General features: G+C 38.4%; 58 protein-coding genes, 3 tRNA genes and 1 other RNA gene (1 of these 62 running past the window's edge). 32 read left to right on the plus strand and 30 right to left on the minus strand.

Annotated features, from left to right (window positions below; all coding sequences use genetic code 11):
• Positions 1-29 precede the first annotated feature (29 nt).
• The 3 genes from DO88_RS08350 to DO88_RS08340 all read right to left on the minus strand — a co-directional run bounded on the left by DO88_RS08350 (position 30) and on the right by DO88_RS08340 (position 383).
• Positions 30-105, minus strand: a tRNA-Phe gene (locus DO88_RS08350).
• 55 nt (positions 106-160) lie between these two features.
• Positions 161-236 (minus strand) — tRNA-Thr (locus DO88_RS08345).
• A gap of 71 nt (positions 237-307) precedes the next feature.
• Positions 308-383: transfer RNA gene (locus DO88_RS08340), tRNA-Phe, on the minus strand.
• A 338-nt stretch (positions 384-721) separates the two neighbouring features.
• Between DO88_RS08340 and DO88_RS08335 the strand changes: the two genes are divergently transcribed.
• On the plus strand, positions 722-3,496 hold the full coding sequence (locus DO88_RS08335) for a hybrid sensor histidine kinase/response regulator (protein ID WP_033039624.1): 2,775 nt from the start codon (positions 722-724) through the stop codon (positions 3,494-3,496).
• Positions 3,497-3,555: 59 nt separating this feature from the next.
• Here the strand turns inward: DO88_RS08335 and DO88_RS08330 are convergent, their stop codons facing one another.
• Together DO88_RS08330 and mutY are read right to left on the minus strand one after the other, a co-directional pair.
• A complete protein-coding gene (locus DO88_RS08330) occupies positions 3,556-3,828 on the minus strand; it encodes an oxidative damage protection protein (RefSeq protein WP_007378389.1) in 273 nt (90 codons plus the stop codon).
• Positions 3,829-3,861: 33 nt separating this feature from the next.
• Complete coding sequence (gene mutY, locus DO88_RS08325) at positions 3,862-4,923, minus strand: A/G-specific adenine glycosylase (protein ID WP_033039626.1); 1,062 nt, start codon at positions 4,921-4,923, stop codon at positions 3,862-3,864.
• A gap of 161 nt (positions 4,924-5,084) precedes the next feature.
• Here mutY and trmB point away from each other — a divergent pair, with 161 nt between their 5' ends.
• The 4 genes from trmB (at position 5,085) to arcA (ending at position 9,846) form a co-directional block, all read left to right on the plus strand.
• Positions 5,085-5,810, plus strand: coding sequence for a tRNA (guanosine(46)-N7)-methyltransferase TrmB (gene trmB / locus DO88_RS08320; protein ID WP_008133787.1), 726 nt, complete (start codon positions 5,085-5,087; stop codon positions 5,808-5,810).
• Positions 5,811-5,874: 64 nt separating this feature from the next.
• Complete coding sequence (locus tag DO88_RS08315; RefSeq protein ID WP_033039627.1) at positions 5,875-6,900, plus strand: methyltransferase; 1,026 nt, start codon at positions 5,875-5,877, stop codon at positions 6,898-6,900.
• Positions 6,901-7,049: 149 nt separating this feature from the next.
• Positions 7,050-8,654: a sensor histidine kinase gene (locus DO88_RS08310; protein WP_033039630.1), complete on the plus strand. Its 1,605-nt coding sequence runs from the start codon at positions 7,050-7,052 to the stop codon at positions 8,652-8,654.
• Between the two features lie 475 nt (positions 8,655-9,129).
• The gene (arcA, locus tag DO88_RS08305; RefSeq protein ID WP_007378395.1) at positions 9,130-9,846 is read left to right on the plus strand and encodes a two-component system response regulator ArcA; all 717 of its coding nucleotides are present in this window, start codon (positions 9,130-9,132) and stop codon (positions 9,844-9,846) included.
• A 13-nt stretch (positions 9,847-9,859) separates the two neighbouring features.
• On the opposite strand, the gene arcB is transcribed toward arcA, so the two are convergent.
• Positions 9,860-12,178 (minus strand): aerobic respiration two-component sensor histidine kinase ArcB, encoded by a 2,319-nt coding sequence (arcB, locus tag DO88_RS08300; protein ID WP_033039632.1) that lies wholly within the window; start codon positions 12,176-12,178, stop codon positions 9,860-9,862.
• 232 nt (positions 12,179-12,410) lie between these two features.
• Here arcB and folE2 point away from each other — a divergent pair, with 232 nt between their 5' ends.
• The 4 genes from folE2 (at position 12,411) to DO88_RS08280 (ending at position 15,821) form a co-directional block, all read left to right on the plus strand.
• Positions 12,411-13,331, plus strand: a complete 921-nt coding sequence (folE2, locus tag DO88_RS08295) for a GTP cyclohydrolase FolE2 (protein WP_008133794.1) — start codon at positions 12,411-12,413, stop codon at positions 13,329-13,331.
• 115 nt (positions 13,332-13,446) lie between these two features.
• Positions 13,447-14,043: a DUF2726 domain-containing protein gene (locus tag DO88_RS08290; RefSeq protein ID WP_007378398.1), complete on the plus strand. Its 597-nt coding sequence runs from the start codon at positions 13,447-13,449 to the stop codon at positions 14,041-14,043.
• 125 nt (positions 14,044-14,168) lie between these two features.
• A complete protein-coding gene (mtnN, locus tag DO88_RS08285; protein ID WP_008133796.1) occupies positions 14,169-14,876 on the plus strand; it encodes a 5'-methylthioadenosine/S-adenosylhomocysteine nucleosidase in 708 nt (235 codons plus the stop codon).
• The gene (locus DO88_RS08280) at positions 14,877-15,821 is read left to right on the plus strand and encodes a cobalamin biosynthesis protein CobD/CbiB (RefSeq protein ID WP_033039635.1); all 945 of its coding nucleotides are present in this window, start codon (positions 14,877-14,879) and stop codon (positions 15,819-15,821) included.
• Between the two features lie 63 nt (positions 15,822-15,884).
• Here the strand turns inward: DO88_RS08280 and tyrS are convergent, their stop codons facing one another.
• Positions 15,885-17,084, minus strand: a complete 1,200-nt coding sequence (gene tyrS, locus DO88_RS08275; RefSeq protein WP_007378401.1) for a tyrosine--tRNA ligase — start codon at positions 17,082-17,084, stop codon at positions 15,885-15,887.
• A gap of 323 nt (positions 17,085-17,407) precedes the next feature.
• Between tyrS and DO88_RS08270 the strand changes: the two genes are divergently transcribed.
• On the plus strand, positions 17,408-18,721 hold the full coding sequence (locus tag DO88_RS08270; protein WP_033039639.1) for a peptidoglycan DD-metalloendopeptidase family protein: 1,314 nt from the start codon (positions 17,408-17,410) through the stop codon (positions 18,719-18,721).
• 74 nt (positions 18,722-18,795) lie between these two features.
• On the opposite strand, the gene DO88_RS18955 is transcribed toward DO88_RS08270, so the two are convergent.
• The 5 genes from DO88_RS18955 to DO88_RS08250 form a co-directional block, all read right to left on the minus strand.
• Positions 18,796-18,972 carry a hypothetical protein gene (locus tag DO88_RS18955; RefSeq protein ID WP_007378927.1) on the minus strand — a complete coding sequence of 59 codons (177 nt, stop codon included), beginning with the start codon at positions 18,970-18,972 and terminating at the stop codon, positions 18,796-18,798.
• 13 nt (positions 18,973-18,985) lie between these two features.
• Entirely contained in the window at positions 18,986-19,957 is a 972-nt protein-coding gene (locus DO88_RS08265; protein WP_033039641.1) for an aldo/keto reductase, read from the minus strand.
• 139 nt (positions 19,958-20,096) lie between these two features.
• Positions 20,097-21,227 (minus strand): sodium ion-translocating decarboxylase subunit beta, encoded by a 1,131-nt coding sequence (locus DO88_RS08260; protein WP_007378925.1) that lies wholly within the window; start codon positions 21,225-21,227, stop codon positions 20,097-20,099.
• A gap of 13 nt (positions 21,228-21,240) precedes the next feature.
• A complete protein-coding gene (gene oadA, locus DO88_RS08255) occupies positions 21,241-23,022 on the minus strand; it encodes a sodium-extruding oxaloacetate decarboxylase subunit alpha (RefSeq protein WP_033039644.1) in 1,782 nt (593 codons plus the stop codon).
• A gap of 11 nt (positions 23,023-23,033) precedes the next feature.
• Entirely contained in the window at positions 23,034-23,276 is a 243-nt protein-coding gene (locus DO88_RS08250; RefSeq protein ID WP_007583814.1) for an OadG family protein, read from the minus strand.
• A gap of 519 nt (positions 23,277-23,795) precedes the next feature.
• On the opposite strand from DO88_RS08250, the gene DO88_RS18750 reads away from it, so the two are divergent.
• Positions 23,796-23,969: a DUF1328 domain-containing protein gene (locus DO88_RS18750; RefSeq protein WP_002961939.1), complete on the plus strand. Its 174-nt coding sequence runs from the start codon at positions 23,796-23,798 to the stop codon at positions 23,967-23,969.
• 58 nt (positions 23,970-24,027) lie between these two features.
• Complete coding sequence (locus tag DO88_RS08240) at positions 24,028-24,219, plus strand: hypothetical protein (protein WP_007378921.1); 192 nt, start codon at positions 24,028-24,030, stop codon at positions 24,217-24,219.
• 863 nt (positions 24,220-25,082) lie between these two features.
• Here the strand turns inward: DO88_RS08240 and DO88_RS18575 are convergent.
• The 3 genes from DO88_RS18575 to rsmI form a co-directional block, all read right to left on the minus strand.
• The gene (locus DO88_RS18575; protein WP_050482445.1) at positions 25,083-28,004 is read right to left on the minus strand and encodes an RICIN domain-containing protein; all 2,922 of its coding nucleotides are present in this window, start codon (positions 28,002-28,004) and stop codon (positions 25,083-25,085) included.
• A 252-nt stretch (positions 28,005-28,256) separates the two neighbouring features.
• Positions 28,257-28,636: RNase P RNA component class A (gene rnpB / locus DO88_RS18580), an RNA gene on the minus strand.
• Positions 28,637-28,677: 41 nt separating this feature from the next.
• Positions 28,678-29,535, minus strand: a complete 858-nt coding sequence (gene rsmI / locus DO88_RS08235; protein WP_033039646.1) for a 16S rRNA (cytidine(1402)-2'-O)-methyltransferase — start codon at positions 29,533-29,535, stop codon at positions 28,678-28,680.
• Between the two features lie 61 nt (positions 29,536-29,596).
• Between rsmI and DO88_RS08230 the strand changes: the two genes are divergently transcribed.
• The 4 genes from DO88_RS08230 to dolP are packed head-to-tail and all read left to right on the plus strand — an operon-like array spanning position 29,597 to position 33,069.
• A complete protein-coding gene (locus DO88_RS08230) occupies positions 29,597-31,474 on the plus strand; it encodes a penicillin-binding protein activator (RefSeq protein ID WP_033039649.1) in 1,878 nt (625 codons plus the stop codon).
• A gap of 10 nt (positions 31,475-31,484) precedes the next feature.
• Entirely contained in the window at positions 31,485-31,856 is a 372-nt protein-coding gene (locus tag DO88_RS08225; RefSeq protein ID WP_007379078.1) for a YraN family protein, read from the plus strand.
• Positions 31,857-31,916: 60 nt separating this feature from the next.
• Positions 31,917-32,510, plus strand: coding sequence for an SIS domain-containing protein (locus tag DO88_RS08220; RefSeq protein ID WP_007379077.1), 594 nt, complete (start codon positions 31,917-31,919; stop codon positions 32,508-32,510).
• Entirely contained in the window at positions 32,503-33,069 is a 567-nt protein-coding gene (dolP, locus tag DO88_RS08215; RefSeq protein WP_033039652.1) for a division/outer membrane stress-associated lipid-binding lipoprotein, read from the plus strand. Before DO88_RS08220 ends, dolP begins: the two co-directional genes overlap by 8 nt.
• Before the next feature lie 98 nt (positions 33,070-33,167).
• On the opposite strand, the gene DO88_RS08210 is transcribed toward dolP, so the two are convergent.
• The 8 genes from DO88_RS08210 to zapE form a co-directional block, all read right to left on the minus strand.
• The gene (locus DO88_RS08210) at positions 33,168-33,605 is read right to left on the minus strand and encodes a ClpXP protease specificity-enhancing factor (RefSeq protein WP_007378323.1); all 438 of its coding nucleotides are present in this window, start codon (positions 33,603-33,605) and stop codon (positions 33,168-33,170) included.
• Positions 33,605-34,231: a stringent starvation protein SspA gene (sspA, locus tag DO88_RS08205; protein WP_007378322.1), complete on the minus strand. Its 627-nt coding sequence runs from the start codon at positions 34,229-34,231 to the stop codon at positions 33,605-33,607. Before sspA ends, DO88_RS08210 begins: the two co-directional genes overlap by 1 nt.
• A gap of 79 nt (positions 34,232-34,310) precedes the next feature.
• Positions 34,311-35,060 carry a cytochrome c1 gene (locus DO88_RS08200; RefSeq protein ID WP_008135840.1) on the minus strand — a complete coding sequence of 250 codons (750 nt, stop codon included), beginning with the start codon at positions 35,058-35,060 and terminating at the stop codon, positions 34,311-34,313.
• Positions 35,057-36,322 carry a cytochrome b gene (locus DO88_RS08195; RefSeq protein WP_007378320.1) on the minus strand — a complete coding sequence of 422 codons (1,266 nt, stop codon included), beginning with the start codon at positions 36,320-36,322 and terminating at the stop codon, positions 35,057-35,059. The genes DO88_RS08200 and DO88_RS08195 overlap by 4 nt, the downstream gene beginning before the upstream one ends.
• Entirely contained in the window at positions 36,322-36,912 is a 591-nt protein-coding gene (petA, locus tag DO88_RS08190; protein ID WP_007378319.1) for a ubiquinol-cytochrome c reductase iron-sulfur subunit, read from the minus strand. The genes DO88_RS08195 and petA overlap by 1 nt, the downstream gene beginning before the upstream one ends.
• 582 nt (positions 36,913-37,494) lie before the next feature.
• A complete protein-coding gene (gene rpsI / locus DO88_RS08185; RefSeq protein ID WP_086007041.1) occupies positions 37,495-37,887 on the minus strand; it encodes a 30S ribosomal protein S9 in 393 nt (130 codons plus the stop codon).
• 8 nt (positions 37,888-37,895) lie between these two features.
• The gene (gene rplM, locus DO88_RS08180; protein ID WP_007378318.1) at positions 37,896-38,324 is read right to left on the minus strand and encodes a 50S ribosomal protein L13; all 429 of its coding nucleotides are present in this window, start codon (positions 38,322-38,324) and stop codon (positions 37,896-37,898) included.
• 286 nt (positions 38,325-38,610) lie between these two features.
• Positions 38,611-39,699, minus strand: coding sequence for a cell division protein ZapE (zapE, locus tag DO88_RS08175; protein WP_007378317.1), 1,089 nt, complete (start codon positions 39,697-39,699; stop codon positions 38,611-38,613).
• A gap of 134 nt (positions 39,700-39,833) precedes the next feature.
• Between zapE and DO88_RS08170 the strand changes: the two genes are divergently transcribed.
• The 3 genes from DO88_RS08170 to DO88_RS08160 all read left to right on the plus strand — a co-directional run bounded on the left by DO88_RS08170 (position 39,834) and on the right by DO88_RS08160 (position 42,946).
• Positions 39,834-40,277, plus strand: a complete 444-nt coding sequence (locus DO88_RS08170; protein ID WP_008135838.1) for a YhcB family protein — start codon at positions 39,834-39,836, stop codon at positions 40,275-40,277.
• 133 nt (positions 40,278-40,410) lie between these two features.
• Entirely contained in the window at positions 40,411-41,763 is a 1,353-nt protein-coding gene (locus DO88_RS08165; protein ID WP_007378315.1) for a Do family serine endopeptidase, read from the plus strand.
• Between the two features lie 100 nt (positions 41,764-41,863).
• Positions 41,864-42,946, plus strand: coding sequence for a trypsin-like peptidase domain-containing protein (locus tag DO88_RS08160; RefSeq protein ID WP_007378314.1), 1,083 nt, complete (start codon positions 41,864-41,866; stop codon positions 42,944-42,946).
• Between the two features lie 57 nt (positions 42,947-43,003).
• Here the strand turns inward: DO88_RS08160 and murA are convergent, their stop codons facing one another.
• From murA to DO88_RS08125, 7 genes are read right to left on the minus strand one after another with little or no spacing between them, the layout of a single operon-like run.
• Positions 43,004-44,263 carry a UDP-N-acetylglucosamine 1-carboxyvinyltransferase gene (gene murA / locus DO88_RS08155; RefSeq protein WP_007378313.1) on the minus strand — a complete coding sequence of 420 codons (1,260 nt, stop codon included), beginning with the start codon at positions 44,261-44,263 and terminating at the stop codon, positions 43,004-43,006.
• A gap of 14 nt (positions 44,264-44,277) precedes the next feature.
• Positions 44,278-44,535, minus strand: a complete 258-nt coding sequence (locus tag DO88_RS08150) for a BolA family protein (protein WP_007378312.1) — start codon at positions 44,533-44,535, stop codon at positions 44,278-44,280.
• Positions 44,536-44,540: 5 nt separating this feature from the next.
• Positions 44,541-44,834, minus strand: coding sequence for an STAS domain-containing protein (locus tag DO88_RS08145; protein WP_033039655.1), 294 nt, complete (start codon positions 44,832-44,834; stop codon positions 44,541-44,543).
• Positions 44,827-45,507: an MlaC/ttg2D family ABC transporter substrate-binding protein gene (locus tag DO88_RS08140; RefSeq protein WP_007378310.1), complete on the minus strand. Its 681-nt coding sequence runs from the start codon at positions 45,505-45,507 to the stop codon at positions 44,827-44,829. Before DO88_RS08140 ends, DO88_RS08145 begins: the two co-directional genes overlap by 8 nt.
• A 5-nt stretch (positions 45,508-45,512) precedes the next feature.
• A complete protein-coding gene (gene mlaD / locus DO88_RS08135; protein ID WP_008135833.1) occupies positions 45,513-46,061 on the minus strand; it encodes an outer membrane lipid asymmetry maintenance protein MlaD in 549 nt (182 codons plus the stop codon).
• A 13-nt stretch (positions 46,062-46,074) separates the two neighbouring features.
• Entirely contained in the window at positions 46,075-46,854 is a 780-nt protein-coding gene (mlaE, locus tag DO88_RS08130; protein WP_007378308.1) for a lipid asymmetry maintenance ABC transporter permease subunit MlaE, read from the minus strand.
• Positions 46,854-47,669, minus strand: coding sequence for an ATP-binding cassette domain-containing protein (locus DO88_RS08125; protein ID WP_033015593.1), 816 nt, complete (start codon positions 47,667-47,669; stop codon positions 46,854-46,856). Before DO88_RS08125 ends, mlaE begins: the two co-directional genes overlap by 1 nt.
• Before the next feature lie 268 nt (positions 47,670-47,937).
• On the opposite strand from DO88_RS08125, the gene DO88_RS08120 reads away from it, so the two are divergent.
• From DO88_RS08120 to DO88_RS08060, 13 genes are all read left to right on the plus strand, one after another.
• Positions 47,938-48,906: a calcium/sodium antiporter gene (locus DO88_RS08120; protein ID WP_007378306.1), complete on the plus strand. Its 969-nt coding sequence runs from the start codon at positions 47,938-47,940 to the stop codon at positions 48,904-48,906.
• Positions 48,907-48,909: 3 nt separating this feature from the next.
• Positions 48,910-49,881, plus strand: coding sequence for a KpsF/GutQ family sugar-phosphate isomerase (locus tag DO88_RS08115; RefSeq protein ID WP_007378305.1), 972 nt, complete (start codon positions 48,910-48,912; stop codon positions 49,879-49,881).
• Positions 49,882-50,433, plus strand: a complete 552-nt coding sequence (gene kdsC / locus DO88_RS08110) for a 3-deoxy-manno-octulosonate-8-phosphatase KdsC (RefSeq protein WP_007378304.1) — start codon at positions 49,882-49,884, stop codon at positions 50,431-50,433. It begins immediately after the preceding gene.
• Positions 50,430-50,984 carry an LPS export ABC transporter periplasmic protein LptC gene (gene lptC / locus DO88_RS08105; RefSeq protein WP_007378303.1) on the plus strand — a complete coding sequence of 185 codons (555 nt, stop codon included), beginning with the start codon at positions 50,430-50,432 and terminating at the stop codon, positions 50,982-50,984. Before kdsC ends, lptC begins: the two co-directional genes overlap by 4 nt.
• Complete coding sequence (gene lptA, locus DO88_RS08100; RefSeq protein ID WP_007378302.1) at positions 50,974-51,516, plus strand: lipopolysaccharide transport periplasmic protein LptA; 543 nt, start codon at positions 50,974-50,976, stop codon at positions 51,514-51,516. Before lptC ends, lptA begins: the two co-directional genes overlap by 11 nt.
• Positions 51,513-52,238 (plus strand): LPS export ABC transporter ATP-binding protein, encoded by a 726-nt coding sequence (gene lptB, locus DO88_RS08095; RefSeq protein ID WP_007378301.1) that lies wholly within the window; start codon positions 51,513-51,515, stop codon positions 52,236-52,238. Before lptA ends, lptB begins: the two co-directional genes overlap by 4 nt.
• Before the next feature lie 69 nt (positions 52,239-52,307).
• Positions 52,308-53,807, plus strand: coding sequence for an RNA polymerase factor sigma-54 (locus tag DO88_RS08090; RefSeq protein WP_033039657.1), 1,500 nt, complete (start codon positions 52,308-52,310; stop codon positions 53,805-53,807).
• 26 nt (positions 53,808-53,833) lie between these two features.
• Complete coding sequence (hpf, locus tag DO88_RS08085) at positions 53,834-54,121, plus strand: ribosome hibernation promoting factor (RefSeq protein WP_007378299.1); 288 nt, start codon at positions 53,834-53,836, stop codon at positions 54,119-54,121.
• 4 nt (positions 54,122-54,125) lie between these two features.
• A complete protein-coding gene (gene ptsN / locus DO88_RS08080; protein WP_033015583.1) occupies positions 54,126-54,578 on the plus strand; it encodes a PTS IIA-like nitrogen regulatory protein PtsN in 453 nt (150 codons plus the stop codon).
• A 19-nt stretch (positions 54,579-54,597) separates the two neighbouring features.
• Positions 54,598-55,443, plus strand: a complete 846-nt coding sequence (gene rapZ, locus DO88_RS08075) for an RNase adapter RapZ (protein WP_007378297.1) — start codon at positions 54,598-54,600, stop codon at positions 55,441-55,443.
• 43 nt (positions 55,444-55,486) lie between these two features.
• Positions 55,487-55,759: an HPr family phosphocarrier protein gene (locus DO88_RS08070; RefSeq protein ID WP_033029547.1), complete on the plus strand. Its 273-nt coding sequence runs from the start codon at positions 55,487-55,489 to the stop codon at positions 55,757-55,759.
• A 101-nt stretch (positions 55,760-55,860) separates the two neighbouring features.
• Entirely contained in the window at positions 55,861-57,219 is a 1,359-nt protein-coding gene (gene mgtE, locus DO88_RS08065; RefSeq protein WP_007378295.1) for a magnesium transporter, read from the plus strand.
• A 200-nt stretch (positions 57,220-57,419) separates the two neighbouring features.
• Positions 57,420-57,671, plus strand: the 5' portion of a protein-coding gene (locus tag DO88_RS08060) for a protein disulfide oxidoreductase (RefSeq protein WP_232224804.1). It continues 156 nt past the right edge of the window; 252 of the gene's 408 nt are visible here — the first part of the coding sequence; its start codon is at positions 57,420-57,422; the stop codon falls past the right edge of the window.

Consider the following 57,671-nt stretch of genomic DNA (forward strand, 5'->3'; position numbering starts at 1 on the left):
AATTTTAAAGATTGAGAACTTAAAGTAAATGGTGCCTCGACGCGGAATCGAACCACGGACACGAGGATTTTCAATCCTCTGCTCTACCGACTGAGCTATCGAGGCACATAAACTGTGCTAACTAAAAGTAAAATAATTATTTAACTTTTAGCTTTATAAATGGTGCCGACTAACCGAGTCGAACGGTTGACCTACTGATTACAAGTCAGTTGCTCTACCAGCTGAGCTAAGTCGGCACACAAAACTGTGTGCTAAGGCACGCGTAATAATGTTTAAACTGTTGATTAAACATTATTACTTTAATAAATGGTGCCTCGACCCGGAATCGAACCAGGGACACGAGGATTTTCAATCCTCTGCTCTACCAACTGAGCTATCGAGGCACTTAAACAGTGCTAATTAAAAATCTTAAATGATTTTTAATGCAATTCCCACTCATCTCTACCGACTGAGCTATCTGGGCGTGCGGCGTATTAAACGAGTTTTGCCCTTACAAGTCAACTTTTTTTTTATCCTTTATAACCGTTTGCACGGTTTTCAGCCAACCCCGTACATTTTTTATTAATAATGTTTATTTTTCCTACAACAAAAGTTGATGTAGCATATAAATACACTGAAACCAGACTAAAAACGTAGTGAATTATTTTTTTTAGGTGTTACGATTACTCAGATAAATACGATAAGGACTTATCGTAGTAAAATATACCAACGGGAACAATCAATGCAGAGTAAATATTCTTCGCCGGTAAAGGGCTTACTACCTCTTTTTTTAATCATTAATTTAGTAGTGACATCGCTTGCTATTGTTGCCTATTCACTTTACTCACAAAATCAAACTCATTCTGAAAAAATAGAGCCGTCTATAAATATTGCAGATCTCGCAACTAGGCTTGATTTACCTATGGTCGATGCTTTAACTATGTATGGCCAAGGTAAAGTAAGGCAGTTACTCGATTTAACCTCATTATTAAATAATGACTTTCATTACACTTTGTATCGCTTTAACTCCACTTCACAAACAGAATTAGTATATAGCAGTACCAAACCAGCAATCGCTTCTATTAAACTAAATGAGCACCTAATTGACGATGGTGTTTTACATCACTTACTAATGTTAAACGACCAACCTATTGGAGAGCTTATAATTAAGCAAAAGCAATCCAACCTTTTACTTACCATGCAGAACTCCCAAGTTGTTACCTATCTAATCGCTATTGCCAGTGTTATAGCACTGTTTATATTTGCATTAATGTTTAATGCTTATATAAACAATCGCTTACGTGCAAGCACTGGTTTGCTAACCGAAGAGCTTCAAGCCATCGCTGAGAACGGTAATTACGATAGTAATGTAAGTGAACAACTTGAAATAGGTTTAAATGTTGTTGCGCAAAATATTAATCTGTTGCTACAAAAAGTACAAACGGCAATGACAAATAACGACACAGCCCAAAAAGAGCTACAAAAGCTTCAAAACAGCTTAGAAACAGAAGTGCACAACCGCACACTGGCCCTTGAACAAGCAACGTTAAAGGCCGAACGAGCAAGTGAAACTAAAACAACTTTTTTAGCGACTATGAGTCACGAAATCAGAACACCGATGAATGGTGTTATAGGTACTATTGATTTACTTCGTCAAACAGAGCTTGATGGCGCTCAGCATCGTCTGAGTACCATTATTCGTGAGTCTGCATTTTCTCTACTAAGTATATTGGACGACATTTTAGATTTCTCAAAAATTGAAGCTGGTAAACTCAATATAGACCCAATCCCATTTTCAGTGACTGATACTATTGAAGAAGTTGCTCGAGTGCTCTCCTCCGTGGCAAAAAAACGTGAGCTTGAATTAGAGCTATCTATTGCCCCAGACATTCCGATAAACCTTATAGGTGATACTATTAGAGTACGCCAAGTACTCTATAACTTATGTAGTAATGCAATTAAATTTACTAGCACGGATGAAAAAACGCAGGGCCATGTGAAAATTTCAGTTGAAGTTGCACATAATACAGCCGATCACTTCACTTTACGTTTTTGTGTAACCGATAACGGTAAAGGAATGACGCAAGCTCAATTGCGAGAAATATTCAATCCATTTATTCAAGCAGAAAACTCAATCACAAGAGAATATGGCGGTACCGGTTTAGGCTTATCTATTTGTAAAAGCTTAACAGAGCTAATGCTTGGAACCATACACGTAAACAGCCATATTGGCATTGGTAGTGAATTCACTGTTGAGCTCCCATTTAGCACTTCGGGGAAAATAAAATATGATCACAAAGGAGCATTAAACGCTAAACATATTGTTGTTGTGAGTAATCACCTTGAGCGTCAAAAAGTAATGTATCGTTATTTATCATTTATGGGTGCTAAAATAACGAATGTGTATAATGAGCAGGAAATTGAAGAGCATCAATATGATCCGGATATAATTTGGGTCGTCGACGGTATCGACAATATGGATAAAATTAACGCACTTTTAAGACGTTTGCTTTATTCTTTGGAAGATAATAACCAACAAGTGGTAGTGCTGAGCAAACTAGATGAAGCAGCCATAAATCATAAAAATATTTTTTATATTAATGCAGCTCCATTATGTAAATCTAACTTCATGCTTTCAATACTTGTTGCCGCTGGCCTGCACCAACCAAAACAGATTAAGAAAACTAAAACGCTTAACAACTATTTAAATGTTGAGCAAGCCCGCAAAGCTAACAAACTAATACTACTTGTTGAAGATAACCTCTTAAATCAACAGGTATTAACCGACCAGTTACACATATTGGGTTACGGAGTAGAAGTTGCCAATGATGGCGTAGAAGGCCTTAATATGTGGCGTAAAGGCAATTACTCACTTATTTTAACTGATTTACATATGCCTAAAATGTCTGGCTACGACATGGTTGAAAAAATCCGAGGTGAAGCTGAGTTACTAGAAGCAATCGATGCCCAACCTTATATTGTAGCCGTCACGGCCAATGCTTTAAAAGGTGAGAAAGAGCGCTGTTTAGCAGTAGGTATTAATGATTTCATCACTAAACCCATTGAATTGAATGCATTAGAAAGTACTTTAAAACGCTGGAGCGATAAACAAAACAACGGTAAAAATGTTGTTATTCATCAAAATACCGCTTTACCTGTTGATATGGATGCCGTTGCTAAATATGTAAACGGTGATAAAGCTAAACAAATGCGTTTTTTCAAAATGTATTTAGAACAAAGCCAAAGTTTAATTAAATCTATTAATTCGGGTGTTATGGTAAGTGACTTAAATGAAATAATTGAAGGCTGTCACCAGTTAAAGTCAATATCAAAGACAATCGGTGCGCAAATGGTGGCCGATTTAGCAACGTCATTTGAAGATAAATGTAAGGCTGATGAACTAACAAGTGATGAGCTAATTGATTTAAGAGATAAGTTAGAGATTGAATATTCAAAAGCGGCTCAATTTTTAAAAGAACAAGTGAAAATTGCCGCACAAGACGATGAGCTAATTTAGCTATCGTTTAACAAAATTAAAAAGGGCTGTTAGACAGCCCTTTTTAATTTAAAGTAAAATTACTTTTCTGGAGGTCTATAACCTTCAATTTCTACATCTTTATTTTCAAACAAAAAGCCAACCATCTGCTCTTCTAAAAATATACGATGTTCTGGATCCATCATATTTAAATGCTTTTCGTTAATCAGCATTGTTTGCTTATGTTGCCACTGAGCAAATGCTTCTTTGGAAATATTATTAAAAATCTTTTCGCCAATTTCACCTGGGTATAATTGAAACCCAAGACCTTCTGCTTCTTTTTGTAACTTTTGACAAAATACTGTACGTGCCATAATTAATTCTCTTTAGCGATAAATGCAAACAGTTTAACCTATTGGTGCAATTTGTTTAACCAACTTTTTAGTCGGTGCGGCCAAACCAACTTCTATCGACTGATCTAATGGATACCATATTAACTGTCTGTCATTAACAACATCAGGAATACACTCTATATTCAGTACGTGTGGATTTATCGTTAGTTCAAAATGCGAAAATATATGTGCAAATGGATCAAGCTGTTTTAGCTGAGCCTTAAACCCTTGCTGCGCCATAAATACTTCTAGATCTGCGTACTCAGCAAATTCAAAAAAGCCAAATAACCCCCCCCAAATTCCCGAATTAGGTCGTTTTTCCATTAAAACTTTGTCATTACACTTAATTATTAACTGATGACAGCTTTTTTTAGGCGTTGTTTTTTTAGGTTTTGAATGTGGGAACTCTTTTACCTTGCCTGCATTAAAAGCACCACAGCCTGAGTTTAATGGGCAAGCCTCGCAATCAAACCGACTGCGTGAGCAAACACTCGACCCTAAATCCATCATAGCTTGATTAAACTCGGTAACATTATCTTTAGGCGTTAACTGCTCTGATAAATGCCAAAGCTGGTTTTCGACTTTTTTAACGCCGTACCAGCCCTCAATCATAAAATAGCGCGCTAAAACTCGCTTAACGTTCCCATCTAAAATAGGGTGATGCTGCCCAAGCGACAATGATAAAACAGCCCCTGCAGTAGAGCGCCCTATTCCAGGTAAATCCATTACTTCATCGAGTGTTTTCGGAAACTCACCTTGGTATTTGTCACGCACTATTTTGGCTGTTTCATGTAAGTTACGCGCACGTGCGTAATACCCTAAGCCAGTCCAGTGATGCAGTACTAAGTCTTCATCAGCATCGGCTAAAGCTATGATATCTGGAAAGCTCTCCATAAATTTCTCAAAATACGGAATAACAGTAATAACTTGGGTTTGCTGCAGCATCACTTCAGACACCCACACTTTATAAGGAGTTTTACCTAGTTGCCATGGAAGCGTTTTACGCCCATGAAGGTGATACCAATCAACAACTTGATTAGAAAACCAGTGTGACTGTTCTTTATTTAAATCCAACATTTTTAACTTTTACTGATGCCCAATGGCGGCTCAGTCTATTGCAGTTAACAAAAAGATCAAGCTATACGCGGTGTAAAACCAGCTAATACTTGTGATTGCGGGCTCGGTCAGGGATAATATGCAACCATTTTTAAACACATTGTTTTTGTCAGGCCAATAATATGAGTGAATCAAGCAACACTAACCTTGAGCAAGCTAAGCAAGAAGGTAAATACATCCGCACCATTCGCAGTTTTGTAAAACGCGAAGGTCGATTAACCAAAGGCCAAGCCGCTGCAATCGAAAAATGCTGGCCAACAATGGGCCTAGAGCATAAAAACGGTATGCTTGATTTAAGCGAAGTTTTTGGCAACAACAACGATGTAGTCGTAGAAATTGGTTTTGGTATGGGTAAATCGCTTGTCGAAATGGCAACAAATGCCCCGCATCTAAACTTTATCGGTATTGAAGTACACCGCCCAGGCGTTGGTGCTTGTTTAATGGATGCCGATGAAGCAGGCATTACCAACTTACGTATTTTTGAACACGATGCAGTTGAAGTACTTGCAGATTGTATACCTAATGAAAGCTTAACCACACTGCAATTATTTTTCCCTGATCCTTGGCATAAAAAACGTCATCATAAACGTCGTATTGTACAAGCTGAGTTTGTTGAAAAATTAAGAACTCAATTAAAAATGGGCGGTGTTTTTCACATGGCTACAGATTGGGAAAACTACGCAGAGCATATGCTTGAAGTTATGAAAGTAGCGCCAGGTTTTAAAAACCAATCAGAAACAAACGATTATGTTCCACGTCCCGATTTGCGCCCGCTTACTAAGTTTGAGCAGCGCGGACATCGCCTAGGCCATGGCGTATGGGATTTAATGTTTGAGCGTACTGAGTAATTAAATTTTAATTACTTAATCTCACTTTTAATAAAACTAAACATACTGTAAGGCAAAGCCATTTATGAGCGTATTAACCAACCCAAGTTTACTGTTACTTCGAAATAGCGAGGCACTAACGGGTAAATCTATCTTGGTGGTCAACTTTGTTCAAGATGGCTTTTTAACAGAGCTTAAAGAACTTAACCCGCAAAGCAAAGTAACTGCGTTTAGCTACAACCATGCTAACGGAGAGTTTGCTAAAAACACCAAAGATGTTGATATTCATGTAAGTCACACAATACCTGGTAACGACTACGATTTAGTTATTCTTTACTATCCTAAATCAAAACCAGAATTACTTATGGCACTTGATAATATCCGCTCTGCTATTACTGATGATGCCGAGCTATTGGTGGTAGGTGAAAACAAAAGTGGTGTTAAATCAATTGAAAAACAATTAGCTGGTAAAGCTGAGTTTAGTAACAAGATTGATTCAGCTAAGCACTGCGTTCTTTACTCATTTGCTGAAATAACCAAACACCCACACTTTGATATTACGACCTATCACAAAAAGTTTATTGTTAATGTTGCCGACACTGAGTTTACAGCTATCAGTGTTCCTGGGGTATTTAACCACGGCAGTTTGGATGCAGGAACAAAAATACTACTTGAAAACGCACCAACGATAAAACAAGGTAAAGTGCTCGACTTTGGCTGCGGCGCAGGTTTAATAGCAACCTATTTAGGACTGCAAAACTCAGCCCTTGAGTTTGTCTGTAGCGATGTTAGCGCCTTAGCAACATATGCAACAGAACAAACTTTAAAGCTAAATGGTATAAAAGGCATTGCTATATTAAGCGATGGTCTGAAAAATATTAGCGGAAAATTTGATTTAATTGTAAGTAACCCACCATTTCATACTGGTATTGCAACTGATTACACTGTTGCTGAAACTTTTCTTGCAAACGCAAAATTACATTTGACGAAAGTGGGCAAGCTGAATATTGTTGCTAACAGCTTTTTAAAGTACCCGCCTATTCTAGAGTCTCAATTTGCAGACTATCAAACGGTATTTAAAAATAATAAATTTGCTGTTTATAGTAGCTAATTTAAATATTTAACTGATTGAGCACGTTAAGTGCTCGCGCTAACTTTCGAATAAATATAAGAATTAGCCTCGCTTTTTCCTTCATTTTTCTGCGTCTTTGCTAAACTATAACCTTAACTAATTAAATTAACTCAGGCGACGATCAAACAATGCCTAAAAAAGTACATCAAAGCAGTATTCGCAAAGCGCTAATAAACTTAATTATGCTTATAACAGCTATTTGCTTGTCGTTATCTATTTCTATTTCAACTTATTTAAGTGTTAAAGAACAAAAGCAGTTAATTATTAGCAAACTGGTTATTCTTTCTGAAATTGTTGCTTTTGATGCAGGAAACTCTGTAATAACAAACAATAGAAAAAATGAAGAAAGACGGCTTAAATCGTTTGATAAAATCCCACTTGTTAAAAACATCCATATTTATTCAATAGAAAAAACCTCACAAAAACCAGTTTTTTTTATCAGTTTTAATGCAAAAAAAACACCTCCGGTGCCACTTAGAATAGATAGCATTGACGAATTAGAAACACCACGTATCAACAATGAATATATTGAACTTATACGCCCAATTTTAAATGATGAAAAATTAGTTGGCTACGTTTACATGCGTGGAAGCCTTGAGAGCCTTGATGTATATATAAAACAAAAAATACTAATCGATATATTTTTAACGCTACTAATACTTATTGTGGTGTACTTTATTGCTATAAAAGTACAAAAACGGATTGCAAAGCCAATTGAGCATTTAAACAGACTATTGCAAGACGTATCAAAGAACCATAATTACGACGCACGAGCGCCATCAACCAATGTAAAAGAAATTACCGCGCTTTCTAACAGTTTAAATATCATGCTTGCCCGAACTCAAAAGCAACTTACCCGACACGAAAAAGATAAAGAAGAAATAAAACAATTAAACCTGAATCTAGAAGAAAAAGTAAATCGACGTACTATTGCACTTAGAGAAGCAAATCAAGATCTTTTAACGACACTTGAGCGTATGCACCAGTATCAAACACAAATTGTAGAAAATGAAAAAATGGCCTCACTTGGGCAAATGGTTGCAGGCGTTGCTCATGAGGTTAATACACCGATTGGACTTGGGATCACCGGCTCTACGTTGTTGCGTGATAAACTCGCTGATATAAAACTAAGCTTTGATGATAAAAAACTTACGTCTAACCAATTAAAAAACTTTATAGATGAAGGTATAGAAAATCTTGATTTAATTTATCGTAACTTAAATCGCGCTGCTGATTTAATTTCTAACTTTAAAAAAGTTGCGGTTATCCAAGATGATGGTGACAATACCAATTTAAACATCCATAAGCTTATCAGCGATGTTCTAACATCAATGCAATCAGAGCTTACCGATAAAAACCCTGTCGTTACTATTAATTGTCCTACTGATTTAGCCATACAGAGTAAATCAGAACCGTTACAGCAAATATTTCAACAACTATTACTTAATTCTGTAATTCATGGTTTTTTAGATGCTGAAAACAACGAAATACGCTTTGATATTGAGCTAATCGGGAAACAACTCACTATCGTTTATAGTGACAATGGCCAAGGTGTAGATAACAGTATTAAGCATAGAATTTTTGACCCCTTTGTTACATCTAAAAGAGGGCAAGGTGCAAGCGGTCTTGGAATGCATCTAGTTTATAATTTAGTTACGCAATCACTTGGGGGGCGAATACTCTTTGATCTAGAAGAACAACAGGGTGCACGCTTTATAATTACAATTCCTTAATGGAATATAACTAAAAAGTACATTAATTTAAAATTTAGTCCTTGAATTACTACTTAATGACCACATAAAGAGTGCATGTGGTAAAATACGTAATATTAAATAATTAATACGAAGTCATTTATGAACTTTATCATCTTTGTGATATCACATACATTGATGAAAGGTTAGATGATGATATAATTTCGCTTTGAATTGGTTTGATTATTTTAAGCACTTTTACATAATTGATGGATGTATCGATTATTAAAAGAAAATGGCTTCGACTTTACTATTCAAATGAGTACATCCGTAGATATATCTATTAAACAGTAGTTTTTGCACGGCCCTTTTTAGTAAACTTTGAATACGCTACTGTTTAAAATTTATCCACATTGTTTTTTCTTGTTAACAATTGGATATAATCCTATAATCTCTAGTAATCGGTTTTATGTGTAATACCGATTTTTTTGTAAATAATCCAAAAGGTTAATTAATAATGCAAACGCCAGTCATTCTAATCGTAGAGGATGAAGACGTAACTCGACTAAACCTCGTTAGTTTATTTGAAGCTGAAGGTTACAAAGTTATTGAAGCCATTGATGGCGATGACATGCATGACAAGCTTACAAATAACGATGACGTTAATCTTGTAGTTATGGATATCAATCTTCCAGGTAAAAACGGTCTTATATTAGCTCGTGAATTACGCCAAAAGCGCAAAGTGGGCCTTATCTTCTTAACGGGTCGAGATAACGATGTTGATCGTATCTTGGGGCTTGAAATTGGTGCTGATGATTATATCACTAAACCGTTTAACCCACGCGAACTGACAATTAGAGCGCGTAACCTAATTACACGTACAGCGCTAGGTGGTGAAGAATCAGCACTAGAAACAAATGGTGTTATTACATTTAATGGTTGGGAACTTGATGAAAACAGCCGTTGCCTAACATCTCCCAATGGTGATGCTAAGCGTTTACCTAAAGGTGAGTACAGAGCACTGCGTTTAATGCTTGATTCTCCTGGCCGCATTTTTAGCCGTGAGCAATTAATTAAACACATGACGGGCCGTGAGCTTCGTGCAAACGACCGTACTGTTGATGTTACAATTCGTCGTATTCGTAAACACTTTGAAAGCGACAACTCAACATCAGAGTTAATCAGCACTATCCATGGTGAGGGTTATCGCTTTATTGGTAAAATTGATAGCTAATTAGAACGAACATTTACTCTAATTGCTGTAAAAATAAATGAAGGGCTTGTTGTCCTTCATTTATTTTATCTGCTAGAACATCTAACCATTCGTTTAAAACTTCATCAGTTTCATCAATAGCGCCATATTCCATTACTTTTGCATGAAGTTGCACATCATTTAAACCAACAGATCCAGCGGCTCCTTTAAGCTTGTGCGCTACCGATTTGTACTCTTCTCTATCACCGCTATTTAATGAAGCAAGTAACTCTTGTTGGTATTGTGGGTTTAACTTTTCAAACAACTGACTACTGCGTTTAAATACAACCACTCCCATTGAGTTAACAAAGTCTTCTATTGTCTCAACATCAAGTAAATGAGCATCAATGCCTTTAAGTGCTTCTGCACTCACTTTTAACTGAGGCGCTTTATTCTCTATTTTTTTAATATCAAATAGGTCAGCAAGCATTTTATCAAGTTTCACTGTATTAATAGGTTTAGCAAGTGCTCCTTGTATTGATATTCCCGCAAGCTCTTCTTCTGCGCTTCGAACGTTAGCAGTAAGTGCAACAATCGGTAATTTATCAAAATAACTATCTGCTCGTATCTGCCTAGCTACTTCGTCACCATTTATATCTGGTAATTGCATATCAAGTAAAATTAAATCTAAATCGTCTTCAGTTTCAACAAAAGATAGAGCATCTTCACCTGTTTCGGCCCATAATACTTCGTGTCCTCGCTGCTCTAATAAGTTAGTCGCAATCTCTGCATTGAGCGGCACATCTTCTACCAGTAAAATATGCAGGCTTCGACCAACATAACCTTGTTCCGTTGGAGCAATACAGAGGCTTAACGGTATTTGAACCGTAAAACAACTGCCCTTCCCTTCGGTACTATCGACAGTGATAATACCATTCATAGCACTCACTAAGGCCTTCGTAACAGCAAGTCCTATTCCTGAACCAATTGCATTAGTCCCTTTTATATCTGGTGCTTTATAATACATATCAAATATTCGTGGGAGTTGCTCTTGCGGTATGCCTTGGCCTGTATCTGAAATTTTCATGACTAACCAAGCGCCTTCAGAGCGATTTTCTCTACGGCAAACAAGCTTAACTTCACCTTGCTGAGTAAACTTAACAGCGTTATTAATTAAGTTCCATACAACCTGGCGCAATCGGGTCGGATCTAACTCTGCATATACGTCAAGCACACCATGACGCTCAATATTAAACTTTAGTTCTTTTTGTTCAGCAATAAGCCCAGCAAAATTCACGACGTCATTAATAAAGTCAGAAACATTAATTGAATTAGTGGCTATATCGAGTTGTTCTCTATCTATTTTATCTAAATCTATAATATCGTTAAAAATATTACCTAATGTTTCAGCACTCGAGAAGACTGTATTACACCAACTGCGTTGCTGTTTATTAAGATCCGTATCAAGTAACATCCGAGTTAACCCAACAATACCATTTAGCGGAGTACGTAACTCATGACTCAATGTTGCAATAAACTTCCCTTTATCTTTATATGCTGTTTCAAGTGCTTGCGCGGCTTCTTTTCGGCTGGTGATATCACGGCCAAAGCCAAGTAAACCTATGTAATCGCCCTCATCATTAATAAAAGGAAGTTTACGTAGTTCAAACCAACGAGTTTCACCGTTTACTTCGTAACCAACATCGATAGTTAGGGGTTGATGGTTTTGCTCTACTTCTTTATCGGTTCTTAAAACTTCAGATAGAAAATTACTTGGAAATATTTGCTCAACTGTTTTACCAATAAGCTCACTGCTGGACTTTCCCATTACTTCTTCAAATACTTTATTACATCCAGCAAACACACCATTGTTATCGCGGTAATAAAATAAATCAGGTGATGAGTCAACAATAGAGCGTTGCAACATACTTTGTTGTGCTAACTCTTGCTGTGTTTTTTTACGTTCTGCTATTTCTCGGCGTAACTCTTCAATAGCGCGATGCTTAGCATGAAATGCCATTTTACGTTCATCAATTTCAATATTTAATCGGCTGATATTATCTTTAAGCGTCTGATTTAGTAATTTTTCTTGTTTGGTTGCGCTATCTAAATATGCATATGAGGCGTCTAACTGACGGATTGAATTGAGTAGCACACTAATAATTAGCGGAGACACAACAGCAGCAAAAAAAACCACGGCTAAAATATCAACAAAGTGAAATTCACCTATTGCGACATAATAAAACATGCTCGATAAAATAAGAGATGCGGCTAATAATAAAGAATAACAAATAGCGGCAGTTTTAAACTCACCAAATCGTGTTATTAAGCTGGAAAGTACCCGAACCCAAGGGCTCAAAGAATAATCGGTCATACGTAATTTTATCTCTTAGCGGTGTGCTTAAACATAAGTAAGGCAGTAAAAATTGCTAAACATACTATTTTTGCCGATTTTAGCATTTTTCTATTAGCTATTTTCATGTTGTGCGACAAAAACAGAAAAAATTCATGCTCGAAAGTAAACACTATTAAAGTCCTCATTTCAGGAGATGATTATTTCGTGTAAAATACGACGCCTTATCATTGCAATTAACGAGTAACATACCATGCAAACTAATATGCCCGATATAGCTGACACCGCCCCCGCTTTACAAACAGGTAAATTAGACTGGGTTGGTATGGGTGAAATTGAGCTGCCATTCATTTTCGAATCCCGTGATTTAGCGCCTGTTACTGTTAATGCTAAAGCCCGTGCATTTGTTAACCTTCACAAAGAAGAGGCTAAAGGCATTCATATGTCGCGCCTATTTTTAGCCCTTGATATGTTGTCTACTGAGCAGCAAGTTAACCCTCAAACTATAGCGCAAGCACTCGATACATTTATTACTAGTCACGAAGGCCTGAGCGATAAAGCACAAATTGAATTTAAATTTGAACTACCATTACGCCGTAAATCACTACTAAGTGGTAAAACAGGTTGGAAAAGCTATCCAATTACGCTCACTAGTACACTTGAAAATAACAATATTCATTATGAGCTAACAGTCGACGTTACTTATTCTTCAACCTGTCCCTGTTCAGCGGCGCTTGCTCGTCAGCTGATACAAAATGCATTTAGTGAGAAGTTTAATCAAGAAACACTGAGCCAGAAAGACGTACATGAGTGGCTTGGTACAACGCAAGGTATTGTTGCCACCCCTCACTCACAACGCTCTATTGCTAATGTAAAAGTAAAACTTAATAGCAAAACTGATGAATTTGACGTCGTAAATTTAATAAACATGCTTGAGGAGGAACTAAAAACACCTGTTCAAGCCGCAGTTAAGCGCGAAGATGAACAGGAGTTTGCTCGTTTGAATGGTCAAAACTTAATGTTTTGCGAAGATGCTGCACGTAAAATAAAAGCATTACTTGAACATAATAATTACGCAGATTATTGGCTACAAATAAACCATTATGAATCACTCCATGCCCATGATGCAGTTGCTATTGCAGTTAAAGGGCTCACTAACGGTTATCAAGCTTAACCATAAACTGAATAAAGCATAAAAACGCGATAACAATAAAACCTTAATACACATTATTTAGGCACACTAATTGCTTTAGTTATGCAGTGTCAATTTTTTGTTATGAGGTTACCGTATGGAATTCGCTTTATTATCTATTTTAGTATTAGTTGTGGGTGCGTCTGTTGTTGTATCAAAATTTAGTGACGATGGTGGGAATCCGTATCCATTTACTCGCAAGCAGAGCGTATTTACACAAGTAGAGAGTGCCTTTTTAAGTTTATTAGAACGTGCTGTTGGCGATCAATACAAAATTGTAAGCCGCGTAAAATTAGTCGATGTAATTGATTGTAAAGAAGGCTTATCACCTAAATCTAAACGTGCAGCAATTGCTAAAGCAAAAAATAAACAACTTGATTTTGTATTAATCGATAAAGATAAAATGACTATTGTAGCCGCAGTTGATTTAGTTAATAACGCAAATAAAGATGGCCACAAAGCACAGCGTGATTGGTTTGTTAATGGTGCACTTGAAGCAGCAGGTATTCCTCATATTCGAATGAAAGTAAAGTCGGGATACCGCCCTTCTGAAGTACGCGATGCTATTATGTATAAAATTGGTAAACCTGGCGCCTCTCAAGCAAAACGCCCAATTCGTAATCGTGTTCATAAACCGGCAGTACTATCACCTTCTCAAGCAAAGGCACAAACAACAGCTTTAGCTGAAATTTAGTAATACTCTGAGCTAAACACGTTTCTAAAAGTATTTTAAGCGAGCCGTGAAAACTGCTCGCTTTTTTGTTTTTTATGGCTAACTTCACGTATAATCAAGTCATTCAAACTCAGGAATTAAACATTATGAATGTTGGTATTATTGGCGCAATGGAGCCAGAAGTTAAAATTTTACGCGAAGCTATGCAAAATCCACAAATTTTAACTAAAGCAGGTTTCACTTTTTATACTGGCGAACTAGCTGGCAACACAGTAACACTTGTTCAATCTGGTATTGGTAAAGTGGCATCAACTATTGCAACCACCTTACTTATCGATAACTTTAAACCTGACTGTGTAATTAACACAGGCTCAGCCGGTGGATTCGATCCATCGCTAAGTGTTGGCGACGTAGTCATTTCGTCAGAAGTACGTCACCATGATGTAGACGTCACTGCTTTTGGTTATGAGATTGGCCAAGTACCACAAATGCCAGCAGGCTTTGCAGCTCACCCTAAATTGGTTGAAGCAGCAGAGCAAACAATCGCAAAAATTAGTGATGTTAAAACATTAGTGGGCTTAATTTGTACTGGCGACACATTTATGTGTGACCCTGTACGCATTGATAAAGCACGCAGCGATTTTCCTACAATGCTTGCTGTTGAAATGGAAGGCGCTTCAATTGCACAAACGTGTTTTACGCTTAATACACCATTTGTGGTTATTCGTTCGATGTCTGATATTGCAGGAAAAGAATCACCGCAGTCATTTGAAGAATACCTAGAAACAGCATCAATCAATTCATCTAAAATGGTTGTCGCACTTTTAGAAAAGCTAACGGCAGTATCTCTGTAAATGCTTAGCAATATTGTTCAGAACCATTTGGACTTTATTGCCTTTATTATAGCGCTCTTTGCTGAGCGCTTTATTCCTCTTGTTAGTTGGTATCACCCCAATACAGCGTTAAATGCTGTTTTTAGTGCTATTGGCAAACGTATATACAAAAGCAAAGAACCTAAAAGCTATCAATATTTGGCAGCTATACTCGCAAGCTCACTTATTTTAAGTGTTATTCTCATTATTGTAGTGTTACTACTCGAGTTTGCTTTTTACCCTGAATTACTCGCAGGTCTTATTTTATATTTATGCCTCGAAAGTAAAAGTATTGATAAAAAAGCGCTGCGTATTGCAAAACTAACTAAACAAAATCAAAAATCGACAGCACGCGAATTACTAAAACCACTGCTTGCCCGTGAAGTAAACAGACTTTCATCTGCTGGTATTATCAAAGCATTAATAGAGAGTTTAATACTGCGCACTGCTCGATACTATTTCGTAGTTATATTTATATTTTTAGCTTTTGGCCCCATTGCCGCCCTTGCTTATCGACTACTTACCTTAATACTGCAAGCATGGCGTGGAGATATCTCTCCTAACAGCCCGTTTTTAAAGCCACTTAAAGTAAGTTTGTTTATCATTGAGTTTATTCCTATGCGCTTACTCGCTTTAACTATTGCAGCGAGTAGAGCAAGCAAACAAAGCATGCATTATATAAAGCATTATGGCCGGCACTTTTATCAAACAAATACGGGCTGGCTACTCAGTACATGTTCTGCATCTATTGGGGTACAACTAGGCGGACCAGCTGTTTATTTTGGAACTCGCTTTAATAAAATGCGTATTGGTACTGATAGATTACCCACACCCAATGATGTACCCGTAATAATTAATAGACTGAATCAGGCACGTGTATTTTGGTTGTTAGTGATAGTCAGCATAGAAATATTAAAAGTGATTTAAAGGGCTTAAAATACGAGCCAAAAAAAACCAGCCGAGGCTGGTTTTTACGTTTTTAAACTGTGTTTAAGCTACAGTGATGTTTGCAAACTTACGTTTACCTACTTGGTAAATAGCCGTTGTGCCTTTTGCTATTTCAAGTTTGGTATCGGTGATTTTATCTTCACCGTTAAGTTTAACTGCACCTTGCTTAATCATACGCATTGCTTCTGATGTACTTACGACTAAGTTTGCTTCTTTAAGCAAGTTAGCAATTAAAATAGCATCTTCGGCAATTGTTACTGTCAGCTCAGGGATTTCATCTGGCAGCGCTTTTTTCTGAAAGCGTTGAATAAAATCATTATGAGCAGCTTGTGCATCTTCTTCACTATGAAAACGCGCTATTAACTCTTTTGCGAGCTCAATTTTAATATCGCGCGGGTTAGTACCTTGTTCAACACGTTCTTTTTGAGCTGCAATTTCCTCAATAGAAAGCGCGCTCAATAAATCGTAATAACGCCACATTAGCACATCACTAATTGACATTATTTTACCAAACATATCGTTTGGCGCATCAGTAATACCAATATAATTACCAAGCGACTTAGACATTTTTTGAACGCCGTCAGTGCCTTCAAGTAATGGCATCATTAATACTGTTTGCGGTTTTTGACCCTCTACTTTTTGTAGCTCACGGCCCATTAACAAGTTAAAGCGCTGATCAGTACCACCCAGTTCAACGTCAGACTCTAGTGCAACCGAATCCCAACCTTGTACAAGTGGATATAAAAATTCATGAATCGCAATTGGCTGACCGCTACCGTAACGCTTTTTAAAATCATCACGCTCAAGCATACGCGCAACGGTTTGATTAGCAGCAAGTTTTATCATACCTGCAGCGCCTAACTTTTCCATCCAAGTAGAGTTAAACGCAACTGTTGTTTTTGCTGGATCAAGTATTTTAAATACTTGCTCTTTATACGTTTCAGCATTAGCCAGTACATCTTCACGAGTAAGTGGTTTACGCGTTACATTTTTGCCTGTTGGGTCACCAATCATGCCTGTAAAATCACCAATTAAGAAAATAACCTCATGACCAAGATCTTGAAAGGTTTTCATTTTATTAATTAGTACAGTGTGCCCTAAATGCAAATCGGGTGCTGTTGGATCAAAACCCGCTTTTATTTTTAGCTTTTTACCCGTCTTTAGTTTTTCAACTAATTCGTCTTCAATTAATATTTCTTCTGCACCGCGTTTTATCTCTGCAAGAGCGGTTTGTAAATCCACTGTGTATTACTCCAAAATTCTGCCAACGAAAGAGGCGACTAGCTAGTTGCGTTATCTCGATTTAATACAGGTTTAAACCAAGATTATATATGTAACTAACATAACAAATTTTACCTAATTAAAATAACTTTTTAAGTGATTAATGCAACTAAACATAATACGTATAGTCTGAGTTAACGAAGCAGTTAAAAAAGGTCTTCAAACCTCGATTCTAGCGCAATTCAGCGTTAGTTTAAATCTACAAAACACTAGTATTCGCACATTATTAGGTATATCCTGCAATATTATGTATTTATTATCTTGACAGCAGAAAAAGGCACGTTATGGTTCACGTGGTTAACACCCTCCCCAAAAAACACAAATTGCTTATTCTAGGTTTGGTTTCTGCTATTGCCGGCTTGCTCTTTCTTCCTTCTGAAAAAGCAACTGCATCTAAAGATAATAGTGTAAATGCACTAGAGATTGGTAAGCGCTATGAGTTACAAGTTAAAGTTGATAACAACGAAAAATTAACTGAGTTAAATTCAGAGCAAGCAGCAGAAAAGTTACCAGAATACGACTTTGTCGATCATAAAGTTAAAAATGGCGACAATTTAGCAATTATCTTTAAGCGTGCTGGTTTTTCGGCTCAAACGCTTCATAAACTAATTAACACTAATGCAGAGACTCGAAAACTGACTAAAATTCACCCAGGTGAAATACTTAGTTTTGCGACAGCTGAAGATGGCTCTTTAGCTCAACTGCGCTATGTAATTTCAAAAACAGATACTTTATTTGTTACCTTAAACGAAGAAGGTAACTACGATACAGCTATTGATAGCAAAGAAATTGAAACGCTAACCAAAACCGCTGGCGGCGAAATATCTAACAACTTTTGGACTTCAGCAATTGCAGCAGGTTTAAGCGAACGCCAAATAATGAACTTTGCTGACATATTTGGTTGGGATGTTGATTTTGCAAACGACATTCGCAAAGGTGATGTATTTGGCTTAATTTACGAGTCTCACTATGTTGATGGCGAGTTTATTGGTACCGGTAAGATTATTGCAGCTGAATTTATTAATCAGGGTCAACGTTTTGCTGCTATTCGCCATACCGACGGCAATTTTTATACGCCTGAAGGGCGTAGCATGAAAAAAGCATTTTTACGTGCACCTGTAAGCTTTAAGTATATTAGTTCGAGCTTTAATCCTCGCCGCTTACACCCTGTTACTGGGCAAGTTAGAGCGCACCGTGGTATCGACTTTGCAGCACGCACCGGTACACCAGTTGTTGCATCTGGTAACGGTAAAGTAATTAAAGCGGGTTACAGCAAGTACAACGGTAACTACGTATTTATTAGCCATGGTACGCAATATGTAACTAAGTACTTACACCTAAATAAGAAGCTAGTTAAAACGGGCCAAAAAGTTAAACAGGGCCAAAAAATTGGTACTGTAGGTTCTACAGGTCGTGTTACTGGTGCACATTTACACTATGAATTTTTAGTAAATGGCGTTCACCGTAACCCTAAAACTGTAAAACTTCCTAAGTCAGAGCCATTACCTCGCTCAGAACTTGCCAAGTTTAAACCTATTGCTGATAACTTTATTGCCCAGCTTGAGCGCAATCGCGAGCTACAGTTAGCACTTAAATAAAGTTTATTAATAAACATTAAAAAAGCCTTTGCGGGGTTAACCTGCAAAGGCTTTTTTGTATACGCTATAAACCATTAGTACATTAGTACATATATGAGCTGAATAACTAAAGACACCATCACTAATGGCCAAATATATTTACTGTATTTGGTTGCGCCGTTGAGCCCTATTTTAGTTTGATACTTTTCAAGTAACGGAATAAGCACAGCAAGTGCTACAAACAAACCAATTAAAATAACGAATATATTCATATCAGTGCCCTACTTATGGTAGCTCATGCCCTTTAGCGCTCACATAAAGTGCATACCAATGCTCACGAGTTAGCTCTACATTTACAGCATCACAAGAGGCTTTAATTCGCTTAGCGTTAGTCGTCCCAATAATTGGTTGGATCGATGCGGGATGGCGAAGCAACCATGCAAGTACAATTGCCTCAGCAGAAGTACCATAAAGTGCTGCCAGCTTATTAACTAAAATACTGGTGTTTATATCGGCCTGCGATGCATTTGATAAATCACTACCAGTGTACAAACCTTGGCATAAACTGCCCCAGCTTTGAATTTGGATTTCAAAATGGCGACAATACTCAATACTGCCTGGTGTAAAATTGAGATCTTTACCGTCACTGTTACCGGCATATATGCCTTCATCAACAAACTGATGTTTTTGCAGGCTCGCTTCTATTTGATTGGCAACAATTGGCATGTCGAGCGCATGTTGTAAAAAGTTCATTTGGTGCTGCTGCATATTAGATACTGCAAAATTGCGTACTTTGCCACTTTCTTTTAAACAACTAAATACACGTGCAATTTCATCAACTTCCATGAGTGGATCAGGGCGGTGCAACATAAGTACATCTAAGTACTCTGTGTTTAATCGCTTTAAGGACGCTTCGACTGATTGCTCAATCCATTTAGCTGAAAAATCATAACGCTTCGGCCCTAAGTCATCTTCAAATCGAATCCCACACTTAGATTGAATATATATATGTTCTCTAAGCTCTGCTCGCTCACTTAGCGCTTTACCAAATACTTGCTCGGCCTTACCAAAGGTATAAATATCAGCATGGTCAAAAAAGTTAATACCACTTTCAATGGCGTTATCTATACATTCATGAGCTTGCTTAACATGTGCGTCAGTGATTGCGTCTTTATTCCAACCGCCGCCCAGACCCATACATCCAAATACAAGCTTACTAACATTAGGTAAATATTTTGCTAAAGGTGTGTGGAGCATTATGACTATCCTTAAAATTGCGAAGAACATCCACTTTAAACAAAAATACAGAAACAAGAAACTATTAACGACGAGAAATAAAAGCAAAAAAAAGCGCAGTAAACTGCGCTAAATCATTTATTAACTACCACGTTAATTATTAGCCAACAAGCGCTAATAAAATACCCGCAGCAACGGCACTACCAAGTACACCTGCTACGTTTGGTCCCATTGCATGCATAAGTAAAAAGTTATGTGGGTTACTTTCAAGGCCCACTTTATTAACTACTCGTGCCGCCATTGGCACAGCCGATACACCTGCCGCCCCAATTAATGGATTTATAGGCGTTTTAGATATTCGATTAAGTCCTTTTGCCATAAATACGCCAGATGCCGTACCAATTGCAAAAGCCAGTGCGCCAAGCACTAAAATACCAATCGTCTCAACAGTTAAAAACTTATCTGCTGCTAATTTAGACCCTACAGCTAAGCCTAAAAATATAGTTGTAACATTGATGATTTCGTTTTGGGCACTGTTACTTAATCTATCAACAACACCCGACTCCCGCATTAAGTTACCTAAACAAAACATACCTACAAGCGGTATAGCAGCCGGTAAAAACATTGCCGTTAAACTAAGTACCATAAGGGGGAAAATAATCTTTTCCTTTTTAGATACCTTACGTAATTCAGGCATCTTAATTTGGCGCTCTTCTGGTGTCGTTAACGCACGCATAATTGGCGGCTGAATAATTGGCACAAGTGCCATGTATGAATATGCAGCTACCGCTATTGCGCCTAGTAAATCAGGTGCCAGTTTTGATGCTAAAAATATTGCCGTTGGCCCATCGGCACCACCTATAATGGCAATAGCTGAGGCATCTTGTAAGGTAAACTCAAAACCTGGTACATAGTTAAGTAATATAGCGCCAAACAATGTAGCAAAAATACCAAACTGTGCAGCCGCACCTAATAACAACATACGTGGGTTTGCAATAAGCGCGCTAAAGTCAGTCAGCGCCCCCACTCCCATAAATATCAACAGCGGAAAAATCCCCGTATCAATACCCACATAATAAACGTAGTACAAAAGCCCACCTGGGTCTGACAAACCTGCCACTGGTACATTTGTTAAAATTGCACCAAAACCAATAGGTAGTAATAATAATGGTTCAAAGCCTTTAGCTATCGCTAAAAACAGTAATAAACACCCTACCGCAATCATTATTAACGATGGGATTGTAAAGTTAGCAATGCCTGTCGCATTCCAGAGGTTTAAAATACCGTCCATCCTCTATTTACTCCTAAGCTAATGCAATCATAGCGTCGCCGGTAGTTACAGCATCGCCTTCACTAACTAACACTTCAGCAATTGTTCCGGTATGCGTAGCGCGTATTTCAGTTTCCATTTTCATAGCTTCCATAATAATCACTACATCACCTTCGTTAACAACTTGCCCAGCTTTTACCTTAATCTTAAAAATATTACCGGCTAGAGGCGCGTTAAGTGTTTCACCTGATGCAACCGAAGCAGATTGAGGAATGTGCTCAGAGTCTTTTAATGTTACTTCCTTAAGTTCACCACCTTTCGCCACTACTACGTCATAAACTTTACCATCTACTTTTACGCTGTACTGCTCAGCCTTCACTTTGTTATTATTTGAAGCTGATTTAGAAGGTGCTTTACCGCTTTTATCTTCAACAGAAGGGACTGGCTCAAATGCATCTGGGTTGTTGCGGTTTTTAATAAACTTCAAACCAACTTGTGGGAATAATGCATAAGTTAGTACGTCATCAATTTGGTCATCAGCCAGTGTTAAGCCTTGCTCTTGCGCTTCTTTTAATAACTCAGCTTCAAGCGTTGCAAGTTCTGGTGCAATATTATCTGCAGGGCGACAAGTAATAACTTCTGCTCCATCAAGCACACGCTCTTGTAGCTCTTTATTCATTGGTGCTGGTGTTAAGCCATATTCACCTTTTAATACGCCAGCAGTTTCTTTAGTAATTGTTTTATAACGCTCACCTGTTAGCACATTAAGTACCGCTTGAGTGCCAACAATTTGCGACGTTGGTGTTACTAAAGGTAAAAAACCAAGATCTTCACGTACACGTGGGATCTCAAGTAAAACCTCATTAAGCTTATCGGCTGCGCCTTGCTCTTTAAGTTGGTTTTCCATGTTTGTAAGCATGCCACCAGGTACTTGAGCTAGTAAAATACGCCCATCAACCCCTTTTAAGCTACCTTCAAATGCCGCATATTTTTTACGCACATCTCTAAAGTAAGCAGCAATTTCTTCTAGGTGGTTTAAATCAAGCTCAGTATCACGCTCAGTCCCTTCAACTATCGATACAATAGTTTCAGTTGCAGAATGTCCATATGTCATACTCATTGATGAAATAGCGGTATCGAGCATATCAATGCCTGCATCAATCGCTTTTTGGTAAGTAGCAGTACTTAAACCTGTTGTAGCGTGGCACTGCATAGCAATAGGAACAGATACGGTTTCTTTAAGTGCTTTAATTAGTTTTTCAGCATCGTAAGGCTTTAATAAGCCCGCCATATCTTTAATACAAATTGAATGACAGCCTAAATCTTCTAATTGCTTAGCAAGAGTCAGCCACATATCAAGTGTATGAACTGGGCTAACTGTGTACGAAATAGTACCTTGAGCGTGCGCGCCTACTTTTATAGCCGCTTTAATCGCTGTTTCTAGGTTACGTACATCATTCATTGCATCAAATATACGAAATACGTCAACGCCATTTTTATGTGCGCGTTCTACAAATTTTTCAACTACGTCATCAGCGTAATGGCGGTAGCCTAATAGGTTTTGACCGCGTAATAGCATTTGCTGTTTAGTATTAGGCATCGCTTTTTTAAGCGCACGAATACGCTCCCACGGATCTTCGCCTAAATAACGAATACACGAATCAAATGTAGCACCGCCCCACGATTCAATAGACCAATAACCTGCATCATCTAACTTGCTAGCAATCGGTAGCATATCGTCTAAACGCATACGTGTTGCGAGCAATGATTGGTGCGCATCGCGTAATACCAATTCTGTTAATTTTAATTTAGCCATGTGTGTGCCCCTTATTTATTATTTGATTTGTACTGAGCAATGGCAGCACTAATAGCAGCGATGTGCTCATTAGGCACACCTTGAGATTTAAAAGACGGTGATTTAGCTGGTGATGCTTCTGGTTCGCTATAGCGCGTCACCAAATTAGACATAAGCGTTACTGCACCAATTAATATCGACAGAAATACAAACACCCCAACCATACCAGTAAGCATTAAGCTACCAGCCGTTGTGAGTAGAGCACCTATATCCATTTTTCTCCCCCTTGAAACCCATATCGAAAATAAAAAATCGATTTAATTAAATATTTATTCACTGGATAATAACAAAACTAATTATTTTGTCTACTTCTTGTAAATTGGTAAAACCAATTAAACTATAATCAACATAAAACTCAACTAATTTACATACCAGAACCCTGCAATCACGCAGCCTACAATAGTTACAGGAAATAATGACTATAGCTAATAGTTATATATAAGTTGTTAATTAACTATCCGGTTAAATAAGAAAAACATGAAAAATCATATGAAACACAAAAACAAAGGAACAATTGTTAATTGGTCTTACCAAAATAAATGTATTTAGTGAATATTTACAAGCAATGTGTAACGGTGTGAATAACTTACATAGCAAAGCGTAAAAGTTACTAATCAACTAATTGCCCAAAACACACAAAAAAACATAAACACATGATATTAAACAACAATACACTTTGGCATGTAACTGGCATTAGTTATTGTGAGCAAAATTTATAAACCAAGGAGAAAACAATGTTACGCTGGACAATCACATTTTTAGTTATTGCTTTAATCGCTGCAGTGTTAGGTTTTGGTGGCATCGCAGGTGCCGCAGCTGGTATAGCAAAAATTATATTTTTTATCTTTCTAGTACTTTTAGTGATTTCATTAGTTTCAGGTGCACTACGTGGTAAATCGCCCAGGTAGATAATCCATCGGACTAACAAACACTTATACTTAATCAACACTTACAAGGAATTACATTATGAATTCAACAACTGTAAAAGCAGCACTAATCGGTCTATTCGCAAGTTTTTTCATCATGGGTTGTGAAGACAATCATGCTGAAGACGCAGGTGAACGTATTGACGAAGCAGTAACTGACGTGCAAAACAAAGTAGAAGATGCATGTGAAAATGTTAAAGAAGGCGTAAACGCTGAAGAAACTAATTGTTAATTCTTCTTTTACTAAAAAAGCGGCTCTCAAGAGCCGTTTTTTTGTCTTCATACGTCCTCACGGAAGTTATGTAACTCAGCCTCGATTGATTATGTACTAGAACAAAACTGATGCTTTGAGTTTATGTTGGCGCATGATATTAACTACGCAATTTATGCTGTATTACTCCCCCACGCTTTACATCCAAGTACTGCTATACAATACACGACTCTTTGGTCAGCTTAAGTAAATGATTATCTTCAACTGTTATATTAGCCTGAACTCTGGTTAATAGATTTACTAACATATTGAATTATATTGATATTTAAATTTATTTTCTCTAGCCAGAGGTTTTCAGTGAAAACAAGGCGAATTTACGCGTCAATAGCTGGCCTATTGCAAGTAAATTCAACATAGTTAGCGCTCAAAAGAGCTGTTCGAGATAGGTTTATTATCCAGAGTTCAGGTTATATTAGTCAAAAGCTTTTCAAACATCCCACAAAAATTGCCAGCTGGAATAAAAAGTAGTAAAAGTCGATATAAGTTACCCAATTAAAATAAGTGGTGGGACCACGTTAAATGATGAACTTTAAAAGTATTTAGTTATATATTTCATCAAAAAACCAACAATACCAGTAGTCTAAATGGTTACTTTTCGAATTTAGAAGTGTGTTGGATCGCGCTCCCGTGAAGTGACATAAATAAAAACATTATCTATATAATAATTAAAAAACGATATTGAAGAGCTTTATGATTGAACTCGAGATAGTTTAAATAGCTTTCTTTACTTATCAGTTACGCAAAATATGTTACTGGATCTAATTTTTTTATTATTCAATGCACATAAAGCCCAGAGTTTACTCTGAGCTTTAAAATTAATCACTTTAGAAACTAAACCTCTGAGAGTTACTCTGTGAACATATAGACTGTGTTATTTGTACGGCATTATTGATGCCATCAATTCCACCTAAAATATCAATACACTTTTCACTGTGCTTATTTTGTAGTTGAAAATAACCACCTGCTTCAGCTAAGAGCTTAAATGCTTGGTTATCATTTGACTTATCGCAGGACCACTGATGGATAAGTGCTCCACTTTGAATCGAAGATGTTTTATCTATACACTTGTTCGTTGAAACATTCCTAATCCCCCAATAACCATTCAAGCGTTTTTCAAACAAAAAGAGTTGGTTAGTATTATTATCTGAACATGTGTATTGCTGAAGCTTCACTCCATCTTCTTGCTTACCTTTTTCAACATCTAAACACTTATTACTGCTTTTAGATACAAGTGACACATTCCCTTTAGGGGGGACAACACCAGCAACTGAAATGCCAACTTGACTAGTTGCCACTAAATTTGTTCTCCAATCTCCATCTACAGGGCGAATTGAGCCTTTTAAAATATAGCCTTCTGTTCCGATTACAGGTGGAGTACTCAGCACGACCTTTACATCAACTTTATCAGTTTTGGGCCCAACTCTCACTCGGCCTTGCGCTAACCACTGATCTTTCTGCCAAATCTCAACTACGACATCTCGTTCTTCAGTAGCTGCGTAATCAACCGTAAAGATATGTGCTAACTTACTTTCAAGCCTTGTCACCACCTCACTAAAAATAAAATTATCTGCCGATGGAATTACATTATTCTCAATTGAAATATTTGATATCACTTTATATTCTAGGGCAGTTTTCCAATCACCACCTTCAGGCCTAACACTTAATTTGAATGCATAGCCTGTTTCCCCTTCTACTGTTGGTGTAACTGTATCGATAGTAAACACAGCTTGTGAACTACCAGCCGCAACAGTAATCTTTTTTTGTGAAACCCATACATTATTTTTCCATAGCTCTAAGACTAAGTCTCTTTTTTTACTAACACTATAATCTACAGCAATATCGTAGCTACTTGCACTTGGGAGACTGTTAATAGCATAAGCAAATTTTGCAGTTTCATCAGCTACGGTTTCACTAGATTCATTATTTACTTGTAATACCATAGAGGCGATTCTTCCGCCTTTATCCGAAAAGGTAACACTCACTGTATTATTTTCAGATAATAGAGCGTTTTCTACAGGTACTTCGATCACACCGAAAAACGATCCCCTAGACGACTGCTCTCCTCCCTTCCAATTCTGATTTACATTTACTTCAACGCCATTTACTTTAACGATAGGCTGTAAAGATGCACCGTGATTACGACCTAGGCTCATTCTGATAACCGATTCCCCCGCTTTTACATTTACACCGTTAAACGAAAATGTATGACTAGTATCAGCTAAAATAGGCACTAAATGTTCTGCTGCGTAATACTGATTGACTTGTTGTTCACCCTCAAAATATATTGGTTCTTCAAAAGTGTATTCCCACACCACAGTACTACCAGGTTCCATAGCGAAGTTAATTGGCGAAGGAACATAACCTTCTGAGTAAGTAGGGTTTTTATTACTTCGAACAACTAAGTGCTTTTGCTTTACTTTAGTGATATTACCTAAGCTATTCACAAAATCTAAATCGACGGATTCCCAAGAATCGGAGAGGGTATTTAAAGCAACGTATGCCTTTTTTCCGTTTACAAAAGCATTTACCTGGATGTCTGGATTTGTAGTCGTTACTTTTACACGATTACCTTTTACATCAGACCATAAACGATAAAAGTCAGCTCTTTTTGTCCACAAAAATTTTGTAGGCTTACCATTCACAATGCTATTTATATCAGGACGAAGTAGATCAGCTCCATATGGGTTCCAGTTATTCCCTGCATTGTAATGCCAGCTGCTCTTCATCGTGTTAAAAGGAATGGTTGTAAGAAGGCGATCTTGTCTATCAAAAAATTGCATAATCATTTTATTTTGTGACAATAGTGACTGGGCAGAACGAATATCTGAATATCTTTCACCAAAGCCTTTTTCTATTCCACCGTATTCAGTAATCGCAATAGGTTTAACTGTATTCCATTTAAAATGACTATAAGTTTCGAGTAAATCTAATAATGACTCAACATTACTACCTGAACGTTCATTACTAGCCCCTGTTACATTCACACCATCATACGGATGTATAGAAAACCCATCCATATAAGGGCCTGCTTTGTCCATGAAATTTTTCATTCGTCCATTGAAATGATTAAAATCCCATAACTCCATTGATGGCCAAGCACTTGAATAACCAATTACTTTTGTTGAAATTCCTTCTTGATCAAACCTCTTACCAATTTCTTTAAAAATATTAGTCATATGTGTCCGAACAGCTTCTTGGTCGTTACCAAAATCTCCAGCATGAACAAAAGGTTCATTCATAGGCTCATAAAAAGCAGGGCGAGTGATATCATCGTAATTATGTTTAAAGTAATTTGCAGCCCAAGTTGCGGCTAGAACAGGATCCTGTGTTCCTGACATCGTATTTCGAGGGTGATCTGTGACAACATAATTATTAGAAAAATAAGGAAATTTATTAGAGTTTTTTGTATTAGCTATATTTCTTTTCCCACTTGAAATAATATCTGCTTGGCTTGGATAAGGCGCCCCCCCTTTATGGGCTGAAAAAGGGCTCCAAAAAATTCGTCCGTAATCAGCATGTAGCTCATTCTTAATAAAATCTAACTCGGCAATCGTCATGTTATTTGTAGAGCTTATTCCATGTATATTAAAATATTTTGAGCGGTCAAGCTCTGAGATACCCCCGATATATTTTTTTGTTTTAAAATCAATTGTAGCCGTTGTAGCTGCAATTGATGCATTCATGAAACCTAATGAGGCCACAAATACAGCCCCTAATTTAGAGCCTAAACTCAAACGAAACTTCATATTTCACCTGTTACTGTTGATTTAAAAACCAACAGTACCCACAGAAGGTACATCAAGGTATCGGTAATTTGTCGTATTTTAACGGAAAAACAAATATAAATAGATATCATTTAGCATAAGATATTTATAGCCATAAAGTATAGGAAGTTAATTTATAAATAGGAAATTATTGATAATAAAATATGAACTGGAGTCAAATTACCTGTAAACACAAAAAAGCCCGCAGCGTTAACTGCGGGCTTTTTTATTGAATGAGTGAGTCAGCCGGTAAGCCGGGTTTTGTCCTTTCCGAAGAAAGTGATAATCATTCGTCTAGGCCATAAATCGCTCTATGGCTCAAGCAACCTACCCGGTTCTCACGTGGGCCACGCGTTCATTATTTAAAATGATAGAACCCTATTTGGTCTTGCTCCGAGTGGAGTTTACCTTGCAACCGACTATTACTAGCGGCCCGGTGCGCTCTTACCGCACCCTTTCACCCTTACCAACCCGAAGATTGGCGGTCTCCTCTCTGCTGCACTTGTCGTGGGCTCACGCCCCCCAGCCGTTAGCTGGCACTCTGCCCTATGGAGCCCGGACTTTCCTCCCCCTGATCATTTTCGTCACAGGCAGCGATCATCTTGGCTGACTCGGCGCGCAGTATACATGAGGCTAATACCAAGCGCAGTAAAATTTACTCTTTTTCTTCAATAATTGTTTTGTATAAAGCGTTTTTCTTCATTCCAAAGTATTCAGCAACCACGCCACAGGCTTTTTTCATTGGCATTTCACTCTCAAGAAGTGCCAACATTTTGCGCGCTTCAGGCGGAACATCGTCTATTTGCTTTGGTTTGCCCGCAAGCATCAGCACTATTTCGCCGCGCTGCTTGGTAGGATCATCTGTTAAAAACTGTTTAAGCTCACTTACACTACCATTAAAAAATGTTTCAAAGGTTTTGGTTAGCTCTTTAGCAAACACAACGTGTTGATCGTCGCCAAGTGCTTGGGCTAAATCATCAAGGCTTGCCATAATACGGTGCGTACTTTCGTACATTATGCTGGTGATACCTGAGTTAACAGCTTCGGTAAAAAAGTCTTGCCGAGCTTTGCTTTTAGCTGGCGTAAAGCCTAAAAACTGAAAGCGGTCAGTGGGTAAACCAGAACAACATACAGCGGTAATAGCAGCACACGCACCAGGTATAGGTGTAACATGCGCGCCTTGCTCACGGCATAAGTTTACAACCGCGTAGCCTGGATCACTAATTAGTGGTGTACCAGCGTCAGATACTAAAGCAATATTTAAACCTTGATTAAGTTGATCAATAATTTGTTGTGCTTTTTGCTTTTCGTTGTGGTCGTGTAATGCGAATGTTTTAGCCTTGATACCAAAGTGGCTAAGTAGCTTGCCGGTATGGCGAGTATCTTCAGCAGCTATTAAGTCAACCTGCGATAATGTCGCGATTGCACGATGACTTAAGTCGTCATAATTGCCAATTGGGGTGGCTACAATGTAAAGAGTGCCAATTTTCTGTGAATTCTCCTCATTTAACATTGAGGTCTCCTGCGTCAGTCAGTAATATAAGCAAATCGCGTTAACGTATTGGGAAATCATTGTGCGACTTAAACTAGTTAGTCTATTAATTATATTGTCAGGGTTATCGGCGTGCAGCACAACCGAAAAACCAACTAAAAACAGTGATAACTTCAGTAACAGTGCAAATGCATTAAAAAATCAAGCTACCAGCGCACAATCTATCTATCAATTGGCTCAAAATCGTCAAGGGGCTGATAAAATACAATTGTTGTATAGCGCAAGAGATGCAGCTATTACAGAGCAAAACTGGCCGCTACTAGAAAAAATAGGTAGCGACCTTGAATTAACAGCCAGTGTTGATCAAATTCAAAACCGTCTTTATATTGCGTTTTCGCAAAAAAAACAGGATAAAAATGCTCAAGCCTTGGTTATTCTACAATCGCTAGACGGGCAACTAACCCAACCCGAGCACTTTGCATGGCATCAGTTTTTAACTGCCAGTATTTACGCATCACAAAATTTTCCTAAAAAAGCGGCCCCTTATTTCTTTAGGGCATCTGAGACAGCAGCTAAGAATAATATTGAGATCCCACAGCTTAATCAAAACTTGTGGGATAACTTAAAAAAACTGTCATCTTATGCATTAGAGCGCTTTAACCGAGGTTCAGTAATTCAACAAGGTTGGGCTAACCTTGCCTTATATCATCAAGTATATACAAGCAGCGGTGTTGAGTTAGATCAAGCAATCAATAACTGGCGACGCCGCTATGTTGGACACCCAGCGGTAACGGTATTACCTAAACAAGATGAATTGTTTACAGAGTTTTCCCCTATAAATATAGAACGTTTAGTTATACTGCTCCCACAATCAGGGCCAAATGAGCGATTAGGCGATGCACTCAAAGCCGGTGTTCTAGCTGCGCTTGATAAACAAAACATTAGTGAAACTCTGTTTCTAGATGAAAACCTAAACACTGAAGAACTTGCAGCTAAAATTGAGGAAATAAACCCCGACTTTGTTGTTGGGCCTTTGTTAAAAGCCAATATTGATAAACTTACAGCAGCTAACACCTTGATAAATATACCGGCTCTGCATTTAAATACCTTTGATGGTGAGCGTATTTCATTGCAGCATTACTTCTTTGCACTGAGTCCTGAACACGAAGTAGAACAAGCTTTAGAACACTTTTTAGCCATGGGCTACCAAAAACCAATGTTGCTTGCACCTAATAATGTAAATGGCCAACGTTTAATTGACTACTTTAATTTACAGTGGCAACGCTACAGTGAAACCAAACCTCAGATTGGCCTGTATAATGATAAAAAAGACATGCCTAATACAATTACCAGCTTACTAGAAGTTGATAAGTCTAAAGAGCGTATAAAAACTGTAAAAGCACTTTTTAAACAAGAAGTAGAGAACGAAACGCGATCGCGTAGTGACATAGATGTTATTTACATTTTAGGTGATGCAATAGAAACCCGTTTAATTAAACCTTACCTTGATGTAAATGTAAGTACATTTGCTGATCGTATCCCACTTTATGCCAGCTCTAAAAGTCATAGCAAACAAATTGACCGTACAGATAAAGGTGATCTAGAAGGACTGTATTTTACTGAGCTCCCATGGATGCTTAACTCACAAGTTAAACTACATACCTTGCGAGCACAATATGACACTTTATGGCCTGAACAAGTTGATATAAGCCAGCGTTTATTTGCTATGGCGTATGATGCAATATTAGTACTTCCAGAAATAAGGCAACTAAGTATTGTGCCTGGCAACGAATTTAGTGGTTTAAGCGGTAAGTTATCTATAAACAGCAGTGGGCACATAGAGCGAACATTAAATTGGGCGCAGTATTCTAATCGTCGTATAAAACCTGTGCAGTTAAAAACGCAGCGCCCAATACCACTATTTATGCAATCAGCAAATACAATACAAACAAGTAATTAAAGGGGGCGACATGTCGTGGTTTAAAGAGCTGTGGCAAAATAGCCGTGAAAAAGGTCAATATTATGAGCTCCAAGCGCAAAAATATTTGGTATCTCAGGGATTAACCCCCATTGAGCGTAATTATTACTGCCCCTTTGGTGAGCTTGATGTCATTATGAAAGAAGGTGACACCCTTGTTTTTGTAGAAGTTAAATTTCGTAAAAACAATGCGCGCGGCGGCGCTAATTATGCATTAAGCCCGCAGAAGCAGGCAAGACTAAAACGCAGTATTTATCATTACTTAGCCGCTAAAAACTTAACAAATGAAGCGCTTAGAATTGATTATGTAGCCATTACAGGAGAATCATCTCCCAAAATTAACTGGCTTAAAAACGTATTTTAAATACTTAGGCAATATAGGCTTAAGTTCATATAAAGATTAAGTATAAATTATTGGTAGGCTATGCAAGATACAATTAAAGAAATTTTTACAGAGAGCATTCAAGTACAAATCGCTGCAGGTGAAGTATTACCCAGTGCACTTGAATCAGCAGCATTTACCATTGCACAAAGCTTGATAAACGGTAATAAACTCATTTGTTGCGGCACTGCAAATTGCCATATGCTAGCCCAACATATTGCGGGTGTACTTGTTAACCATTATGAAACTGAGCGGCCGTGTCTCCCCGCGATAGCTTTGTCTCAAGAAAATATAAATTTAGGTCAAAATAACCAAGGCGATGATCACGATACATTTGCGCGACAAGTTCGTGCTTTTGCCCAGCAAGGGGATTTACTTCTTGCACTTGCTATAAACGGTAACGAAAAACATATTATTTCTGCTGTAGAGGCTGCACTTACTAAAGATATGAAAGTAATCGTGATGGTCGGTGATGATGGAGGGGAATTAGTTGGCTTACTTGGCCCTAATGACGTTGAAATTAGAACCCCTTCTAAGCGCCCTAGCCGTATTATCGAATCGCATTTAGTTAACTTACACTGTTTAAGCGAACTTGTTGATTTAACCCTCTTTCCACAGGATGAAAACTATGTTTAAACGCTCCCTTATTGTTTTAAGTACTGTTGTATTATTGCAAGGCTGTGCGGCCGCTATTGTTGCAGGTACAGCTAGTGCAGTAACAGCAGCGAACGATCGCCGCACTATTGGCTCACAAATTGATGATAACAATATTGAGATAAAAGCCAGCATTGCCTTGAGTGAGGTAGAGCGCCTTGAGAAATTTTCTAATATCAATGCAGTAAGCGTAAACGGTATCGTTTTATTAGTTGGTCAAGTCGCAAATCAAGAAATGAAAGGTGAAGCTCAACGTACAATTGAAGACGTTGCTGGTATTCGTAAAATTCATAATCAAATCCGTATTGGATCAAATATTGGTATCACCACACAAACCCACGACTCATGGTTAACCTCAAAAGTAAAAGCGCAGCTACTCACTGCAAAGAATATTAGTAGCAATAATATTAAGGTAGTTACTGAGAACGGTGAAGTATTTTTAATGGGATTAGTCTCTGAGTCTGAATCTAATCAAGCAGTAAACATTGCACGTAATGTATCTGGCGTTGAACGCGTAATAAAAGTTTTTGAATATATGTAGTTGTAAAATGATAGATAGCCTAATTACATACACCGGCTCGCTTTTGTATCAGGCATAAAAAAACCGCTTAATAAGCGGTTTTTTTTGGCATTTATGTATTATTTAATAACACGTAAATGAGAGCCTTTTTTCTTTTCAGGCTTTTCTGGTGGTGCTTCATCAATAAATTCAGCTGATGAGTCAACACTTTCAAGCTCTGGAGCAAAGTCGTCTTCGTCCCCTAAAAACTCGTCTGCTGTAAAGACCGTACCTTCACCATTTTCACGTGCATATATTGCCAGCACTGCACCTAAGGGCACATACACTTGCATTGGCTGACCACCAAAGCGCGCGTTAAAGCTAAGTTGGGTTAGGTCTAACGAAAACTGTGTGACTGCTGATGGACTTATGTTTAAAACAATTTGTCCGTCTTGAACAAACTGTGTAGGCACTTGTACATTAGCAAACCCAGCGTCTACCACTAGATGTGGCGTGCATTCGTTATCAACTATCCAATCAAAAAAAGCACGTAATAAATAAGGACGATTAGGCGTCATTATAAACGAATCTCACGCTCAGCTTCAGTTAAAGAAGCTTGGAATGACTCACGTTCAAATAAACGGATCATGTATTCTTTAAGCTCTTTAGAACCAGCACCATTAAGCTCAATACCAAACTCTGGTAAACGCCACAGTAGTGGAGCTAAGTAACAATCTACCAAGCTAAACTCTTCACTCATAAAGTAAGGAGCTTCACTAAAGATAGGTGCTACAGCTAGTAATGCTTCTGTTAACTCTTTACGAGCTTGAGCTGCATCAGATGCGTTATTGATGATTTTTTCAGCTAGGCTGTACCAATCTGTATCAATACGGTGCATCATTAAACGGCTACGACCACGCATTACCGGGTATACAGGCATTAGTGGAGGATGAGGAAAACGTTCATCAAGGTATTCCATGATGATATTTGCCTGATATAAACCAAGCTCACGGTCAATCAGTGTTGGCACTGTACCGTAAGGGTTAATTTCGTGAAGTGCTTCTGGCAGGTTGTCTTTTTCAGCCAAATGAATATCTACACTTACACCTTTTTCCGCAAGTACAATTCGTACTTGGTGGCTATACATACAGTTAGCCCCAGAAAAAAGGGTCATTACAGGGCGCTTATTGGCAGCTACGGCCATGCCTACCTCCATTAAATCACTAAAACAGCAATAGGGGCTTAAGCCCCTATTGCAAAATTACCTTTAAATATGTTCAAACTTAATGAACATCTCTCCAGTATTCTTTCTTAAGCATAAATGCCAAGATAAACAGGATAATTAAAAATCCGATTACCTTAATACCTAATGCTTCCGACTCAAGACGTGAAGGTTCACCCACGTACTCAAGGAAGTTCGTTAAATCACGAGCTGCTTGGTCGTATTCATCTACGCTTAGTTCACCCGTACCATCTGTTTCAGTAGCAATAACTTTAGTCACAGTGTGACCATGCTCTTCTACTTCTTCAGTAATTGGCGTTGGCAAACCTTGCAGCTCTTGAAGAACATGAGGCATACCAACAGATGGGAAAACAATGTTATTTACACCAAACGGGCGAGATTCATCTTTATAAAACGATTTTAAGTACGTGTAAATATAATCTGGTGATTTTACACGAGCAATTAGCGTTAAATCCGGCGGAGCCGCACCAAACCATTTTGCTGCATCATCTTTTGTAATCGCGTTAGTAATATGGCTACCGACTTTAGAACCGTCAAAAATCAATTGTTCTAAACCAACCTCTGTTGGGATACCAATATCGCGAAAAGTACGTTCATAACGTTGATACTGCATTTGGTGACAACCAAGACAGTAGTTCATGAACAACTTTGCACCGCGCTGTAAAGATGGTTGATCAGTAAGGTCGTTATTCGCTTCCATTAAAGGAACCGATGGACCCGCTGCCATAACCATGTTCGGCAACAAGTTTACTGATAAAGCAAATAAACCAATAATAAGCTTTTTCATCATTTCGTTAACCTCTCTGGCAATGGCTTAGTTTTTTCGTTCTTACTGTATACAAACAACAGTACGAAGAACATAAAGTAAGTCACAGTACAGATTTGAGAAATTATCGTCTTAAGGTCTGTTTGTGGAGTTGCACCCACCCAACCTAAAAGAACGAAAGTAACAACAAAACCTGCAATGTTCCATTTATGGAAACCACAACGGTAACGAACCGATTTAACTCTACCACGGTCTACCCAAGGTAGTAACGCAAGTACAACAATCGATGCACCCATTGCTGCAACACCGATTAACTTATCAGGGATTGCGCGTAAGATTGCATAGAATGGCGTAAAGTACCAAACTGGGAAAATGTGCTCTGGTGTTTTAAGAGGGTTAGCTGCTTCGAAGTTTGGACCTTCTAAAAAGAAGCCATTCATCGCAGGCATAAAAAACACAACCCAACAGAACAATATTAAGAAACCAACCACACCCACAATATCTTTAACTGTGTAGTAAGGGTGGAACGGTATTGCATCAACAATATCTTTTTTGTCAGTGTAATACTCATGAAATTTAAATTTAGGTTTATCTTCTTCAGCTACAGAGCCTTTCTTACGCTTAATTTCAATACCTTCGGGGTTATTTGAACCCACTTCATGCAATGCAACAATGTGTAAGAAAACTAAGATTACGATAACCAGTGGGAGTGCAATTACATGTAATGCAAAGAAGCGGTTAAGCGTTGCACCCGATATTACGTAGTCGCCACGGATCCAAAGTGTTAAGTCATCACCAATAACCGGAATTGCACCGAATAGAGAAATGATTACCTGCGCACCCCAAAATGACATTTGACCCCAAGGTAATAAGTACCCCATGAACGCTTCAGCCATTAATGCCAAGAAAATAAACATACCGAATAACCACAGTAATTCACGTGGCTTTTGGTAAGAACCGTAGATCATGCCACGGAACATATGCATATATACAACGATGAAAAACGCTGAAGCACCTGTTGAGTGCAAGTAACGCAATAACCAGCCATATTCTACATCTCGCATGATGTATTCAACCGAGGCGAATGCGCCCTCAGCAGATGGCACAAAGTTCATCGTTAACCAAATACCGGTAAGAATTTGGTTTACTAGTACCAGCATGGCTAGTGAGCCAAAAAAGTACCAGAAGTTAAAGTTTTTAGGTGCTGGATACTGTGCAATGTGCATATTCCAAACACGTGTCATTGGGATTCGGTCGTCTATCCAACCAATAATCTTACCAAACATTAGACTACCCCTCTTTCTTCGCCCACTAAAATAGTGGTTTCATCTAGAAAAGTATAAGGTGGTATTTCTAAGTTTAATGGTGCAGGTACCGATTGAAAAACTCGGCCAGCCATATCAAATTTAGAACCGTGGCATGGGCAGTAGAAACCATCGTCAGTCCCTTCTACTTTTTCGCCAAAGTTACCTTGTAAAAAGCCAGGAGAACACCCTAAATGCGTACAAATACCTACAGCCAAAAATATTTCTGGGCGTAATGAACGGTAATCATTTGTTGATGATTCTAATTGTTGTGGCTCTTGCGATTGTGGATCACGAAGTTGACCTTCATGTTCTTTCATCTGCTCAAGCATTTTTGGGGTACGTGATACAACCCATACAGGTTTACCACGCCACTCGACACGTATTAATTGTCCCGGCTCAAGTTTGCTGATATCTACTTCCACAGGCGCACCCGCAGATTTAGCTCGCTCACTTGGATTCCAAGACGCAATAAAAGGAACAGCAGCCCCAGCCGCACCAACACCACCAACAACAGAGGTAGCTATGGTTAAAAAGCGACGTCGGCCATTGTCTACAGGCGCATTGCTCATCCACTTATCTCCACTTACGATTCTCAACACTTGCTATATTGAGAACATCAGTTACAGCAGGTTAATTATTCGAAATTTTTAAAATAGAAACGATCATAATTAAAACCCTTGATTAAAACAAGGTTATTCACAGTCTCATGCTCTAACACACCCTACTTCACCTAGGGTTCAGTAAGCCAGTTTGAGTATAGGGCCGAATAGTCATAATACCGTTTCTGTAAAAACTATGTACTGACCAAGATCAACGTCACTAAGCGAAAACTCTAAAACGGTGCGTAGTGTCGTAAAACTCGATCGTTTTACTTCCATGCCAATTGTAGCAAAAAATTCCACCAATTAACTGATGGATTTAAACTAATTACGATAATTATTTAACTTTTTTGCAGCTATCTGAGTATTTTTTAACTTTCGTTTATTAAATACGCTGTTATTGAGGAGTTTGATCAATACAAGTAACTGTAATTATTAAGCCTAGGCACGATAACGAGTCAATTTAGGCATATCTTTCATTGTTGGAATTACTATTTTTAAAAACAAAAAACCCAGCATAAGCTGGGTTTTGAATTTTTGATAACGTATAGATTAACGTTTTGAGAACTGTGGACGCTTACGCGCTTTCTTAAGACCCACTTTCTTACGTTCAACTTTACGTGCATCACGAGTAACGAAACCTGCTTTACGAAGTTGTGGACGTAATGACTCGTCAAACTCCATAAGTGCACGAGTAATACCGTGACGGATAGCACCAGCTTGACCAGTTGTACCACCACCAGAAACGGTGATGAAAAGATCAAATTTTTCAGTCATATCAACTAGCTCAAGAGCTTGATGAACAACCATGCGTGCTGTTTCGCGACCAAAGTACTCTTCTAAAGAGCGCTTGTTGATTACGATGTTACCAGTGCCTGGGCGTAAGAATACGCGAGCACTTGAACTTTTACGACGACCTGTACCGTAGTATTGATTTGCCATGATGGTGCTCCTTAAATGTCTAGAACCTGAGGCTGTTGTGCAGCATGGTTGTGCTCAGTACCTGTGTAAACCTTAAGTTTACGGTACATAGCGCGGCCTAAAGGACCACGTGGCAACATGCCCTTAACAGCCTTCTCGATGATCATTTCAGGCTTTGCAGCTTGAAGTTTATCAAAAGTAGTAGACTTAAGACCACCTGGAAAACCAGAGTGTGAATAGTACACTTTGTTTTTGAATTTGTTACCAGTTACAGTAACTTTTTCAGCGTTGATAACGATGATATAATCACCAGTATCTACGTGCGGTGTATATTCAACTTTATGCTTACCGCGTAGGCGATGAGCGATTTCAGTAGCGATGCGACCTAAAGTTTTACCTTCAGCGTCAACTACGTACCAGTCACGTTTTACTGTTTCTGGTTTAGCAACAAACGTTTTCATTTATAAAAATCCAATGTTTTTCAATTAAAACCACAAGTAGTTAATATTAACTACTGCTCTAAGTTTGCTACAACCCCTTCGAGTTTTAGACTTTTGCGCCGCTCACAAGTGGCTAGACTATATGATGGCATAGAACGCAACGTGGCAGACGCGGGAGTATACCAGCACTTAAAACACATTGCTACTCGCCGGTTGTTTTTTCCACAAGAAATTTTAGAAATAAAAAGTACTATATATGTACCTCTTATTTTTAAGCGTTGGGCTATTACACATTTTCCTACTTACTTTAAACTAAATGCTCTTTAGCTAAATACTCTAAAGACTGCATTTCTTGCAAACGGCTTATACAACGCTTAAATTCAAAATTAAGGTTACCTTGAGTATAAAGGTCGGTGATCGGCTTCTCAGCTGAAATTATTAAAGTTACGTGGCGCTCATAAAATTCATCAACTAAAGCAATAAAGCGTCTTGCAGCATCATCGTTAGTTTGCCCAAGCTGTTTCACGTTAGAAATAATAACCGTATTGTATAGGCGACTAATCTCCATGTAATCGACTTGGCTTCGCGCTGTTTCGCACAATTCACTAAACTCAAACATCACAACACATTTAGCTACTTTGCGCGTTTTGATTAAACGCCCTTCTATCTCTATAGGCTCATCTAATTGGCCAGGCTCTGAGGAAAGTTTATCGAAGTAATCAAATAGATTTTTATCTGCTTGTTCGTCAAGCGGGCTATGAAAAATTTCGGCTTGTTCTAGCGTACGTAATCGGTAATCGACACCTGAGTCTACATTTACTATTTCTGTATTGAGTTTAACCAACTCAATAGCTGGTACAAAACGCGCACGTTGTAAACCGTTTCTATAAAGATCATCAGGTACTATATTTGACGTTGCAACAAGTACAATACCGCGTGCAAATAATGCCTCCATTAAACCGCCTAACAGCATGGCATCTGTAATGTCTTGAACAAAAAATTCATCAAAACAAATTATGTCTGTTTCAGCTTTTAAAATATCCGCGACTTTTTCTAATGGGTTTACAGTATTGTTTAGCTTTTTAAGTTCATCGTGTACGCGATGCATAAAACGATGAAAATGTACGCGCATCTTCCGCGTGCCTGGTAAGGCTTCATAAAAAGTATCAACTAAATAAGTTTTACCACGCCCTACTCCTCCCCAGAAATATAAACCTTTTATAGGCGCTGGCTCATCTTTATTAAAAAGCTTGGCAAAAAAGCTTTTTGATTTTATTTTGTTCTGGGTTAAATCGTCATATAAACGCTGTAAATGGCGCACTGCATTTTCTTGTGCTACATCATGTACAAAGTCATCTCGCTTCAAATCTTGTTGGTATGTTTGCCAAGGAGTCATATCTATTTACAGTTAAAATGCAGTTTAATTTGCAAAGCATATTAACACGCATCATTACTCGGGGTATATTACACTTAGTATGATTTATAATTGAATCAAGCATTCGTTAGTTATTTTCCCAAAGGGGTAGATTTATGGGCACAGTCACGTGGGTAGGTTTAATTGTTATTGTTGCTGTTATAGCTTTTTTTATTGGTGCATTTGTCACTAAAAAACAATTTAAACAGGATGAGCTGGAAAAACAGGCAGAGCAAGCTAAAAATGCGTTAGAGCAATATCGTCAAGATGTAGCCGATCATTTAGCGAGTACAGGCAAGCTTGTAAATAAAATGAAAGAGAATTACGATCAACTACTTAGCCATGTTGAAGAAACCAATCAACTGCTGCTAGAGGATCGGAAGCAAACACCAGCTGAACCTTTCTTTTCAAAAGAAACTACTGAGCAATTACAAGCATCGATAAAAGAGCGCCGATGCGATCGCTCATCAGCAAAAGCACAACCTGCTGATTATGTTTCAGGCGAATCAGGTTTATTTGCAGGACAAAATAAAGTTTCAGAACATTCTAAAGCATCTTGATGAACTTTTTTTTAACCCCATAGTCTTTAGATATAACAGCTTTGTTGTTTTATCTTACTGATAAATTAAAAAGGGCTGCTTATGCAGCCCTTTTCAATTTTTTGCTTTTCTCGAAGTGGAGTAAACCCAGACTATGAAAATGAAATTATCACTTATCAGCGCAGCTATTCTTTCTACTAGCCTTTTATTAAGCCCGGTAGCGTCTTATGCAAAAATACCGGTTGCCGTAAATGGCCAGCAGTTACCAACACTTGCCCCAATGCTCGAAAAAATTACTCCAGGCGTTGTAAGCATTCAAGTTTCAGGCTCAAAAGAAGTGCGTCGCCGTGCGGATCCACTTGAATACTTTTTCGGACAGCAACAACCCCGAAGCCAAAAACGTCAATTTAGCGGTTTAGGCTCTGGCGTTATTATTAATGCTGATGAAGGTTATGTAGTAACTAATAACCATGTGATTCAAGATGCCGAAAAAATGGTTGTTACCCTTGAAGACGGCCGTGAGTTTGAAGCGATTAAAATTGGGACTGATAAAGAATCCGACATTGCGCTTTTACAAATCGACGCTGATGATTTAACTGAAGTAAAACTAGCAAACTCAGATAATTTGCGTGTGGGTGACTTTGCCGTTGCTATCGGTAATCCGTTTGGCCTTAGCCATACTGTTACATCAGGGATTGTGAGTGCACTTGGTCGCAGTGGTTTAAACATTGAAGGCTACGAAGATTTCATTCAAACCGACGCAGCGATTAACCAAGGCAACTCTGGTGGTGCTTTAGTTAACTTAAATGGTGAATTAATAGGTATTAACACTGCTATTTTAGGGGCTTCAGGCGGTAATGTTGGTATTGGTTTTGCTATCCCGTCTAACATGATGAAAAACCTAGTAGATCAAATTATTGAACACGGTGAAGTACGTCGTGGCTCACTTGGTATTTCTGGGCGCCCACTTGATGCAGGCCTAGCTAAAGCACAGCAACTTGACGTCAAACAAGGTGCCTACGTTATGCAAGTAATGGATGACACCGCTGCAAGTAAAGCAGGAATCAAAGCCGGTGATGTTATTGTAAGTATTAATGGCGGTGATATTAGCGGCTTCCATGAATTACGAAGCAAAATAGCAACCTTGGGTGAAGGTAGAGAAATCAAGCTCGGCATTTATCGTGACGGAAAAATTAAAACAGTTAAAGTTACACTCGATGGTGCATCAGGTGTTACGGCAACAGGGGAAGAGCTACACCCTGCTTTTCAAGGTGCTACGCTTGAAAACGTGCAAAAAAATAGTAATAAAGGTATTGAAGTTACCTCTGTAGATCCTCGTTCACCTTCTGCCCGTGTTGGTCTTGAAGAGGGTGACATTATAATGCAGGTAAACCGTCAACGCGTAGAAACAATTCGTGATATGAATAAGATCATCGATGACACAAAAGGCAATATAGTGCTTGGCGTGAAACGTGGCCGTGAATCTATATTTATCTTAATTCAGTAATAAATATTGCTATAAATGAAATAAAAGTAACAGCGGCACTTGCCGCTGTTATTTTTTTTATGCCATCATAAAGAAATTACTTCCTTATAATAAGAATCCCGTGCTGAAACTAATAAAATTTATTCTCCCGCCATTATTTGCAGGGCTTAGCATTGCTTTTTTAGTGGTTTTTTTCAGCCCTAATATGCGAGCTTCTCTATTACCGAACGTACCTCTTGCGAGTGCAATGAGTACTAGCCATTTAAGTTTCTCAGATGCTGTTAAACGTGCAGCTCCCTCCGTAGTGACTATTTTTTCTGAGAGCATTTCGAAAGAGCCTCGTTATAAAAGACAAAATACCGTACAAGAATTAGGCTCTGGTGTGATTATGTCGCAAGATGGCTACATTCTTACTAACTATCATGTAGTGAATAATGCAGATCAAATTATGGTTATTCTGACAGACGGCAGGCGCTTTTTTGATGTCCAACTAATCGGCTTTGATACGATTACTGATCTTGCATTACTTAAAATAAACGCAGACCACCTTCCCGTTATTCCTATAAGCGATAGCTATACGTCGAGTGTAGGTGATGTAGTACTAGCCATAGGTAACCCACTTAATTTAGGACAGACAATTACCCAAGGTATTATTAGCGCTACTGGTAAGCAAAAAATCACAGACAGCCCTTATAATAACTTATTACAAATGGATGCCGCTATTAATGTAGGAAATTCAGGGGGCGCATTAGTTAATTCTAACGGTGATTTAGTTGGTATCACTTCAGCCCAATTTAAAACGCGTGAAAATTTAAACATACAGGGAATATTTTTTGCTGTGCCGTATTCACTTGCTAAAAAAGTAATGGGAAAATTGATTCGACATGGTCGTGTAGTTAGAGGCTACCTTGGTTTTGAAGGCACCGCAGTAGACAGCACAGGTAAAGAAGTTAACGATAGCCTAACTCCTGTTTCAGGTATGCGAATTACGAACTTAGATCCCTTAGGCCCAGCTTGGCAAGCAGGTATTGAAGAACAAGATATCGTTATTAAAATTGCAGGGCTTTCCGTAGCAAATCCGCAAAAAGTACTTGAAAAAATAGGCAATACAGAACCTGGGAAAGAAATAGAGTTTGAGCTTTATCGAAATGGCAAAATAGAAAAAATCATGGTGATGGTCGCAGAGCTTGAAACAAAACTATAACTACTAATTGTAGGTCGGTGTGTATTTACATATCCGACCTACATATATTAGGCGCTTTTAACTGCTTCTACGTTTAATATTAGCACCTAATGCACTGAGCTTATCTTCAATGCGCTGATACCCTCTGTCAACGTGATAAATACGGTCAACAACGGTTTCACCTTGCGCGACTATACCTGTTAAAATTAGACTCGCTGAAGCACGTAAGTCAGTTGCCATAACTTGCGCACCGCTTAGGCTTTTGGTTTCACCACAAATAGCCGTGTTGCCCTCAAGACGAATATTAGCACCCATGCGCTGTAACTCAGGCACATGCATAAAACGGTTTTCAAAAATCGTTTCTGTAATCGTTGCACTGCCATTTGCCACAACATTCAATGCTGTAAATTGAGCTTGCATATCAGTAGGAAAACCAGGATGTGGAGCGGTTTTAATATTAACAGCTTTAAGCTCTCGGCCACGCATATCTAAGTAAATACTGTCATCATGCACCTCAAGTAATGCATTAGTTGCACGCAGCTTTTCAATCACAGGTTCAAGTGAATGGAAATCAGTATTCTTACAAAGTACCTCACCGCCAGCCATTGCAGCCGCCACTAAAAATGTACCTGTTTCAATTCTATCTGGCAAAATACTATGCTCACAACCCGCCAAGCGCTCAACACCTTCTACTTCGATACGGCTAGTACCTGCTCCAGTAATTTTAGCCCCCATTGCAATTAAACAATTAGCTAAATCGATAATTTCAGGCTCACGCGCGGCATTATCAAGTATGGTTTTTCCATCAGCAAGCGCTGCTGCCATCAGTAAATTTTCAGTAGCACCAACACTAACCATCTCCATAAAGATTTCAGCGCCTTTTAAGCGACCATTTACCTTTGCATTAATATAACCATTTTCAACGCTTATTTGTGCGCCTAAGCGCTCTAAACCTTGAATATGGATATCAACAGGACGAGCACCAATAGCACAACCACCTGGTAATGAAACCTGAGCTTCACCAAAGCGTGCCACTAAAGGGCCTAGTGCAAGCACAGAAGCACGCATTTGTTTAACGAGCTCGTAAGGGGCAAGCGTCTGATTTACCGTTGCGCCATCAATAATAAGTGTGTCGCCTTGCCAATTAACATCTGCACCTAAAGTTTTTAATAGTGCTTCGGTGGTAACAATGTCACGTAAACGTGGAACATTAGTAAATGTACTTTTACCATCAGCAAGTAAAGCAGCAAACAAAATAGGAAGCGCTGCATTTTTAGCACCAGAAATAGTAACTTCACCAGCAAGTGAAGTGCCACCTTGAATTACAAATTGATCCATTTAGGAGGCCTTACTTATTGCGGTAAAATAAATTTTTGTTCACGTTTCCACTCTGTTGGAGTGAAAGCGCGAATAGAAACTGCGTGAATTGTGCCATCTGAAATTGTATTCATCAACGGACCATAAACTAGCTGTTGCTTTTTAACACGGCTTAAACCGTCAAAGCATTCACCAACTGCAATTACTTCATAATGACTACCATTAGCTTTTACATGCACTTCAGCTAATTGAAGTTCATCGCGTAATAATGTTTCGACTTGGCTAGTTTCCATAACTCTCACTCAAATAGGGTTGTAACTTGACCCAACTGCATTAAATTTTGCAATTGTTCAGGTGGATTTTGCAATTCAAGACGAATGCCTTGCTGCTTAAATTCTGCAAAAGAGTGAATTAACCAAGCTAAGCCCGCTGTGTCAACCCTTGATACCTCACTAAGGTCAAAATAAGTGGTTTTATGCTTAGTTATTAACTTATCGTTCAAAAGCCGTTCATTACTAATGGAATTTCGAGTAAGTTCACCACTTACTCGAAACTGCTGTTCATCAACATGGCTAATTGCCAATTTAATCATTCGAGCTACTGCCTCTAAATTGAACAGGTAACTTACTCTTTTGCTCTAAAAGGTTGCTTACATTGTCAATACCTTGCTGACGTAAAATACCTTGTAGTTCGCTTTGTTTGGCGTCTAATAAACTAATACCTTCAGCAATCATATCGTAAGCTCGCCATTCACCATCGCGATCTTCACGAACTTTAAAGTCTATTCTGATATCAGGTTTGCCATCTTCAAGAATTTTAGTTTTAACAACAACGACATCTTTACCTTTAAATGGTTGCTCAGCACCAAACTCAACTTTTTGATTTGTATATTGTGTAAATACACCAGCGTAAGTGGCAACTAAATATTCTCTAAATACACCAATAAAGCGCTGAATATCTTTAATCGCTTGGGCTTTTTCAGCTTCATCTGTAATTGCCCGTACTTTAGATACTTCACTACCTAACACGCGAAGTGCTGCATATTTGTAGTCAATATAAGGCATTAATTCTTCTTCAACAATGACACGAAGATGCTCTTGATTTTTAATGATTAATGGCTGATCTTTTTTGATACGTGCAAACGTATTGTCCGCTACTTGACGCACCATTTTGTTTGGATCATTTAGTTTAACATCTGCAGCACTTACGCTTTGAGTTAGCGTCATTGTGCTAATTGCTACAATAGCTAGAAACTTTTTCAACATAATAATTACTCACTACCTTGGTTGAATAAAAACTGCCCAATTAACTCTTCAAGTACAATGGCAGACTTAGTATCAGTAATTGAATCACCGTCACCTAACGCTTTACTGTCTACACCAAATAAATCATCAATTGCTTCGTCTTGCTTATTTTCGGTTACGACTTGACCTAAACAGCGTTGCTCTGCTGAATTAGGAGAAATAACAGGGTGGATACCTAGATACTGCTCACCTAAAATACCCGATGTTAAAATTGAAATTGAGCTCGTGTCTGAAAAACGACATAAATACTGTGCATCAATGGTCATATTAACCACTGGCAAGAACTCCTGTGGATGAACATAAATTGACTCTACTCGACCAATAACGACTCCGCCCACTTTTACTGGTGCACGTGCCTTTAATGACCCTATGTTTTCAAATTTAGCATTAAGTGTGTACGTCTCGCCTGAGCCGCTAATACCTGAATTGGCGACTTTAAGCGCAAGCATAGCAAACGCTAAAATTCCTAACGCCACAAAAAAACCAACTAAAATTTCTAATTTCCGTGAATTCATTATCTATACCCTATTAGCTGGTAAACATTACCGCTGTCAAAATAAAGTCAAACCCTAAAACCGCCAATGACGAATGAACAACCGTTTCGGTGGTTGCTTTACTGATCCCTTCAGAGGTCGGCACACAGTCATACCCTTTATAAAGTGCTATCCAAGTCACCACAATGGCGAATACAAAGCTCTTAATAATACCGTTTAGTATGTCTTGCTGAAACGATACTTGTGATTGCATAATTGACCAAAAACTACCCGTATCAACACCAAGCCAATCAACTCCAACTAAATGAGCACCAATAATTGCCACTGCTGAAAATATCACCGCTAGTAACGGCATACTTATAAAGCCTGCCCAAAAGCGCGGTGCAATAATTCGTTTTAGTGGATCAATTGCCATCATTTCTAATGATGATAACTGTTCTGTTGCTTTCATTAAGCCTATTTCTGCAGTAAGCGCACTGCCCGCTCGCCCTGCAAATAATAACGCTGTAACAACAGGCCCGAGTTCTCGTAATAAACTTAATGCCACTAATGGCCCTAAACTATCCTCTGCACCATATCCAACTAATACCGTATAACCTTGTAATGCCAAGACCATACCGATAAATAAACCTGACACCATAATAATGAGCAAAGATTGCGAACCCACCATGTAGAGCTGACGAATAAGTAGAGGTGTACCCTTTTTAAAGTTAGGTACATTTACAAGTGCGCCAAAAAGCATATAAGTTGAGCGACCCAGAGCCGCAAAACGACCTAGCGTCTTATGCCCTAATTTTTGAAATAAATCCAACATTATGCTTTTTCTCCAAGCAACTCATCTGCATATGTTTGAGCTGGAAAATGAAAAGGCACGGGACCATCAGACAAACCTTTTAAAAACTGTTGCACTAAAGGAGACTCATGATTGCGCATTTCGTCAGGTGTTCCACAACCAATTACACCCTGATCAGCGATAATAATAACGTGGTCAGCAATACTCATTACCTCGTTAACATCATGGGTTACAATTAAAGAAGATAAACCAAGCACTTCGTTGAGTGACTTAATTAATTTAACCAACACCCCCATAGAAATAGGATCTTGGCCTGCAAATGGTTCATCGTACATTATAAGTTCAGGGTCGAGCGCAATAGCACGTGCCAGAGCTGCGCGCCTAGCCATACCTCCCGATAATTCAGAAGGCATTAAATCTTTCGCTCCGCGTAGCCCAACAGCTTGCAATTTCATTAGCACAACCAACCGAATTAGGTCTTCACTCAACTCAGTGTGCTCCCTAATTGGGAACGCTATATTATCGAATACCGACATATCAGTAAACAACGCACCACTTTGAAAAAGCATACTCATTTTAGTTCGCGCTTCGTAGAGTTCTTTGCGCGACATATTTGGGATACTACCACCTTCAAATAAAATATCACCGGAGTCAGGCTTAAGTTGACCGCCAATTAAACGCAACATGGTCGTTTTACCAATTCCGCTTGGCCCCATAATCGCAGTGATTTTACCTTTAGGAACGCTAAAGCTCATATTTTTATATATGCTTCTATCGCCTCTCGAAAAGCTAACATCCTTGACTTCTACTATTGATTGCGACAAGTCGCTCTCCATAACAATATTCACTAGTGCACCTATTTTAAAGCTTTTTTAACCAAGATGGAAAAAACAATTCGTAAGATTTTGTAATACACTTGCAAAAAGGAGTATAAGACTCGTTTATAACGGCTTAACTGCAGCTTAAGGTGCTGATATAAGCGCCTTAAAATATTATTCAACAAGTTATTGTAATTAGAGTTGACCTGACTCTTTTATTTATACTTTCACCTTTGCTTTTGTTACTATTCGCGCCATCTGTATTTTGAATAACTGGCTTAATATAATGGTTACCTCGTTTGTTATTTTAATTCTTGGTTTTGCGGCTCTTGTTTGGAGTGCAGACAGGTTTGTTTATGGCGCAGCGGCACTTGCAAAAAACTTTGGCGTACCAACCCTAATTGTAGGCTTAACTGTTGTGGCAATGGGTTCGTCAGCCCCAGAGATGATGGTTTCCGCTTCTGCAGCGCTCGCAAATAAAACAGATACTGCAGTTGGTAACGCTGTCGGTTCAAACATAACAAACATTCTACTTGTGTTAGGTATTACAGCGTTATTTAGACCTCTGTCTGTATCTTCAAGTACATTAAAACGCGAAATGCCACTGGTCTTGCTGATATCATTCGCTACCTGGTATATTTTTTCAGACAATTATTTTTCATTAGCCGAAGGTATCGCCTTACTTATTGGCTTTATCGTGTTTATAGGCGGTTTGATTATTATTTCACTGCGCGCAAAAAACCAAGATGACCCATTTATAACCGAAGCCTGTGACGACGTACCTAACGATGTACCAACTAAAAAAGCGGTATTTTGGTTAGTTATTGGCATGGTTCTACTCCCTGTTAGCTCACATTTTTTAATTGGTTCCGCAGTCGACATAGCTAAATACTTTGGCCTAAGCGATCTAGTCATTGGCTTAACTATTATTGCCATTGGCACGAGCTTACCGGAGCTTGCAGCTTCAATTGCCGGTGTATTAAAAAATGAAGATGATTTAGCTCTAGGCAATATTGTTGGTTCAAACATTTTTAATATATTGGCTGTGTTACCGCTCGCAGGTATTATTAATCCATCCATTATCGATCCGTCAGTAGCGAGTCGAGATATACTCATTATGATTGGTGCAACATTTGCTCTTATCATCATGTCATTGAACTTTAGAGGCACCCAACGCATCAATAGAGTGGAAGGTGGCTTATTGCTTATCGCATTTTTGGGCTACCAAGGGTATATTTTTAGTCAAGTAGGGTAAATAATGACGACGCTGAACTTTATCGAACAGGGTCTTCGTGTTCTCAATATTGAACGCCAAGCACTTAATGACATAGCGCAATATGTAGATGAAAACTTTCATCAAGCATGCCAATTAATGTTTGACTGCGAAGGTCGAATTATTGTTATTGGCATGGGTAAATCAGGCCATATAGGTAATAAAATTGCAGCAACACTTGCAAGTACAGGAAGCCCTGCCTTTTTTGTACACCCAGGCGAAGCTAGCCATGGCGATTTAGGAATGATCACCAAAAACGATGTTGTCATGCTTATTTCAAACTCAGGTGAGACGAGTGAAGTTTTAAATATTATCCCTGTTTTAAAACGCCTTGGCGCAAAAATAATCGCCATGACAGGCAATACTAAATCGACCATGGCAACACATGCAAATGTACATGTATGCATTAAAGTAGAAAAAGAAGCATGCTCTTTAGGGTTAGCACCAACGGCGAGCACTACAGCGACTCTTGCTATGGGCGATGCGATGGCAGTGGCTCTGTTAGAAGCTCGTGGTTTTACCGCCGATGATTTTGCGCTTTCTCACCCTGGGGGCAGTTTAGGCAAACGATTATTACTAACCTTAAAAGATGTTATGCACAGCGGCGCAAATACACCTATTATTAGCGTTTCACAAACCGTAAAAGATGCACTTATTGAAATGTCAGCCAAAGGCCTTGGTATGACAGCCATTGTTGATAAAAGTAATCAGCTAGTGGGATTATTTACCGACGGTGATTTACGCCGTATTTTAGAGCAAAGACTAGATATTCATACAACACAAATAGACCTTGTTATGACTAGGTCATGCACAACAGCTACACAAGATATTTTAGCTGCTGAAGCGCTTAATATAATGGAACACAAACGTATAAATGGCTTGATTGTTGTTAATGAGCAAAACCAGCCTATTGGCGCACTAAATATGCAAGACTTATTAAAAGCAGGAGTATTATAAATGCAATTTGAAGAACTCTATCAACCGCTGAGTGCTGATGCAAAAGCACGTGCTAAAAAAGTAAAACTACTTATATGCGATATTGATGGTGTATTTTCTGATGGCCGAATTTATCTTGGCAATCAAGGTGAAGAGCTCAAAGCATTTAATACAAAAGATGGTTTTGGCATTAAAGCGCTTATAAACAGTGGCTTTGAAGTGGCTGTTATTACTGGTCGCCATTCGCAGATAGTGCAACAACGTATGACCAGTTTAACAGTACAACATATTTATCAAGGTCAAGAAAACAAGCTTATTGCTTACGAAGAGCTAAAAAACAAGCTTCACCTAAGTGATGATCAAATTGCCTATATTGGTGATGATGGCCCCGATATGCCAGTAATGGAATTAGTCGGGTTTGCCGTTGCAGTTAACGATGCTCACCCACTAATCAAGCGTTTATCACATTACACGACACAGATGCTGGGTGGTTTTGGCGCAGTGAGAGAACTAACCGACTTACTTATGCTAGAGAACGACAAACCACTTACTAGCAAAGGTACTAGTTCATGAATACAGCGCGCATAATTTTAAGCGTTTTATTCATCAGCTGTATGGTTTGGCTTTGGTACCCTTATTTTGCACAAACAAATATGACAGCTCAGGTTGAAGCTGAAGTTATCGCTAAGCCTGATTATATTGCTATTGAGCTAAAACAAACGGCCTATGATGAAAATGGTAAAATTAATCATAAAGTTACAGCTGCTAAAATGGAATTATATCAACAGCTAGGCTTTACCTTTTTTGAAAAGCCCATTTTCACCTTATATAACGAAAAACAAACATGGCGAATAAATGCAGACGAAGCAACGTTATATGAAGGAAAACAATTAATTTTAGAAGGTAACGTGGTTGCCAAGAATCTTACTGATAATGCAATGATAGACAAGATTAATGCGGATAATATTCAAGTAGATATAAAACTACTCACGATGCGTTCAGAGCAACCCGTTATTGTTACGGGACCCAATTTAAAGATCACCGGTAAAGGCCTTGAAGCCGATTTAAAAACTGAAGTGATAAAACTTATTAACCATACGCGAACTATATATTATGACCAATAAAATTTCAAAAATACTTATTATTCCGACACTTATACTAGCTTTCAACCTTAGCGCTGCTGAACAAGCGATTCAACCTGCAGCGAATCAAATATCAATAAGTGCCGACAAACAAGAAGGCCAATTAAAAGAAAACGTCGGAATTTTTGAAAAAAATGTTGAGATTATTCACGGCAACCGCCGTATTACAGCCGACCGTTTAGAAGTACATAAACGTGATGAATTAGGCGATAATAAACAGCTACTAATTGCAACTGGTAGCCCTGCATATTTCGAAGAAAAACAAACTGATGGCACTATAATGAGCGCCAGCGCAAACGAAGTTCGTTATGATGTAGCTAAACGATTTTTAACCCTTATTGGCGATGCACAAGTATCGCAAGCGGGTCAAAAAATAAATGCCAAGAGTATTACTTACGATATGCAACAGCAATTAATTAGCGCTGAAAAAGACGAAAACTCAACCGATCGTGTGCATACTATTTTAGTACCTATTGAGACTAAAAAAGAAAAAAACGATAAAGGTCAGCCATGAGTACATTAAAAGCAGAACTATTAGCTAAAAGTTATAAAGGCCGTGAAGTTGTAAAAAATGTAGGTCTGGAAGTAAAGGCTGGCAGCATAGTCGGGTTACTTGGCCCTAATGGTGCAGGTAAAACCACAACGTTTTATATGATTGTAGGCCTTGTACCTAGTGATAAAGGCAAGATTTCTATCGACGATAACGATATTACTCTTTTACCTATGCATAGTCGTGCTAGATTAGGCATTGGTTACTTACCCCAAGAATCATCAATTTTTAGAAAGCTTACTGTTTATCAAAATTTAATGGCTATTTTAGAAACACGTAAAGAGCTAAATAAGCAAGCAAGAGAAGACACACTTAACAATTTATTAGATGAATTTAGTATTCAGCACATTCGTGATAGCCAAGGTATGGCATTATCAGGAGGCGAGCGTCGCCGAGTTGAAATAGCGCGAGCACTAGCCGCTGATCCTAAATTTATATTGCTTGATGAGCCTTTTGCTGGTGTTGACCCTATTTCAGTGTTAGATATAAAGAAAATAATAGAACATCTTAAAAATCGTGGTATTGGTGTGTTAATTACCGACCATAATGTAAGAGAAACTCTTGATGTTTGCGAAAAAGCCTACATAGTTTCTCATGGTGAGTTAATTGCATCAGGCACTCCAGAACACGTATTAAACGATAAAACAGTACGTGATGTTTATTTAGGCGAGCAATTTAGGCTGTAACATTTACGCCATGTCTTTAAGCATCTGCTAGTATTAATTATAACAACATAAAAGGATTGTTAGAGATACATGAGGCAATCATTACAGCTGCGCATGGGCCAGCAACTTACAATGACTCCACAGCTGCAACAAGCAATTCGCCTGTTGCAACTCAGTACATTGGATCTCCAGCAAGAAATACAAGAAGCACTCGACAGCAACCCCCTATTAGAGGTTGAAGAGCAAGATTACGCCGAAGATTCTACTGGTAAAAACGAGCAAAAAGCAGATAACGACGATGTCACTGTTAGCGCAAATGCTGATGATGTTCCGAGCGAATATGAGCAAGACAGTGGTGAAGCACTTGCTAAAGATACGCTAAGTGATGAAATGGCTATGGATGTTAGTTGGGATGAATATATGAGCGCAGCCCCAGCGTCATCATCAGGACCAATGCCTGAAGATGAATCTATATACCAAGGCTCCTCAACTGAAACGCTCCATGAATACCTAATGTGGCAACTACAACTGACTCCCTTTAGTCCTACCGATGAAGCGATTGCGATTGCGATTGTTGAAGCCGTCGATGATTCGGGTATTTTAACGCTGAGCTGCGAAGAAATTTTAGAAAGTTTTAATCAAGAGAACGAAGAAGACAACGAAGTTGAACTTGACGAAATAGAAGCTGTTTTAAAACGAATTCAATTGTTTGACCCTGTTGGTATTGCAGCACGTAGTTTACAAGAATGCTTATGTATTCAGCTGAACCAATACGATAAAGAAACACCCTATATTAATGAAACAAAAATGATTTTAACCGAGCACATTGATCTATTAGCTGCTCGCGACTATCGTACATTAATGAAAAAAACAAAGCTCAAAGAAGAAGAGCTTAAAGAAATAATGACTTTAATACATACTCTTAGCCCAAAACCGGCGGATACTATAGTTAGAGAAGAATCTGAGTATGTAATTCCTGATGTATCGGTGAAAAAAATAAAAGGTCGCTGGGTTGTTGAACTAAACCCAGATAGCATGCCTAAAATCAGAGTCAACAGCCAATATGCAGCAATGTCACGCACCGTTAAATCAAGTGGTGATAGCCAGTTTATTCGCTCGCATCTACAAGAAGCTAAATGGTTTATTAAAAGTTTAGAAAGTAGAAACGATACACTATTAAAAGTAACTAATTGTATTGTTAAGCAACAACAAGGTTTTTTTGAGCATGGCCCCGAAGCCATGAAACCAATGGTTTTAAATGATGTAGCAGAAATGGTCGAAATGCACGAATCAACTATTTCACGCGTAACAACTCAAAAATATATGCATACACCTCGCGGTATTTTTGAGCTTAAATATTTTTTCTCAAGCCATGTAAGTACTGAAAATGGAGGCGAATGCTCATCAACAGCAATACGCGCTCTCATTAAAAAATTAATCGCAGCAGAAAACTCAGCAAAACCATTGAGTGATAGTAAAATTGCAGATATATTAGCTGAGCAAGGAATAAAAGTAGCGAGACGTACAATCGCAAAGTATCGCGAATCTCTAGCTATTCCACCGTCAAATCAGCGAAAAAGTTTGATTTAAGACGCTAAACAAAGAGGGTAATGCTTATGCAACTAAACTTAACTGGTCGTCACGTAGAAGTAACTGATTCATTAAGAGATTATGTAAATACCAAATTTGCGAAGCTAGAAAGACACTCAGATCATATTAATAATGTTCATGTCATTCTTGATATAGAAAAATTAAACCAAAAAGCTGAGGCAACGATTCATGTAAGTGGAGCTGAGTTATTTGCCTCTACTGAACATCAAGATATGTACGCCGCCATTGACTCGCTGATTGACAAGCTCGATCGCCAAGTTATTAAACACAAAGAGAAGCTTGCTCGACACTAATATTATGAAATTAAGTTCACTTATATGCCAGGACTGCAGCAGAGCTGCGGTCCTTTTTAATAGTAAAAAAAGAATTTTAGAGTTCATCAGTCAACTTGCTCATGACAAGCTCCCATATCTTTCTCAACAAGATATTCTCAGCGCCTTAATGAATAGAGAAAAACTGGGAAGCACTGGTATAGGAAGAGGCATTGCAATCCCTCATGGGCGAATGAGCGGCGCAGAAGAGCCTTTAGCACTCGTATTAGTAAGCGAAACACCTATTAATTTTGATGCAATAGATAATCGCCCTGTTGATATATTTGTTGCTCTCATCGTACCTGATGGCGATAACCAGCAGCACTTAAAGACGCTCGCAACGATAGCTGATAAACTAAATAATAAAGATTTTTGTAAACAGTTACGCAGCGCAAAATCAGATACTGAACTGTATCAAGTTATTGTAGAACAATCGTAATTAACATAATGGGTGATAAATGGAATTAATTATCATAAGTGGCCGTTCCGGTTCTGGAAAATCGGTTGCTTTACGCGTAGTTGAAGATTTAGGTTATTATTGCGTAGATAATATTCCAATTAATCTGCTACCTTCTTTAGTGAGAAGTGTATCTGATAACTACGACAAAATTGCAGTTAGTATTGATGTCCGGAATTTACCAAAAGAGCAAGACGAATTTAACGATATCCTTGAATACTTACCTGGCTTTGCTAAACCGACTCTGTTTTATCTAGACAGTGAGGATCAAACATTAATTAAACGTTTTTCTGAGACTCGCCGTCTACACCCGTTATCAGTTGACTCATTACCTCTTGATTTAGCAATAAAAAAAGAAAAAGAACTACTCGATGTTCTCACTACTCGCGCTGACTATATGATCGACACGAGTGATTTAAGTGTTCATCAACTTGCTGAATCAATTCGTGAAAAAATTCTGGGTAAAAAAGATAAACAACTCATTGTTACTTTTGAGTCGTTTGGCTTTAAACACGGCATTCCTAAGGAAGCTGATTATGTCTTTGATGCACGCTTTTTACCGAACCCACATTGGGAGCCAGAATTAAAACCTTTAAATGGCTTAGACCAACCCGTAAAGGATTACTTAGCCAGCCACAGCATTGTCCAAAAGTTCACTTGGCAAATTCAAACTTTTGTACAAACATGGTTGCCACATTTAGAGCGAAATAACCGTAGCTACTTAACTATTGCTATAGGTTGTACTGGTGGGCAACATCGCTCAGTATATTTAGCACAAACGATTGGTGAAAGTTTTTCGATGACACATCCAAATGTAAAAATCCGCCATAGAGAACAAGAAAAATAACTCATTCAAAATAATCATCTGTTCAGCTTAGGTAGAGTAACTTATGCGTTTAGAAGACACTTTTTTAATAAAAAATAAATTAGGACTTCATGCAAGAGCCGCTACAGTATTAGCGCAACTTGCTATTAAATTTGATGCCTCAATCATGATATATCAAGATGATAAAGAAGCGCCTGGGGACAGTGTATTGGCTTTAATGCTACTGGAAAGCAGTCAAGGAAAAGAGGTAAAAGTAGTGTGTGAGGGCCCTGATGCCGAACAAGCTTTACATGCCGTTGGTCAATTGATAGCACAACGCTTTAATGAAGAAGAATAGCACTTAGCTAAAAACCGAAACTAAGATAAACTAAATGTGGTTAATTACCCCATTAATAAACCTCCCTATCCATAGTTATATAAAAATCAATAAGGACGCCAATGCCTGAAGCTTTTGAACAAGACTATCCACTACAACAATTAAAACAAGTGACAAAGTCGCTTAACAGTGGTCAATTTGTTCAAGTTAGGCGGATGTTAGCAAAAACAGCTCCTTGTGATACCGCATTATTATTAGAGTCATCGCCGCATAAAATTCGCCGACTACTTTGGCAATTGGTTGACCCTGATGTACAAGGTGATGTTCTTGAAGAGCTTTCCGAAGATGTTCGTTTAGGCATTATTGCCCAAATGGAACCTGAGCACATTGCAGCCGCAACTGAAGACATGGGCCACGATGACTTAGGTGAAGTACTCCGTAGTTTACCAGACACCGTTTATAAAGACGTTGTCAGCGCGATGGATATTCAAGACCGTGAGCGTGCAACGCAAGCACTTTCATATCAAGAGCGTTCAGCTGGCGCGCTAATGAACACCGATACGGTAACCATTCGCCCTGATGTAACGCTCGATGTTGTACTTAGATATATTAGGCTACGTGGGGAGCTACCAGAAGGTACAGATGATCTATATGTTGTTGATAAACACAACTGTTTTATAGGCGCTCTATCACTGAGTACGTTATTAACGAACCCACCTGAAAAAATTGTTCGCGATTTAATGGATGAAGATTGTGAATCAATCCCAATTTCAATGGATGAAAGTGAAGTCGCGCAACTATTTGAGCGCCATAATTGGATATCAGCACCTGTTGTGGATGATAACGATCAATTACTTGGTCGTGTCACTATCGATGATATTGTTGACGTAATTCGAGAAGATGCAGAGCATAGTTTACTAGGCTTAGCCGGTCTAGATGATGAAGAAGATACCTTTGCGCCAGTACTCAAAAGCTCTAAAAAACGTTCAGTTTGGTTAGGTGTCAATTTACTAACCGCACTTGCAGCGGCCTTTGTTGCTAGCTTTTTTGAAGGAACACTAGATGTTTTACCTATTTTGGCGGTACTAAACGGTATTGTCCCTTCTATGGGTGGCGTTGCAGGAAGTCAATCGTTAACGCTTGTTATACGCGGTATTGCGGTAGGCCATATAAACCAAACAAACCAACGCTTTTTAATGATGAAAGAACTTGCCATTGGTGCATTAAACGGTATTTTGTGGTCATTATTAATTGCAGGTGTTATTGCCCTATGGCAATGGGACTTTATGCTTGGTGGTGTACTTGCCTTCGCTATGTTTATGAACTTAGTCGTGGCTGGTGTGGCTGGCGCAAGCATTCCAATAATACTTAAAAGAATGAATATAGACCCCGCACTTGCAGGGAGTGTGGTGCTAACCACTGTGACAGATATTGTTGGTATATTCGCCTTTTTAGGAACTGCTACCTGGTTGCTGGTATAAATTAGAAATTTTTGCAAATAACTAAAGTAAAAAATACTTAGGGTAAAGCTGCAACTATGACAACGAATATCAAGAATAAAAAAGAGACACCTAAAAAAACGCTAAAACAAAAAGGGTTATCAATATTAAAAAGTGTATTGGTATATGGCTCCATATTTTTCGTCATTTATACTGCCGTCAATTGGTGGCGGCAACCTGTCATGCCAGCAAATCCTCAATTACAATTAACAGATTATAAAGAGCAAAACATTGATCTAGCAGCAATGAGCCAAGATAAACCAACCCTTGTGTATTTTTGGGGAACTTGGTGCTCTATTTGTAGTATTACCTCCCCTGCCATAAACGAACTCGCAAACGAGAATAATTATCCTGTCGTGAGCATCGCAATAAAATCAGGTTCTGATCAAGAACTACATAACTATCTAAATGATCATGGCTACAGTTTTACGACC

Source organism: Pseudoalteromonas sp. S3431, from assembly GCF_000690035.1.
In the GTDB taxonomy this organism is placed as follows: domain Bacteria; phylum Pseudomonadota; class Gammaproteobacteria; order Enterobacterales; family Alteromonadaceae; genus Pseudoalteromonas; species Pseudoalteromonas fuliginea.

Coding starts and splice junctions, on each gene's coding strand:
- DO88_RS08335 (WP_033039624.1), top strand. CDS start 722: ATGCAGAGTAAATATTCTTCGCCGGTAAAGGGCTTACTACCTCTTTTT.
- DO88_RS08330 (WP_007378389.1), bottom strand. CDS start 3,828: ATGGCACGTACAGTATTTTGTCAAAAGTTACAAAAAGAAGCAGAAGGT.
- mutY (WP_033039626.1), bottom strand. CDS start 4,923: ATGTTGGATTTAAATAAAGAACAGTCACACTGGTTTTCTAATCAAGTT.
- trmB (WP_008133787.1), top strand. CDS start 5,085: ATGAGTGAATCAAGCAACACTAACCTTGAGCAAGCTAAGCAAGAAGGT.
- DO88_RS08315 (WP_033039627.1), top strand. CDS start 5,875: ATGAGCGTATTAACCAACCCAAGTTTACTGTTACTTCGAAATAGCGAG.
- DO88_RS08310 (WP_033039630.1), top strand. CDS start 7,050: ATGCCTAAAAAAGTACATCAAAGCAGTATTCGCAAAGCGCTAATAAAC.
- arcA (WP_007378395.1), top strand. CDS start 9,130: ATGCAAACGCCAGTCATTCTAATCGTAGAGGATGAAGACGTAACTCGA.
- arcB (WP_033039632.1), bottom strand. CDS start 12,178: ATGACCGATTATTCTTTGAGCCCTTGGGTTCGGGTACTTTCCAGCTTA.
- folE2 (WP_008133794.1), top strand. CDS start 12,411: ATGCAAACTAATATGCCCGATATAGCTGACACCGCCCCCGCTTTACAA.
- DO88_RS08290 (WP_007378398.1), top strand. CDS start 13,447: ATGGAATTCGCTTTATTATCTATTTTAGTATTAGTTGTGGGTGCGTCT.
- mtnN (WP_008133796.1), top strand. CDS start 14,169: ATGAATGTTGGTATTATTGGCGCAATGGAGCCAGAAGTTAAAATTTTA.
- DO88_RS08280 (WP_033039635.1), top strand. CDS start 14,877: ATGCTTAGCAATATTGTTCAGAACCATTTGGACTTTATTGCCTTTATT.
- DO88_RS08270 (WP_033039639.1), top strand. CDS start 17,408: ATGGTTCACGTGGTTAACACCCTCCCCAAAAAACACAAATTGCTTATT.
- DO88_RS18955 (WP_007378927.1), bottom strand. CDS start 18,972: ATGAATATATTCGTTATTTTAATTGGTTTGTTTGTAGCACTTGCTGTG.
- DO88_RS08265 (WP_033039641.1), bottom strand. CDS start 19,957: ATGCTCCACACACCTTTAGCAAAATATTTACCTAATGTTAGTAAGCTT.
- DO88_RS08260 (WP_007378925.1), bottom strand. CDS start 21,227: ATGGACGGTATTTTAAACCTCTGGAATGCGACAGGCATTGCTAACTTT.
- oadA (WP_033039644.1), bottom strand. CDS start 23,022: ATGGCTAAATTAAAATTAACAGAATTGGTATTACGCGATGCGCACCAA.
- DO88_RS08250 (WP_007583814.1), bottom strand. CDS start 23,276: ATGGATATAGGTGCTCTACTCACAACGGCTGGTAGCTTAATGCTTACT.
- DO88_RS18750 (WP_002961939.1), top strand. CDS start 23,796: ATGTTACGCTGGACAATCACATTTTTAGTTATTGCTTTAATCGCTGCA.
- DO88_RS08240 (WP_007378921.1), top strand. CDS start 24,028: ATGAATTCAACAACTGTAAAAGCAGCACTAATCGGTCTATTCGCAAGT.
- DO88_RS18575 (WP_050482445.1), bottom strand. CDS start 28,004: ATGAAGTTTCGTTTGAGTTTAGGCTCTAAATTAGGGGCTGTATTTGTG.
- rsmI (WP_033039646.1), bottom strand. CDS start 29,535: ATGTTAAATGAGGAGAATTCACAGAAAATTGGCACTCTTTACATTGTA.
- DO88_RS08225 (WP_007379078.1), top strand. CDS start 31,485: ATGTCGTGGTTTAAAGAGCTGTGGCAAAATAGCCGTGAAAAAGGTCAA.
- DO88_RS08220 (WP_007379077.1), top strand. CDS start 31,917: ATGCAAGATACAATTAAAGAAATTTTTACAGAGAGCATTCAAGTACAA.
- dolP (WP_033039652.1), top strand. CDS start 32,503: ATGTTTAAACGCTCCCTTATTGTTTTAAGTACTGTTGTATTATTGCAA.
- DO88_RS08210 (WP_007378323.1), bottom strand. CDS start 33,605: ATGACGCCTAATCGTCCTTATTTATTACGTGCTTTTTTTGATTGGATA.
- sspA (WP_007378322.1), bottom strand. CDS start 34,231: ATGGCCGTAGCTGCCAATAAGCGCCCTGTAATGACCCTTTTTTCTGGG.
- DO88_RS08200 (WP_008135840.1), bottom strand. CDS start 35,060: ATGATGAAAAAGCTTATTATTGGTTTATTTGCTTTATCAGTAAACTTG.
- DO88_RS08195 (WP_007378320.1), bottom strand. CDS start 36,322: ATGTTTGGTAAGATTATTGGTTGGATAGACGACCGAATCCCAATGACA.
- petA (WP_007378319.1), bottom strand. CDS start 36,912: ATGAGCAATGCGCCTGTAGACAATGGCCGACGTCGCTTTTTAACCATA.
- rplM (WP_007378318.1), bottom strand. CDS start 38,324: ATGAAAACGTTTGTTGCTAAACCAGAAACAGTAAAACGTGACTGGTAC.
- zapE (WP_007378317.1), bottom strand. CDS start 39,699: ATGACTCCTTGGCAAACATACCAACAAGATTTGAAGCGAGATGACTTT.
- DO88_RS08170 (WP_008135838.1), top strand. CDS start 39,834: ATGGGCACAGTCACGTGGGTAGGTTTAATTGTTATTGTTGCTGTTATA.
- DO88_RS08165 (WP_007378315.1), top strand. CDS start 40,411: ATGAAAATGAAATTATCACTTATCAGCGCAGCTATTCTTTCTACTAGC.
- murA (WP_007378313.1), bottom strand. CDS start 44,263: ATGGATCAATTTGTAATTCAAGGTGGCACTTCACTTGCTGGTGAAGTT.
- DO88_RS08150 (WP_007378312.1), bottom strand. CDS start 44,535: ATGGAAACTAGCCAAGTCGAAACATTATTACGCGATGAACTTCAATTA.
- DO88_RS08145 (WP_033039655.1), bottom strand. CDS start 44,834: ATGATTAAATTGGCAATTAGCCATGTTGATGAACAGCAGTTTCGAGTA.
- DO88_RS08140 (WP_007378310.1), bottom strand. CDS start 45,507: ATGTTGAAAAAGTTTCTAGCTATTGTAGCAATTAGCACAATGACGCTA.
- mlaD (WP_008135833.1), bottom strand. CDS start 46,061: ATGAATTCACGGAAATTAGAAATTTTAGTTGGTTTTTTTGTGGCGTTA.
- mlaE (WP_007378308.1), bottom strand. CDS start 46,854: ATGTTGGATTTATTTCAAAAATTAGGGCATAAGACGCTAGGTCGTTTT.
- DO88_RS08125 (WP_033015593.1), bottom strand. CDS start 47,669: ATGGAGAGCGACTTGTCGCAATCAATAGTAGAAGTCAAGGATGTTAGC.
- DO88_RS08120 (WP_007378306.1), top strand. CDS start 47,938: ATGGTTACCTCGTTTGTTATTTTAATTCTTGGTTTTGCGGCTCTTGTT.
- DO88_RS08115 (WP_007378305.1), top strand. CDS start 48,910: ATGACGACGCTGAACTTTATCGAACAGGGTCTTCGTGTTCTCAATATT.
- kdsC (WP_007378304.1), top strand. CDS start 49,882: ATGCAATTTGAAGAACTCTATCAACCGCTGAGTGCTGATGCAAAAGCA.
- lptC (WP_007378303.1), top strand. CDS start 50,430: ATGAATACAGCGCGCATAATTTTAAGCGTTTTATTCATCAGCTGTATG.
- lptA (WP_007378302.1), top strand. CDS start 50,974: ATGACCAATAAAATTTCAAAAATACTTATTATTCCGACACTTATACTA.
- lptB (WP_007378301.1), top strand. CDS start 51,513: ATGAGTACATTAAAAGCAGAACTATTAGCTAAAAGTTATAAAGGCCGT.
- DO88_RS08090 (WP_033039657.1), top strand. CDS start 52,308: ATGAGGCAATCATTACAGCTGCGCATGGGCCAGCAACTTACAATGACT.
- hpf (WP_007378299.1), top strand. CDS start 53,834: ATGCAACTAAACTTAACTGGTCGTCACGTAGAAGTAACTGATTCATTA.
- ptsN (WP_033015583.1), top strand. CDS start 54,126: ATGAAATTAAGTTCACTTATATGCCAGGACTGCAGCAGAGCTGCGGTC.
- rapZ (WP_007378297.1), top strand. CDS start 54,598: ATGGAATTAATTATCATAAGTGGCCGTTCCGGTTCTGGAAAATCGGTT.
- DO88_RS08070 (WP_033029547.1), top strand. CDS start 55,487: ATGCGTTTAGAAGACACTTTTTTAATAAAAAATAAATTAGGACTTCAT.
- mgtE (WP_007378295.1), top strand. CDS start 55,861: ATGCCTGAAGCTTTTGAACAAGACTATCCACTACAACAATTAAAACAA.